Raw genomic sequence first — 57671 nt, forward strand, 5'->3', positions numbered from 1 at the left:
GCCCCGCGGAGGGTGTTCCGGTCGACGAGAACGACCCATGCCAGACCGACGCAGGGCCAGAGACACACCACGAACGCCGCGACAGCGCCTACGGCGGGACGCGGTCCGGCACTGTCGGTGAGGACGAGGGCCGCGGCGATCGCGAGTGCGGCAACCGCTCCGAACGGTGCCGCCGCCCACAGGGCGGGATAGCGTCCGTCGTCGAATGTCGTTCGCCCCCAACGTGATCGAGAATCGGTGATGTCGTGTCCATCCGTGCCGTCGTGCATCGTCGTCGCCTCGCTGTCAAGTGTGCTTTACAGTGACCGACATCGTGACACGCCAGGTGTACTGGCCGCCAGTGGATCATCGAATGAGATCCGGCCGACGCTCAGGCCAGGCCGACGATCACCCCAGGGCGACGGTCTCGGCACCGCGGCGTTCGAACACGCTGGTGCCGAGGACGGACAGGGCGACCGGCCCGGTGTACTCGCCGCGGTCCACCGCGATCGTGCGCGAGGCGACGCCGTTCTCGGGGTCCACCACCGCGATTCCGCCGGGAACCGGGACGAGGAGCTGCCCGGCCATCACGGCGCCCGCGCCGAGGGTTCCGGCGAGAGCCCAGCGCTGGGACAGATCGGACTGCGTGAAGCCGACGGTGTCGGCACCCGTCCACCAGGAGACGACGGAGCCGGTCCTGACGATGTCGGACGCGAGCGTGTCGGCGGACGGTGTGGTGACGTCGGCGGTCACGGCCTGCGCGGAGACGAAGTTGGCGGACCCGTCGAAGAGTGCCACCCGGGCGACCTCGCTCCCGGCCGGGGGGAGGTACACCGCGAGGCGATCCCCTACCACCGCGAGGACGCGTGCTGCCGCTGCGTCCGCGGGGACGTCGGCCAGGATGGTCGAGCCGTACACGTCGGGCACCGTGTTGTCCTTGGGCGCGGGATTCATCGACGTCAGACGAAGACCCTCCTCGCCGGGACACCGTTCCAGCACAGCGAGGCGGGTGCTCGCGGACGCGCTCGAGACGAGATCACACCCGGTGCGGGGTTGGCTGCGTGGATTGACCGGAGCATCGACCCGTCCGTACTCGAGGGTGCGCACGAGGTCGGATCGCCACAGCTCGAGTCGCGTGGCCCCGAGTTCGGTCACGTACGTCCCGTCGAACGACAGACGGACCGGGTCGTCCGCATCGTTGGTGCGCTGGTCCTCGCGCGCTCCGGTGGAGCCGTCGAGCTCGGTCACCTGGCCGCACCCGCGGCCGTCCCGGAACACGGCCACCGCCGCGTCCCACGCCCCCACGACCGAGCAGAGCGCCCGGTCACGGGTGTAGGACCAGGACGGCGAACCGGTGGCCGGATCGAGTCCGCTCACCGCGTCGTCGGTGGAGACGACCACGGCTCCGCCGACGGTGGTCGGCGCCCCGGTTCCGGAGTCGTCGGCGCGCCAGATCTCGGCGAACGACTCGGGAACCGACAGCGCCGACGCCGGGGCGGCGAGGGGCACGTCGGCGACCATCGATGTGGTGCCGCGAGCGTCGCTGCGGAACCAGATCACCGAGGCGCCCACCAGGACGACCACGACGATCACCACGGCGGCGATCACGTCGACGCGGGTGCGCCGTTCAGGAGCGAGCACGAAGATACGGGACGGTCAGTCGGACGTACCGGCGGACGACGACGCCTCTGCCGACGCGCCGTTCTCACCGGCGTGCGCGGAGGACCCGGCAGACGACCGGCGACGACGTCGACGACGAGGCTTGTCCGACGCGGCTCCGTCACCGGACGCCTCGGTGGGACCGGTCGAGCCGGCGGCATCCGAACCTGCGGCATCCGAACCTGCAGCAGCGTCGGAGTGGCCTCCGCCGCGGGTGCGACGGCGCGACCGGCTGCGGCGCGACGACGTGGCCGCTTCACCGTCGGACGGCTGGTCGGAGTTCCCACCCCGGCTCGAGCGTGCTTCTGTCTTCTCTGCGGCGGGAGTCTCGGCCCGGCGCTTCGAGATGCTGCCCGTGGTGCCGTGCGGGATGTTCAGCTCCGCGTACAGGTGCTCGGAGCTGGAGTACGTCTCCACCGGGTCCGGGATGTCCAGGCCGAGCGCCTTGTCGATCAGCTGCCAGCGGGGGATGTCGTCCCAATCGACCAGCGTGACGGCGATACCGGTGCGACCTGCACGCCCGGTACGTCCGATGCGGTGGACGTACGTCTTCTCGTCCTCCGGGCACTGGTAGTTGATGACGTGGGTGACGTCGTCGATGTCGATACCGCGCGCCGCGACGTCGGTGGCGACGAGCACGTCGATCTTGCCGGAGCGGAATGCCGCGAGCGACTTCTCGCGGGCGACCTGTCCGAGGTCACCGTGGACGGCACCGACGGAGAATCCGCGCTCGGCCAGATCGTCGGCCACCTTCTGGGCGGTGCGCTTGGTGCGCGTGAAGATCATCGTGGCGCCGCGGCCCTCGGCCTGCAGCACGCGCGCGACCATCTCCGCCTTGTCGAGTGCGTGTGCCCGGTAGACGTGCTGGGCGGTGCGCTCGTGGATCGCGGAGGACTCGGCCTCCTCGGCGCGGATGTGCGTCGGTCGGGTGAGGAACGTGCGGGCGAGCGTGATGATGGGCCCGGGCATGGTCGCCGAGAACAGCATCGTCTGACGCTTCTCCGGCACCATGCTCATGAGGCGCTCGATGTCGGGCAGGAAGCCCAGGTCCAGCATCTCGTCGGCCTCGTCGAGTACCAGGACGCCGACCTTGCCCAGCACGAGGTGGCCCTGCTTGGCCAGGTCGAGAAGACGACCGGGGGTGCCGACGACGACGTCGACGCCGGTCCGCAGGGTCTCGATCTGGGCCTCGTACGGACGTCCGCCGTAGATCGACATGACCTTCACGCGGCCGTTGGCCGAGTGCAGGTGCTTCGAGGCGTTCTCCAGGTCGGAGGTGACCTGGACGCACAGCTCACGCGTGGGAACGATGATGAGCGCACGCGGGGTGCCGTCCAGAACCGTGGTGCCGGAGCCGTCGGCCGGACCGGTGGCCAGACGGTGCAGCAGCGGGACGCCGAAGCCGAACGTCTTGCCCATACCGGTGCGGGCCTGGCCGATGAGGTCGTCGCCCGCGAGTGCCAGGGGAAGGGTGAGTTCCTGGATGGCGAATGTGCGCTCGATGCCGATGTCCGTGAGTCCACGGACGATCTCGGGGTGAACGCCCAGCTCGGCGAAGGTGGGGGGAGTGTGGGTGGTGTCGGTCTGTGTCAGGTCCAGGGTCGCCGAGACGGTGGTCTCCGCCACGTCGTCGGTCTCGTGGTCCACAGTGATCTCGCTCAGTGTTTCGGCCTTTCTCGTCTCTCGCCTCGCACGCACGACGAGGGCCAGGCCGCTCCGCGGCCGATGTCGAAGCCCTCGATTCGTCGACAGGCGCGATCGGGGTCGACCGCGGTTGCGGCGACACGATCGGCGGCAGACACGAATCAGGTGCGCGCACAATGTCGTGAGCACGGCTCCCGGTGCTCGCCGCGATCGCCTCCGACGGAGGTGACCACGGTGCGTCGGGCCGGCGTGCGGACCGTCACGGTCCCTGCTGCCGGCACCGGGTGGGGGCGTGCTCGTGGCCCATTCTACCTGGTCGGCGCCAGGCCTCGCGGTTCCGCTCGTTCGAGCCGTGTCGGCGGTAGTCTCGGCAGCCATGCGAGCGAATTCGGATCCACAGCACGGCGGGTCCACCCCGAACCTCTCGGCGGGGTCCGACCCGACTCCCGCAGCAGGGGCGACCGTGCCGGGTGATCATCCCGGAATCATCAGTCTCCTGGGCGTTCTCGCGTACGGCGAGATCTCGGCGTTCTACCGCCTGGTCGACGATGCCCGGATGGCCCCGACGCTCGGCGACCGCATCGCGATGGCGAGCATGGCCGCCGCCGAGATGAACCACTTCGAGGTGCTCGAGGCGGCGCTGGCGGAGCGTGGGCGGGACGTCCTGTCGGTCACCGAGCCGTTCGCCGCCGCTCTGGACGCCTACCACGCGTCGACGCTGCCCTCGACGTGGATGGAGGTGCTCGTCAAGACGTACGTCGCGGACGGCCTCGCCGCCGATTTCTACCGCGAGATCGCGCACAGCCTCCCGGACGACATCGCCGCCACCGTGCGCGAGGTGCTCGCCGAGACGGGCCACTCGGAGTTCGTCGTCACCGAGGTGATGGCGCGTGTCGCGGCGAGCGCCGCGGACAAGGACCGGCTGATGCTCTGGGGGCGCCGCCTGCTCGGGGAGGCCATCACCCAGGCGCAGTTCGTGCTCGCGCAGCGCGAGGAGCTGACCGAACTGGTGATGACGGCATCGGGGGACTTCAACGGCATCGTGGCGCTCTTCGATCGCATGCAGATCCGTCATTCCGAACGGATGGCGATTCTCGGCCTCGTCTGAGCGGTCGCCCGTGTTCGCTGTGGGCGTGTGCGTCACATACTCACCGGTGGCCGGTGCTGCTCTAACCTGAAGTGGACAGCAGGTTCGCGACAACGTTTCGGAGGTCGGCCGTGGAGGTCAAGATCGGAATTTCGGACAGCCCACGGGAATTGGTCATCAACAGCGCGCAGACGCCCGACGAGGTGGAGACCCTGGTCTCGAAGGCCTTCGGCGGCGAGGGTGTGCTGTCCCTGGTGGACGAGAAGGGCCGCAAGTTCCTGGTGCCCGCGGGCAAGCTCGCGTACGTGGAGATCGGTCCGTCCGACAGTCGCCGGGTCGGTTTCGCGTCGTCCGGCACCGCCTGACCGACGCGCCCACCGCGCACGACGACGGCTCCGCACCTGCTGGTGCGGAGCCGTCGTCGTTCGTGAGAACCTTCGAGCGTCGCCTACGGGGACTGCAGCGGGACGTGCGAGAGACCGCCCCAGGCGAGGGTGACGGTGGTGTCCACCGCCTCCTCCTTGGTGATGGGGCGGTCCGCTTCGAGCCAGTAGCGAGCGGTGAACTGGCTCGCGCCCACGAGGCCGACAGCGAGGATGCGTGCCCTGTGCGGATCGAGCCCGGAGTCGTGGCTGACGAGGTCGAAGACGGCGTCGACGCACGCCTCGGTGGCCTGGTCGACGCGGCTCTGGACCTGGGGATCGCCCATGAGGTCCGACTCGAACACCAGGCGGAAACCCTGGCTGTCGTTGTCGACGAAGTCGTAGAACGCGAGCACGGCGGCCCGCACGCGTTTGTGGTTGTCGGTGGTGGACCGCAGGGCCTGGCGCAGGCCCGAGATCAGGCTGTCGACGTAGTTCTGGAGCACCGCGACGTAGAGGTCGAGCTTGCCGGGGAAGTGCTGGTAGAGAACAGGTTTGCTGACGCCGGCGCATTCCGCGATCTCGTCCATACCGGCGGCGTGGTACCCCCGGGCGACGAAGATCTCCCCGGCAGCGGCGAGGAGTTGGGCGCGGCGTGCATCACGGGGCAGTCGAGCACTGCGCCGGCCACTCCCGGTCCCGCCCACGGAGGGGCTTCGGTCGGCGACGTCTGTCATGTGGTTCGTGTGTCCCATCCGCCGCGACCCGGTGGACGAGGATCACTCAGGCATCGGAACTACGCGGCATGTCGTTTCGCAGATCGTGACGACGATACCCCGGCGCGCCGACCGGAGGCCGCAGACGCGTGTGAGAACCTGGATCGGTGAGTGACCGACGGCAACCGCAGAGAGAGCCTGCGACGCGTGACGACCGTGCGCGACGCTCGCATCAGCCTCTGCGCGCCCAGTGGGACCCCACCGCGGTCGATCCCGGACGTACGCGCGCTGCGCGGCCGGAGCGCAGTGCCCGCAAGCAGAGTCGGCTGGGCCGGTTCACGTCGACCTACGGCTGGCGTGCCTACGCGATCCCGATTCTCGCGATCGTGACGGTGCTGGTGGTCGTCGACGCGATACGCGACCCCGGAACCGCGTCCACGACGGATTCGGCACCCGGTTTTCCGGCGTTGAGCAACACCACCGACGACACCGGCATCATCGGCGTCCCGCCGCAGGCCGACGGGAACTTCGCCGAGACGGTGTCCAGTGGTCAACTGCCCGACGGCGGTCAGTTCGCGGTGCAGGGCGCGGGTACGTGGCGCGTGGTGCCGGGAGTCACCGACCAGGTGGGCCAGGGCACCGAACGCACCTTCACCTACACCGTCGAGATCGAGGACGGCGTGGACACGACGGGCTTCGGTGGCGACGAGTCGTTCGGTCGACTCGTCGACCAGACCCTCGCCAATCCCAAGAGCTGGACGAACGATCAGCGTTTCGCGTTCCGGCGCGTCGACACCGGTGATCCGGACTTCCGGGTGTCGCTGACGTCCCAGATGACCATCCGCGACGCGTGTGGGTACGACATCCAGCTCGAGGTGTCCTGCTACAACCCCGGCATCGGCAGGGTGGTGCTCAACGAACCGCGCTGGGTGCGCGGTGCCGTGGCGTTCCAGGGTGACATCGGGTCGTATCGGCAGTACCAGATCAACCACGAGGTGGGCCATGCCATCGGGTACCAGGCGCACCAGCCCTGCGAGACCGACGGCGGCCTGGCACCGATCATGATGCAGCAGACCTTCGGCACGGCGAACGACGACATCGCGGTACTCGATCCTGCGGGCGTGGTCCCGATGGACGGCAAGACCTGTCGCTTCAATCCCTGGCCGTACCCCAGGGCCTGACCGGGGAGGCGCGAGGAGCATGACGATCGTCGACCCGGTGGTGGAACCGGGCCCGGAGCTGAGCCGCGAGCAGGTGGCGCGGTACAGCCGACACCTGCTGCTGCCCGACGTCGGAGTGCTGGGCCAGCGGCGTCTGCGCAACGCGCGCGTCCTGGTGATCGGTGCGGGCGGTCTGGGTTCGCCGGTGCTGTTGTATCTCGCCTCTGCGGGCGTGGGCACCCTCGGCATCGTCGAGTTCGACGAGGTGGACGCCTCCAACCTGCAGCGACAGATCATTCACGGCGAGACCGACATCGGTCGACCGAAGTCGGTCAGTGCCCGCGAGTCGATCCGAGCGGTGGACTCCACCATCGAGATCCGGCTGCACCAGGTCCGTCTCGAGCCCCGCAACGCGGTGAACCTCTTCCGCCAGTACGACCTGGTCGTGGACGGCACCGACAACTTCGCGACGCGGTACCTCGTCAACGATGCGGCCGCCGTCGCCGGCATCCCGTACGTGTGGGGGTCCATCTATCGCTTCGACGGGCAGGTGTCCGTGTTCTGGGACGCCGCACCCGGCGGTCTCGGCGTCGACTACCGGGACCTCTACCCGGATCCGCCCGCGCCGGGCACCGTGCCGTCGTGTTCGGAGGCCGGCGTGCTGGGCGTGCTCTGCGGGGTCGTGGGCTCGATCATGGCGACCGAGGCCGTCAAGCTGGTGACGGGCATGGGCGACACGCTGCTCGGGCGTCTGCTGGTCTACGACGCGCGCACCATGACCTTCCGCACGGTCACCCTGCGCCGGGACCCCGGTCGCGTGCGGGTGTCCGAGGTGGAGGAGGACTACGAGGTGTCCTGCGGTGTGGCGTCGCCCCTGCCGTCGGTGGACTCGGTGGACGGCGACCTCGATCCGGCGGCCTTGCGCGCGCTGCTGGACGGCGGTGCCCCGGTGGCACTGATCGACGTGCGGGATCCGGTCGAGTGGGACATCGTGCACCTCGACGGCGCAACGCTGATGCCTTTACCGACGGTGTTGGCCGGTGACGCGGTCGCGTCGCTGCCGACGGACCGGCCGGTGGTGCTCTACTGCAAGACGGGTGTCCGCTCGGCCGAGGCACTCGCGGTCCTGCGGTCCGCCGGCATGGCCGACGTCCACCACCTGCGCGGCGGACTCGAGGCGTGGGCGCGCGACGTCGACCCCACCGTCCCGACGTACTGACGAACGGGTCCCGTCACACGCCAACGGGACACGCGCTCGCCGGGGTCTGCGGACTCGCACCGCGGCGGCGGTACGGTGGCCGTCATGACATCGGCGGAACCTCCCCAGCACGTCATCGGCACGTTCGGGCTCCGAGACGTCGCGCCGGTGGCTCTGGGAGCGGACTGGGACGGCGGTTGGCGTCTCGGTGACGTCGTCCTGTCCCCGGTGGCCGATCACGCCCGCGGTGCCTGGTCGGCGAAGGTGCGCGAAACCCTTGCGGTGGAGGGGGTTCGGCTCGCACGGCCGGTGCGGTCGACCGACGGCCGCTACGTCGTGTCCGGATGGCGCGCGGACACGTACATCGAGGGAGTTCCCGAACCCCGCCACGACGAGGTGGTCTCGCTGGCGACCCGGCTGCACGTCGCGACGTCGCAGCTCGAGAAACCGCGGTTCCTGACGCAGACGCCGGTCGCGCCGTGGAGTGACGTGGACGTGTTCGTCGCCGCCGATCGTGCTGCGTGGGAACAGGTTCCGTTTCGCTCCGCCCGTGCCGGGGGAGCGGTGGAGCCGACGTCGCCGGACGGTGTGCGCAGTGTCGAGGTGATCGGTCAGCTGGCAACCCTGCGTCGGCCGGTGCGCGAGCCCGACCAGTTGGTGCACGGGGATCTGTTCGGCACGGTGCTGTTCGACGGCGTGCAGGCTCCCGGTATCACCGACATCACCCCGTACTGGCGGCCCGCGTCGTGGGCCGCGGCCGTGGTGGTCGTCGACGCGCTCTCCTGGGGCGGCGCGGACGACGGGCTCATCGGCCGCTGGGAGGATCTCCCCGAGTGGCCGCAGATGCTGCTGCGCGCGGTGATGTTCCGCCTTGCGGTGCACGCTCTGCATCCGCGCTCGACCGCCGAGGCGTTTCCCGGTCTGGCCCGTACCGCCGATCTGGTGCGCCTGATCCTCTAGTCGGTCGGCAGTGCGCCGGTGTCCCGGTCATCGGCACCGTCCGCGGCGAGCTCGGTGAAGAAGCAGCGTGCGGCGGTGGCTGCCGCGTCGGCGTCCCCGGACACGACCGCTCGGACCAGGGCCGTGTGCTCCTCGTGGAACGCCCGGTCGGAACCGGCGTCGTGGTCGAGGATGGTCTCCTCGATGCTGGGGAGCAGGAAGTCGTAGACCTCCAGGTAGATGCTGTTGTGGCTGGCCGCGACGATGGCGCGGTGCAGGGACACGTCGAGATGCAGGGCACGGGTGCGGTCGACGTCCCACAGTGCGGTGCGGTGCGCCAGGGTGTCCTCGAGCGTGCGGACGTCCTCGTCGGTCCGTCGCTCGGCGGCCAGTGTCGCCGCGGTGATGTCGAGTGCCCGCCGCAGCTCCAGCACGTCGCGTCGCCGCGCGGACGAGAAGTACTTGCCGAGAGCCGACGGCATCTCCGACGACGCGAGCACGTACGTGCCCGATCCCTGGCGCCGCTCGAGCATGCCCGCGTGCACCAGCGCCTGAACCGCCTCGCGAACAGTGTTGCGCCCCGTGCCGGTCAGCTCGGTCAACTCCGGCTCGGTGGGTATCCGCGTGCCCACGGCCCACGTCCCGGACTCGATCTCGCCTCGCAACTGGTCGGTGACCTGCCCGATGAGGCTCTGACGTCGTACGGGTTGCACGTGATCGTCTTTCTCTCGTGTGGTGTCGGTCTCGGCCAGTCTAATAGTTCTTTACCGGACAGGTCGGATCATCCTATGATTCGTCCCATGACTGCGACCGCCACCTCTGCCGAGCCCGGGTCACGCTCGACGCTGCAGGGACGCCTGCTGGTGTTCGCCGCACTCATCCTGTCGGCGTTCACACTTCGGGCAGCGGTCACCTCGGTGTCGCCGCTGTTCCCCCGGATCGGCGACGACCTCGGGTTCGGCGCCGGCGCCATCGGACTGCTCGGCATGCTCCCCACCGCGATGTTCGCGCTGTTCGGCGTGCTCACCCCGGTCATCGCGACTCGTCTCGGACTCGAACGGACCGCACTCGCCGCAGCGGCACTGACCGGTGTCGGCATCTTCGCGCGGGCGTTCGCTCCCGGGCTCGGGTCGCTGGCGCTGCTCTCCGCGGTCGCCCTGGCCGGTATGGGCATCGGCAACGTGGTCATTCCGCCGCTGGTCAAGCGCTACTTCTCCGACCGGCTCGCCATGATGAGCACCGTCTACATCTGCCTCCTGCAGCTGGGCACCATCGTTCCCTCGCTCACGGCGGTCCCCGTCGCCGATGCGGTCGGGTGGCGGTGGTCGCTCGCGATGTGGAGTGTGGCCGCTGTCGCCGCCGTGGTGCCGTGGACGGCCATCGTGCTGACGCGACGCACTCGCCCCGCCGCCCCCGCGGTGCGCGGTGCGGAGTCTCCGGCGCAGGACGCCGCCGTGGACGCCGAGCTCGACGGGCCGCTCACCGAGCCGTCGGCCGAGCAGGTGGCGCCGCCCGTCCCGGTCTGGCGCACCTCGCTCGGCTGGGGGATGGCCGGCATGTTCGCGATGACGTCCATGGTCACGTACTCGATGCTGACGTGGCTGCCCTCCCTTTTGGTCGAGGCCGGCATCAGCGAAGGTGCCGCCGGTGCCTCGCTCGGGGTGTTCGCCGCGGTCGGTCTCGCGGGTTCCCTGCTCGCGCCGTCCTTCACCAGTCGGATGATCGACCCCTATCCCATCGTCATCGGCTGCGCGGTCTGCTATCTCGCGGGCTTCGCGGGCCTGCTGTGGGCGCCCGCGACGGGCACGGTGCTGTGGCTGGTTTTGGTCGGGGCAGGTCCGACGACCTTCCCGATGTCGCTCACACTCATCAATCTGCGCACGCGCACCGCCGTCGGTTCCGCATCCCTGTCCGGCTTCACGCAGGGAGTCGGGTACACCATCGCGTGCGCCGGGCCCATCCTCTTCGGTGTGCTGCACGAGAACACCGGGGGCTGGGAGTGGTCGTTCGCGTTCCTCACGTGCGGCATCGCCGTGCTGCTGGTCGCCGCCAAGGCCGCCTGCCGTCCGCGCATCCTCGAGGACGGGCCCGTCCGCCAGGCTCAGTCGCGACCCTGACCCTCACGAACCAGACCCTCACCAACCCGACCCTCACCAACCCGACCCTCACCAACCCGACCCTCACGAACCCGACCCTCACCAACCCGGAAACACGGACGTGAGGTCAAGTTCACGCACGGGTCACAGCGTGCAGCGCCCCCGCAACATGGTTTTCCTATCTTTGGGCTTCCCCAGAGATCAGGAGGCCACTCGTGACCAGCTTGTCGGATACCGGCGCTGCCACGGCGCCCACCGGTGCCCCCGGTGCAGTCGCTCGTAAGCACCACATCACGAACTGGGACGCGGAGGACGTCGAGGCCTGGGAGGCCGGCGGCAAGCACATCGCCCGCCGAAACCTGATCTGGTCCGTCGTCGCGGAGCACGTCGGCTTCTCCATCTGGTCCATCTGGTCCGTGATGGTGCTCTTCATGCCGATGGCGCAGTACGGCATCGATCCGGCCGGGAAGTTCTTCCTGGTGGCCGTGCCGACGTTGGTCGGCGCCATCCTGCGGATTCCGTACACGTTCGCCACCGCGAAGTTCGGCGGCCGTAACTGGACGATCTTCAGCGCCCTCGTGCTGCTGATCCCGACCGTGCTGACGCTGTACTTCATGATGAACCCCGCCTCGTACACGACGTATCTCGTGGTGGCCGCGTTCGCGGGACTGGGCGGCGGCAACTTCGCCTCCTCGATGACCAACATCAACGCCTTCTACCCCCAGCGTGAGAAGGGGTGGGCTCTCGGACTGAACGCGGGCGGCGGCAACATCGGTGTCCCCGTCATCCAACTCATCGGGCTCCTCGTCATCGCGACGGTGGGCAACACCGCACCCGAGGTCGTGTGCGCCGTCTACCTCGTCCTGATCGCGGTCGCCGCCGTGGGCGCGGCCCTGTACATGGACAACCTGGACAACCAGAAGACCAACGGCCGCTCCATGATCGACGTGCTGCGCTTCTCCGACTCGTGGTGGATCGCGTTCCTCTACATCGGCACGTTCGGGTCGTTCATCGGCTACAGCTTCGCGTTCGGGCAGATCCTGCAGATCAACTTCCTCGCCGGTCTGGCCGACGGGGGTGCGGTCACCCCGGCCATGCAGGCACAGGCCTCCCTGCACGCCGCTCAGATCGCGTTCATCGGCCCGCTCCTCGGTTCCCTGTCCCGACCGATCGGCGGCAAGTTCGCCGACCGCGTCGGCGGCGGCCGCATCACGATGTACACGTTCGTCGCGATGATCTTCTCCGCCGGCATCCTCGTCGCGACGTCGATGACGGACGACGCCACGGCCGGAGCGGCGACCGGATCGATGATGGTGTTCTACGTCGTCGGCTTCATCCTGCTGTTCGTGCTCTCGGGGCTCGGTAACGGCTCCGTCTACAAGATGATCCCGGCGATCTTCGCGTCGAAGTCGACGTTGCTGGTGGGGATGTCGGCCACCGAGCAGGCCGCGTGGTCCCGCCGGATGTCCGGTGCGCTCATCGGTATCGCCGGTGCGATCGGCGCGCTCGGTGGAGTGGGCATCAACCTGGTCCTGCGCGCGTCGTACTCGGGCGCGGAGAAGTCGGCGACGTCCGCCTTCTGGGTCTTCCTCGTCTTCTACGTCCTCTGCGCCGCGGCCACGTGGGCCGTGTACCTCCGCCGATCCGGCGCGCGTAGCGCGAACGAGCAGGACGTGGTCACCGTATGACCGTCGCTGCATCCGTGCCGGAGACCCTTCGGCCACCGACCACCCGAGCAGGAACGGCGACGCACTGCCCGTATTGCGGGCTCCAGTGCGCGATGACCGTCACCGGCACGGACGCAGCGAGCGCCGGCATCGAGGCCCGCCAGTTCCCCACCAACAAGGGGGGTCTCTGCCAGAAGGGGTGGACCGCCGCCGAGGTGCTGCGAGTACCCGGCAGGCTCACCACACCACTGGTGCGTGTCGACGGGGAACTCGTCCCGACGACGTGGGACGCCGCACTCGACGCGGTGGCCACGACGCTTCGACGCGTCCGGGCCGAGCACGGCGCCGATGCGGTCGCGATCTTCGGGGCGGGCGGGCTGACCAACGAGAAGTCCTACATCCTCGGCAAGTTCGCCCGTGTCGCGCTGGGCACGTCGAACATCGACTACAACGGGCGGTTCTGCATGTCGTCGGCCGCGGCCGCCGGCAACAAGTCGTTCGGAATCGACCGAGGACTGCCGTTCCCGTTGGCGGACATCGGTTCCGCGCGGGCCGTGCTGGTGCTGGGCGGCAACGTCGCGGAGACGATGCCCCCCTTCGTGCAGCATCTCCGGACCGCCGCCGAGGCGGGCGGGCTCATCGTCGCCGACCCGCGGCGCACCGCGACGGTGGACCGGGCGCTGTCCGCCGGGGGAGTGCACCTGCAACTGTCGCCGGGCACCGACCTGGCCCTCGCGCTGGGTCTGGTGCATCTGGCGGTGGTCGAGGGGTACGCCGATCGCGACTACATCGACTCACGCACCGAGGGTTTCGACGAGTTCTGGACGGCGGCGGCGCAGTGGTGGCCGGAGCGGACCGAGCGCGTCACCGGCGTTCCCGTCGCTCGCCTGCGGGAGACGGTGCGGTTGCTGGCGCAGTCACGGGACGCGGGTACGGGCGCGTACGTGCTCACCGCCCGTGGAGCCGAACAGCACGCGTCCGGAACCGACACGGTCTCGGCCGTCATCGGACTCTCTCTCGTGCTGGGGCTGTGCGGACGACACGGAACCGGATACGGCTGCATCACCGGCCAGGGCAACGGACAGGGCGGACGCGAGCACGGGCAGAAGGCGGACCAGCTTCCCGGATACCGCAAGATCACCGATCCCGCAGCGCGTGAACACATCTCCGCCCTCTGGGGTATCGAGGAGTCCGCACTCCCGGGTGCGGGACTGAGCGCCTACGAACTGCTCGACGCCCTCGGCACCCCCGGTGGTCCCCGCGTGCTCATGGTGCACGGCTCGAACATCGCCGTCTCGGCCCCGCGGGCCGGTCACGTCGTCGATCGGCTCGCCTCACTCGAGATGCTCGTCGTCACCGATTTCGTGCTCTCCGAGACTGCCGCGATGGCCGACGTGGTGCTGCCGACGCTGCAGTGGGCCGAGGAGGAGGGCACCATGACCTCTCTCGAGGGCCGCATCCTGCGCCGGCGCAGGGCCGTGGACGCTCCCGAGGGCGCGCGCGGGGAGCTCGACATCCTCGCCGATCTCGCCGTTCGCCTGGGCCAGCCCGCCGACCGCTTCCCCCGCGACGCACGTACGGTGTTCGAGGAGTTGCGCCGAGCGTCCCGCGGTGGCATCGCCGACTACTCGGGCGTGACCTACGAGCGTCTCGACGCCGGGGAGGCGCTGCACTGGCCGGTACCGTCGGAGACGCACGGCGGCACACCGAGACTGTTCCTCGATCGTTTCGAGACACCCACCGGGCGAGCACGTTTCGTCACGGTCGACCAGGTCGGGCCCGCAGAACCCACCGACGCCGACTTTCCTCTCCTCGCGACGACGGGGCGGGTGCTCACGCACTACCAGTCCGGTGCGCAGACCCGGCGCGTGCCGTCCCTGTCGGAGGCGGCAGGCCCGATGTTCGTCCAGGTCCACCCGGACACCGCCGGTCGCGCGGGGCTCGAGGACGGCGACGACGCGGATGTCGTCTCGCGCCGCGGAACGGTCGTCGCCCGCGTGCGGTGCGACGCGTCGATGCGGCTCGACACGGTGTTCCTGCCGTTCCACTTCGCCGATACGGCGCGCGCCAACCTCGTGACCAACCCGGCACTCGATCCCACCAGCCGCATGCCCGAGTTCAAGGTCTGCGCGGTGCGCATCGCCGCGCACCTGGTCGACGCGACGGAAGGGGAGACGGCATGAGTGCACCTCATCGCGTCGTCGTGGTCGGGAACGGCCTCGCCGGTGCCCGGTTGCAGGAGGAGATCCACCGACGCGACGCGGATGCGGCCCGTGTCCAGGTGGTCGTCTACGGCGACGAGAATCACGCCGCGTACAACCGCATCCTGCTCTCCAACGTGGTCGCCGGGCACCTGACCCCGAAGGACACTCGAATCAAACCCGAGAACTGGTGCGAGCGCAACGGTCTGGAGACGCACATCGGTGTCGCGGTCACGTCGATCGATCGCGAGCGCCGCACGATCACGCGCTCGGACGGGTCCACGGACACCTACGACACGCTCGTCCTCGCCACCGGGTCGCGGTCCTTCCTGCCGCCCGCGCCCGGCATGACCGACGCGGACGGTCACCCCGCGGACGGTGTGGTGGCCTTCCGCACTCTCGCCGACTGCGACGCCATCACCGCAGCAACGGGACCCGGTTCCCGCGTCGTCGTGATCGGCGCCGGGCTCCTCGGCATCGAAGCCGCACGCGGCGCCCTCATGCGCGGATCGGACGTCACCATCGTCCACCCCCGCGCGTATCCGATGGAGAAGCAGATGGACGCCGGTGGCGGCGCCGTGCTGACCCGAGTGTTGCGAGAGCTGGGGATGGACGTGGCGCTGGGCCCTCGGGCCGAGGCTCTGCGTACCGCGCCCGACGGCACGCGCGAACTCGTGTTGTCCGACGGCAGCGCGTTGCCCGCCGACCTTGTCGTCGTCGCGGCCGGAATCCGTCCGAACATCGAGCTCGCGGTCGCGGCGGGGCTCGACGTCGACCGCGCTGTCGTCGTCGACGACGACCTGCGCACCTCCGACCCGCACATCCGCGCGATCGGCGAGTGCGCCCAACACCGCGGTGAGGTCTACGGCCTGGTCCAGCCCGCCTGGGAGATGGCCGGCGTGGTTGCGGACCAGCTGTGCGGCAGCGCCTCCCGCGCCGAGTACCACGGCACCGCGCAGATCACCCGCCTCAAGGCGCACGACGTCGACCTCGCCTCGATGGGCGAGATCGACGTCGACCCGAACGACACCGAGTCCGAGGTCCTGGTCATGAGCGACCCCACCCGCGGCCGGTACGCGAAGGTCGTCGTCCGCAAGGACCGCCTGGTCGGCGCGGTGATGCTCGGCAACCCGGAAGTCGTCGGAACGCTCAGCCAGTATTTCGACGGCGGATCGCTCGTCCCCGTCGACCGGATGACCCTGCTGCTCGGGCACCTCGTCGGTGGACCCACCGAGAGCGCCAACCCGTCGACCATGCCCGACGCAGCCGTGATCTGCCGCTGCAACACCGTCACCAAGAAGCACTTGGTCAGCGCGTGGCGCGGCGGTGCCCACACCCCCGAGGCCATGGCCGAGAAGACCCGCGCCACCACCGGTTGCGGTAGCTGCGTGGGCGTCGTCGACGGCCTCTGCGACTGGCTGCACCGAGCAGATCCCGTCCCCGACAACGACCGGCCTCCGGCCTTCCCGGGCACAGGCGACCGGCCTCCGGCCTTCCCGGGCACAGGCGACCGGCCTCCGGCCTTCCCGGTCACCGCATGACCGACCCGAGTCACACCACCCGTTCACCGTTTCCCGAGGAGATTGTCATGACCGACCAGACCGCTCACCGCACAGCCGTGGTGGTGGGACACGGAATGGTGGGCCACCGGTTCGTCGAGGCGCTGCGCGCACGCGACACGGCCGGCGAGTGGTCCGTCACCGTCCTCAGCGAGGAGGCCCTCCCCGCCTACGACCGCGTCGGGCTCTCGTCCTACGTCGGCGCCTGGGACCACAAGGAACTCGCGTTGGCGGGCAACGACTATGTCGGGGACACCGCGGTGACCCTGCGTACCGGCGTGCGGGCCGAGTCGATCGACCGCGACGCCCGGGTGGTCACCACCTCGGACGGTGCGGTGGTGCCGTACGACGCGCTGGTCATGGCCACGGGGTCCTACCCGTTCGTCCCCCCCATCGCGGGGCACGACCTCGATCGCTGCTTCGTCTATCGCACGATCGACGACCTGGATCGTATCCGCACCTGCGCCGACGCGGCCGGCCCCGGCGCAGTGGGAGTGGTCGTCGGCGGCGGCCTGCTCGGTCTCGAGGCTGCGAACGCCCTGAAGCAGATGGGCATGACGCCGCACGTGGTGGAATTCGCGCCGCGACTGATGCCGCTGCAGGTCGACGAGGGCGGCGGTGCGGTCCTGGCGAAGCTCGTCACCGAGCTCGGTGTCACCGTCCACGCCGGTGTCGGCACCTCGGCCATCGCCGAGAACGATCACGGCATCGACGTCACTCTGGCGGACGGCAGCGTCATCGATGCCGCCCTTCTGGTGTTCTCGGCGGGTGTCCGCCCGCAGGACGCTCTCGCCCGCACCAGCGGCCTCCCGGTCGGCGAGCGTGGTGGCATCCTCACCGACATCGGTTGCCGTACCGAGGATCCCGCGATCTACGCCATCGGCGAGTGTGCGGCCATCGAGGGCCGGTGCTACGGTCTCGTCGCTCCGGGGTACTCCAGCGCGGAGGTCGTCGCCGATCGGCTCGTCGGCGGTACCGCCGAGTTCCCGGGCGCGGACCTCTCGACCAAGCTCAAACTGCTCGGTGTGGACGTCGCCAGTTTCGGAGACGCGATGGGCGCCACCGAGGGCGCACTCGAGGTGGTGCTCAACGATGCCGCGAAGGGCACCTACGCCAAGCTCGTGCTGTCGGACGACGCGAGGACTCTGCTCGGCGGCATCCTCGTGGGGGACGCGTCGGCGTATGCGACGCTGCGCCCGCTGGTCGGCCGCGAACTCCCGGGCGATCCGGCTGCACTGATCTCGCCGAGCGGCGAGAAGCTCGGCGCCGGAGCGCTTCCCGACGATGCCGAGGTGTGCTCGTGCAACGGCGTGGACAAGGGGACCATCTGCTCGGCCATCGCTGCGGGCGCCTGCGACATCGCCTCGGTGAAGTCCTGCACCGACGCCGGCACCACGTGCGGTGGCTGTCTCCCCACGATCAAGCAGTTGCTCGCCGCGTCGGGCGTGGTCATGTCGAAGGCCCTGTGCGAGCACTTCTCCCAGTCGAGGCGAGAACTGTTCGAAATAGTCGCCGGCGCGGGCATCCGCACGTTCTCCGGTCTCGTCGCCGCTCACGGCCGCGGCGCCGGCTGCGACATCTGCAAGCCGGTCGTGGCCTCGATCCTGGCGTCCACGTCCTCGGAGCACATCCTCGACGGTGAGCAGGCTGCCCTGCAGGACACCAACGATCACTTCCTCGCCAACATCCAGAAGAACGGCACCTACTCCGTCGTGCCGCGGATGCCGGGTGGGGAGTGCACTCCCGAACAATTGATCGTCATCGGTGAGGTGGCACGCGACTTCGGTCTGTACACCAAGGTGACGGGTGGTCAGCGCATCGACATGTTCGGCGCGCGCGTGGAGCAGCTACCCGCCATCTGGAAGCGACTGGTCGATGCCGGCATGGAGTCGGGTCAGGCCTACGGGAAGTCGCTGCGCACCGTGAAGAGTTGCGTCGGGTCCACGTGGTGCCGCTACGGCGTGCAGGACTCCGTGGGCATGGCCGTCGACCTGGAGAAGCGCTACCGGGGTCTGCGGTCCCCGCACAAGATCAAGTTCGGTGTGTCCGGCTGCGCCCGCGAATGCGCCGAGGCGCGGGGGAAGGACGTCGGAATCATCGCCACCGAGAGTGGCTGGAATCTGTACGTCGGCGGCAACGGCGGACAGTCGCCCAAGCACGCGCAACTCCTCGCGTCGGGACTGGACGACACCACCCTCGTCCGGTACATCGACCGGTACCTCATGTTCTACGTGCGCACGGCGGACCGTCTGCAGCGCACGGCGCCGTGGGTCGAGAGTCTCGAGGGTGGACTCGACCACCTGCGCGCCGTCGTGTGCGAGGACAGCCTGGGGATCGCCGCGGACCTCGAGGCAGCGATGGCGTCGCACGTCGAGGGCTACAGGGACGAGTGGCGGGGTGTGCTGGAGGACGAGACCAAGCTGGCTCGCTTCGTCTCCTTCGTCAACGCTCCGGAGGAGTCCGACCCCACCGTCTCGTTCGACGAGTCCGGTGCCCGCAAGGTTCCGGTCCTGATGGGGATGCCGTCCGTTCCGGTCGGGTGAGTGGCCGGGAAGGCCGGAGGCCGAGATGTGGCCGGTAAGGCCGGAGGCCGGCCGAGATGTGGCCGGGAAGGCCGGAGGCCGGCCGAGATGTGGCCCGTCATGTCGCTGTAACGGCCGAGTAACACCAGCCCCGTAGAACTGTCCCCAGGGAGGACCACCATGACTGTCATCGACTCAGCACCTCGCCATTCCGCACCTGTGACCAGCGGCGACGCCGGCGAGTGGATCACCGCGCTCGCACTCTCGGCACTCACCCCCGGTCGGGGAGTCGCCGTGTTGCTGCCTTCCGGGGCGCAGGTGGCGTTGTTCCGCACCGGCGACGCGGAGCTGTTCGCCGTGAGCAACATCGACCCCTTCGGACGGGCCGCCGTGATGTCGCGCGGACTGGTCGGGGACCGCGGCGGCGAGCCGACCGTCGCGTCGCCGTTGCTCAAGCAGGTATTCTCGCTGGTGGACGGCCGTTGCCTCGACGACCCGGACACGACCTTGGCGGTACACGAGGTCACCGTGATCGACGGCGTCGTCGCAGTGTCGACCCAGCCCTCGGGCGCATCCGTCCGGCCGAGAAGTGGAACGGAGACGACATCCCCGTGATCGATCAGCCGACCTCGTCCGACGCTCCCCTCGCGGGGTTCACCGTGGGCGTCACCGCGGCTCGACGAGCCGACGAACTGGCCTCGCTGCTGGTGCGGCGCGGAGCGAGCGTGGTGCACGCCCCGGCGATCAGAATCATTCCGCTGTCGGACGACGCGGAGCTCGGTCGTCGTACCCGCGAGATCATCGACACTCCGCCGGCCGTCACCGTAGCCACCACGGGCATCGGTTTCCGTGGCTGGATGGAGGCCGCGGACGGGTGGGGCGACGCCGAGGAGCTCACTCGCGCCCTCGAGGGCACCCGCATCCTCGCCCGTGGGCCGAAGGCCAAGGGAGCCATCCGTGCAGCCGGTCTGCGCGAGGAATGGTCACCGGAGTCCGAGTCGTCGGCCGAGGTGCTGGAACATCTGTTGGCGGAGGGCGTGGACGGCGTCCGCGTCGCGGTGCAGCTGCACGGCGCCACCACCGAGTGGGAGCCGGTTCCGGACTTCTGCGAGGTGCTGCGGCAGGCCGGCGCGACGGTCATCCCGGTGCCGGTCTACCGCTGGGTGCAACCTGACGACTCCGCCCCGATGGACCGCATGATCGAGGCCGTGCTGTGTGGTGACCTCGATGCGGTGACCTTCACCAGTGCCCCCGCCGTGGCCTCGATGTTGATGCGCGCCAAAGAGAACGGTGTGCTGGAACCCATGCTGCAGTCGTTCCGCGATCGGGTGCTCGCCGTGTGCGTCGGGCCCGTGACCTCCGCTCCGCTCGACGTGCTGGGCGTTCCCACGACGGCGCCCGCGCGGGCGCGTGTCGGAGCGCTCGTGCGCCACGTCGCCGACGAACTGCCCCGTCGAGCGGGCATCGTCCGGGCCGGCGGTCACGAGTTGCGCGTCCTCGGCGCGTGCGTCGTCGTCGACGGCACCCCCAAGGCTCTGTCACCCGCGGGCATGGCCTTGCTGAAGACCCTCGCTCGCCGTCCCGGACAGGTGATCTCGCGCGAGGATCTGCTCGCCGCTCTGCCGGGTGGGGGCGGCGACACCCATGCCGTCGAGACGGCCATGGCGCGAGTGCGATCCGCGCTCGGTGCACCCGGAGCGATCCAGACCGTCGTCAAGCGGGGATACCGTCTTGCCGTCGACGACAGCGCGGACGACCTGGTCGACGCCGTGTCGAGTGTTCCGGGCGGCGGCCTCGGCCGGACGGGGGAGTCGTCGTGAGTGATCCTCGCCTGGTCCTCGTCGCGCACGGCACCCGCAACCCCGCCGGCGTCGAGGTGATCGCCGCGCTCGCAGACGCCGTGGCTCCGCACGTCGGCCCGGTGCGGGTCGCCTTCGTCGACGTGCTGGGACCCACTCCGTCGGAGGTCCTGCGCGATGTCGACGGTCCCGTCGTGGTCGTGCCCGCCTTCCTGGCCTCGGGCTACCACGTGCACGCGGACGTACCCCGAGAGATCGCCGAGAGCGGTCACGACGACGTCCACGTCACCCGCGCACTGGGCCCGGATCTCAACCTCGCGCGGGTGTTGCGTGACAGGCTCAAGCAGATCGGATGGACGACAGGCGATCGCATCGTCCTCGCCGCGGCCGGGTCGTCCGACGTGCGGGCCCTCGACGACGTGCACACCGCGGCGGACCAGCTCGCCGCCGTCACGGGATCGGCGGTCACCGTCGCCTACGTCGCCACGGGCAAGCCGCGCGCTGCGGACCTGGTCCCGACGCTGAAGGCCACCGGCGAGAAGGTCTTCGTGGCCTCGTATCTGTTGGCGCCCGGCTTGTTTCACACGAGGTTGCAGTCCGCTGGAGCAGACGGCGTCACCGAACCGCTGGGGCTGCACGGGGGAGTGGTGCAGCTGCTCGTCGATCGCTATCGCGAGGGTGTCGACGTCATCTCTGCGGCAGCGGCACGATCTCGACGGGAGCGCCCGGACTCCGACCGGCAGTGATGACGGCGATGCCGTCGCGGCCCACGAGCGCCGCGAGATGCGCTGTGCGCACCGAGTTCTCGCACCGCCAGGTTCCAGAACCGACGTAGGACGCGGGCAGTGCTCGGGTGACGTCGCCGGCGTTCACCTCGGTGGCCAGAGTGCCGGTGAGCGGTATCGGGACGGACCGTCCGGTCAAGGCCGCGGAGATGGCGGGGCCGAGCAGCATCACCGTGGTGACGGCGGCATACGGGTTGCCGGGGACGCCCAGGACCACACGATGGTCGGGCAGCTCGGAGACGGACGCGGAACCACCGGGGCGACAGGCGAGTCCGTCGACGACACGGTGTGCACCAGCACGTCGGAGTGCGTCGTCCAGTCGATCCGCGGCGCCGCCGCCGGTCGCGCCGATGATGACGACGACGTCCGGCGGTGCGGAGTCCGCACTGCCGTGGATCGCCGCGTCGAAGGCGTCGTCGGTGTCGGCGCAGTGCGCGACGTCGACGAGTGAGAACCCGCACGACCGCAGATACGTCGGCATGACAGGCCCGATGGTGTCGCGGATGCGACCGGCCACCGGCGCGGTGTCGTCGCCGATCTCGTCGCCCGTGAGAACCAGTCGGACGGTCGGGGCGGGGCGCGTCGCCGCTCGGATCACGCCGGCGGAGAGCGCGGCCGACACGACGGCGGGGGAGATCACGGCGCCCGCCGGCGCGAGTTCGCTTCCGCCGTCCCAGTCCTCGGCGATACGGCGGGCGTCGTCGCGCACGGGTGCGCCGGCCGACCGGTGGAGCAGACCGTCGTCGTCGAGAACGACGAACTCGTCGCGGACCACGCTCGCCCCGGCCGGAACCGCTGCGCCGGTGGCGATGCGCACCGCATGGCCGGTGTCGAGCACGACGTCGTCGGTGGCACCGGCGACCACCACGGTGTCGTCGACGTGCCAGGGTCCGTCGCCGCGGACGGCGTAGCCGTCCATCGCGGACGTGACGAAACTCGGAAACGGGCGTGCGGCGACCAGCGGCTCCGCGAGCGTGCCTCCGAGGCTGTGGGCGAGGGACGCGGTACGAGGTGCGATCGCGGTGAGTCTGCTCCCCACGAGGACGCGCGCCACCTCGACGGAGGGGCGTCTCGACGCGGTGCGGACGGCCGCGAGTTCGGTGGGCGTGTCCACGTCGTCGATGCCGGTGAGCGCCACGGTGCCCACGACGTCCGGCAGGGCGTCGCGGATGGACGGGCCGCGCTCGGCGTCCGCCGGACAGCGTGCGAGCGCGGCGGTGACGCCTCGAACGAGGGCATCGCGACGCCAGGCGCCCACGAGGTACTGGGTGCGGCCGGTCGAGTCGGTTCCGAACACTGCTTCGACTGTTGTGTCCCGCAGCAGTTCTCGCACGAGCAGTCGGAGCGCCGGCTCGGTGATGTACGGAAGGTCGGCGGACAGGGTCAGCACGACGTCGTCGTCCTGTGGACGATCACCGTCGTCGACGGTGATCGCCAGCCCGGCCGCCAGCGCACGGACCGGGCCTCCGAACGGAGGGTCCTCGCGGGTGCGGCGGACACGCCTCGGCCAGGGAGGGTTCGGCGTCGTGGTCCCCGAGGTCGCGCTGTCCGGTCCGACGACGACGGTGACGGTGCAGAACGATGTCGCTGCCACCACCCGATCGACGAGGGTGACTCCGTCGACGAGTGCCGTCGGCTTGGTGGTCCCCTGCATCCGTGAGCTGCGTCCGCCGGCGAGTATCAGCGCGTCCGTGCGCGCTGTGCGTCCCGACATGTGACCCACAGTAGTGGAAACGGCGCGGCAGGCTCATCGACCGGTGGTGGACACGGGCCGACTGCGCGGTGGACCCTCGAGCGAGTGACGACCGCCGCCCACGACGGCGACGGCCCCGAACCCGATGCTCAGAGTGGACAGGGCCAGAAGTGTTCCGATGACGATCATGGACACAGTCTCGACCGCGCGGAGGCCCGTCAGAGCAGTCCACTGGACTCGAGTGGACTGTGGCATAGTGTCGGCATGGCCTCCACTCCCGCGCGTCTGCGCGACGGGTTGTCGGCGCGCGCTCTCGCCGCCGCGATCGACATGACCGCCGTCGTTCAGGACAGTCGGTCTCTGTACCTCGGGCTCGCGCAGGAGCTGCACCGTCTCGTCGAGGAAGGCGCGGTGGCCGCCGATGCCCGCCTGCCCGCGGAACGCGTACTCGCATCCGTGCTGGGGGTCAGCCGTGTCACGGTCGCGTCGGCCTATCGCGAACTCCGTGAGCACGGCATCGCGGTGTCGGTGCACGGGGCGGGCACCTTCGTCGTTCCGCGCGGGGACAGTCAGCCGTGGGGCGGCATTCTGCGCGGTACCCAACCGGGCGTGCTCGAGTTCGTCAACGCCGCACCGCCGGCGTCGGCCCTGTTGGGACCCGCTTACGACGCTGCTGCCCGCGCACTGAGCACGACGGGTCTGCACGTCGGCTACGTCCCCACCGGGGTGGGCCGACTGCGCGAGGCGATCGCCCGGTACTACTCCGCCCGCGGACTCCCCACCACCGCCGACCAGATTCTCGTGACCGCGGGCGCCAGCGATGCGTTGCACGCCGTGATCGACACCTTCGTCGAACAGGGCAATCGCGTGCTGACCGAACACCCGACCTACCCGGGTGCCATCGACATGGTGCGAGCCGTGGGCGGCAAGTGCGTCCCGGTGGCCCTCGATCCCGCTGATCCCGACGCATTCGTGGAGAACATGGACAGGGCTGCACGGCAACATGATCCGGTGCTGGCCTACCTGATGCCGGACCACTCCAACCCGTCGGGATCGGTGTTGCCCGAGACGTCCCGGCGTCGGCTCGCGGCCACGCTGCATCGGCACGCCGTGGTGACCGTGGTGGACGAGGCGTCGGCCGACCTCCGTCTCGACGGCGACGCCGACGTGGAACCGTTCGGCGCACCGGTACCGGACCGCGCCTGCATCACGGTCGGATCGTTGAGCAAGACGGTCTGGGGCGGGCTGCGGGTGGGGTGGGTGCGCGCGGACCCGGTGCACCTGGCGCGCGTGGCCACGACCTATTCGAGGCGGCAGCTCTCGGTGTCGATGATGGATCAGTACACGGCCGTGGAACTGTTCGGCGAGTACGACGCGGTGGTGGCGCACCGCGCCGATCAGCTGCGGGCGGGTCGCGACACGGCCATGGCGGCCGTGACGCGGTCGCTGCCGGGCTGGACCTTCCACCGGCCGCGCGGCGGACTGTCGCTGTGGTGCACGCTGCCATCGGGTGTCCGGTCCACGGACCTGGTGGAATCGGCCCGCGGGCGCGGACTGCTGCTCGCGCCCGGGTCACGCTTCGGGACGGGATACGCCTTCGACGAGTGCCAACGCATCCCGTTCTCCCGCAGCCCCGAGGAGATCGAGGACGCGGTCGCCGTCCTCGCGGAACTGGTGGGAGCGGGAGTCGATGCCGGGCCACGCGAGAGTGTTCCGTCGCACGCCGTCCCCGAAGCGATGGTCTGACACTCGATCAGGGTTCGTGGCGGTACCGGACCGACGCCAGAGCGAGGCGGCCGTCGACGGACGACACCCCCTCCTCGGCCAGGGCCGCGAGCTGACGTGTCGCGAGGTGGGGAGCCGGGCGGCCGTCGGCACGGATGACCCGGTGCCACGGCAGATCGGAGGAGTCCGTCCGCATGATCCAGGCGACGATGCGCGGGCTGGGCAGTCCGACGACCCGGGCGATGTCGCCGTACGTGGTGACACAGCCCGCGGGGACTGCGGCCACGACGGCGCGCACGGCCTCGACCTGCTCGTCGGTGATACGGCTCACGACGTCGTCACGCGTCGAATCATCTCGTCGACCAGAGCTGCCGATTCGGGGCCCTTCGCCTGCGGCACCATGTGATCGCAGTCCAGGTCGACGATCCGCACGTCCGGCGACGAGCGGACGAGTGCGTCCCGGAAGTCGGGTGTGAGGTACGGCGGGTCCACCCGAGCGGCGCGCGCGACGGTGACCGGAATGTCACTGGGCGGCAACGCGAACGGGCGTGCGAGCTCGCCCCACGACGCGACGACGGCGGCCGTCGACGTGCGCCATCGCACCCGCCCGCGGTCGGTGTCCACCAGGTGCTCGGCGATCTCCTCGTCGACGAGAGCCGGATCGACGTCGGACCACGCGCCGTGGAGCTTCTCCGAGCGCGCCTCCGCGGCATCGGTGTAGTCGTCGTACAGCACCGTCGACTGCGCCGTCTCCAGCATCGACTGCGGTGGCAGGCCGATGGCGGGATCGAGCAGCACCAGTCCCGCGACGAGCGAGGGGTACGACCGTGCGAGATGGATCGCGAGCGCACCCCCGTAGGAGTGGCCGACCACGACGACGGGCACGGTCGAGTGCGCCCGCAGGATCGCGGCCAGCCGATCGACCTGGCGCTCGATCGACCACGGCGGAGTCCACGGCGCCCTGCCGTGACCCACCAGGTCCGGAGCGACGACGCGGGCCCCGGGCAGGTGCTCGCTCCACCGATGCCAGCGCCTGCCGTGGCCGGTCATGCCGTGGATCGCCAGAACCACTGTTCCGGACGCCGGGCCGTACACGGCGACGTCGTCGGCATCCGTGGCGGTGGCAGGGAAATCGGAGGTCGTCGGCATGGGGTCTCCTGCGCGGTCGAGTGTCGACGCGGTGGCGGAACCGAGTCGGTGTCGGAGAGGGGGCTGTGTCGGAGATGGGGCGGTGTCGGACTTCCATGATGCAATGCGCCTCATGAACGACGACGGCGCGGGCACCATCGGAGACGCAGCTGTCACCCGGGGCGGTATCCGGCTGGTGCGCCGGACGCACCGGGTCGCGCAGGTGCGCACGTGGCCGCAAGAGTGCGCGCCGCTGGTCGCGTCGAGCGAGCCCGGCGACTCCCGTCCGTGGCAGGTTCTGGGCGGTCCGGGCACCGGGAAGACCGCGCTGGTCGCCGACGTGGCGGTGGCGCGGATGACGGCGTCGGGAAGCGATCCGGAGTCGGTCCTGGTGCTCACGCACTCGCGTCAGGCGGCCGTCGACATGCGCGAGCAGATCACCGCCGGGCTGTTGGGCGCGTCCTCCGCACCCAGAGCCACACGCGAGCCCCTCGTACGCACGGTGCACTCGTACGCCTTCGCCGTGCTGCGGTTGCAGGCGTCCGCCTACGGCAATCCGCCGCCGCGACTGCTCACCAACGCGGAGCAGGATTCCGTGATTCGCGAGATGCTCCGTGGTGAGATCGCGGACGGCGCCGCCCGCTGGCCGGAGCGCGTGCGCCCAGCGCTCGGACTGGTGGGCTTCGCGTCCGAGCTCCGTGATCTCGTCCTGCGCGCCGCAGAACGCGGACTCGGTCCGGAGGATCTGATCGCGTGGGGGCGCAAGCACTCTCGGCCCGAGTGGGTCGCCGCGGGCAAGTTCGCCGCACAGTACGAACAGGCGATGTTGCTCCGAGGATCGGTCGGCGTCGAGACTCCGGAGGCCACGTCGCCCGGGCTGGACGCGGCCGAACTCGTGGGTGCAGCGCTCACGGCGTTCGCGACGGATCCGGACCTGCTCGTCTCCGAACGTCGCCGCATCCGGCACGTGCTGGTGGACGATGCCCAGCACCTCGATCCGCAGGCGGCCCAGCTGGTGCGGTTGCTCTCCGCCGGTGCGGCGTCCACCGTCGTCGCCGGTGATCCCGATCAGGCGGTCTTCTCCTTCCGCGGCGCGGACGCGCACTTCCTCACCGATCTGGACGACGGGCACGGTGGGCGTCGTGTCGTGTTGTCCCGCAACCACCGTTCGGACTCCGGTGTCGGCTCGGTGCAGCGGGCGATCACCGCGCACCTGTCCGGTCGGGTCGCACACCGTGTCGGCACGCAGTTCCGCGACGACAGGGCGGAGTACGAACACCCGTCCGCCGAGGAGGAGACCCGCGCGATTCCGCCGGTGCGGGTGGTCGTCGCGTCCTCGACGGCGAAGGAGGCCACCGCCATCGCCGACACGTTCCGACGCGCGCATCTCGCCGACGGGGTGCCCTGGTCGGAGATGGCCGTCGTCGTCCGCTCCGTTCCGCGGTCGCTGCCGTCCCTGCGTCGCGCGCTGCACGCCGCCGGGGTGCCGGTGGTGTCGTCCGCCACGGCCGTGCCCCTGCATCGGCACCGTGGTGCGGCTGCCCTGCTGCTCGCGATGCGTGCGGTCGCCGCTGCCCGGTGCGCACCCGAGCGGTCGGCGGCGGTGTTCTCCGACGACGCTGCGTTGGCGTTGCTCGAAGGTCCCATCGGCGGGGCGGATCCGCTCGCCGTCCGCAGACTGCGGCGTGGGCTACGGCGGGGCGACGTGGCCGAGGGCGGCGAGCGGGACTCGTCCGTGCTGCTGCGCGCCGCGATGATCGGCTCCTCGGTCGACCCGCTCGTCGTACGTCTGTCCGACGTCGAGAAGGCACCGCTTACCCGTGTCCGTGCCGTGGTCACGGCCATCGCGAAGGCGGTGGGCCCGGCCGGCCGTCGCGTCGAGGACGCACTCTGGGCGGGATGGCGGGCCACCAGGCTCGAACGACGGTGGGTGGCGTCGTCCGCGCGGGGTGGGCCCCTCGGCGTGCAGGCCGACCGGGATCTGGACAGCGTCGTCGCGTTGTTCGACGCCGCGGCCGCGTATGTCGACGCACTCCCGCGCGGCACCCTGGAGGGGTTCGTCGAGTACGTCACCGACCAGGAGGTTCCCGTGGGCGACGGGCGGCGTCCCGCGCTCGTTCCCGATGCGGTGCTCATTCTCAGTGCCCATGCCGCGGTCGGGCGCGAGTGGGACGTCGTCGCAGTGGCGGGCGTACAGGAAGGACTGTGGCCCGCGCTGCGCCCGCGCGGGTCGCTGCTCGGGGTCGAGGCCCTGGTCGACCTCGCTGCGGGGATCTCCGACGGCGATCGTGAGTTGGACGATCGGGTCTCGCGTACCGCGCCGTTGCTCGCGGAGGAACGTCGCCTGTTCCTGGTGGCGTGCAGCCGTGCACGGTCGAGCCTGCTCGTCACCGCCGTCGACTCGGTGACCGGTGGCGCGGACACCGTGCGGTCGAGGTTCGTGGACGATCTGCTCGCGTCCGACGCCGTGCGGTACTCGGACGTCGACGAGAGCGATCCCGGTGCCGGCCCCACCGCGCCGCTCGGCCGGGTGCTGGCATTGCCCGCGCTGGTCGCCGAGCTCCGTGCGGTCGTGTGCGACCGTCGTGTCGCGGAGCACGACCCCGACCGCCATGCGCGCGCCGCACGGAATCTGGCGCGGCTGGCGAAGGAAGGGGTGCGCGGCGCTCACCCGGACGAGTGGTACGGGCTGTCCGGAACCAGTACCGAGGTGCCGCTGTGGGATCCGGCGGACGGGCCGGTGTCGTTGTCGCCGTCGACGGTGGAGGTGCTCACCGCGTGCCCGCTGCGGTGGGCGCTCGAACGCAACGGGGGCACCGACGGCGACACCGTGCACGCGGTCACCGGAACGCTGGTGCACACGCTGGTGCAGGCGGTGGCCGGTCGGGTGCCGCCGGACGAGGTGCGCAGAGAGCTGGAGAAAGCTTGGGTGGCAGTCGATCTCGGATCTGCGTGGTTCTCGCGCAAGGAGCTCGCGCGTACCGCCACCATGATCGAGACGTTCCAGGAGTGGATGTCACGCTCACGCGGCGAGCTGACGGAGGCCGGTGTCGAGGTGCCGGTGGACGGGGTGTTGGAACCGCGCACGCCGGACGAGCCCGCCGTCGCGCTGCGCGGACGGATCGATCGGCTCGAACGTGACCCCGACGGACGACCCGTGGTCGTCGACGTCAAGACCGGTAAGAACGCGGCGACGGCCGCGGCGACGGCCGAGCACGCGCAGCTCGCGACGTATCAGGTGGCACTCGCCGCCGGTGCGGTCGAGGGCGAACCGGCCGGCAGTCCCGGCGGCGGGCGGTTGGTCTACGTCGCCAAGCCGCACAACAAGACCGGTGCCACCGAACGAGCGCAGGCAGCACTCACGGGGGAGACCCTCGAGCAGTGGCGCACCGTCGTCGTGGATGCGGCGCGTGCCACGCGGGGCCCGGTGTTCGAGGCACGCGTCAACGACGGTTGTCGGCACTGCCCGATAGCGTCGTCGTGCCCGGCACAGGACAGAGGCAGGCAGGTGACCGAAGGATGAGAGACGTGGCCCGAGTGAGCCCGGCCGAGGTCGCCGTCGCCCTCGGCCAGTTCCCGCCCACCGACGAGCAGTCGGAGATCATCGCGGCTCCACGTGGTCCGTTGCTGGTCGTCGCGGGCGCCGGCGCCGGCAAGACGGAGACCATGGCGGCGCGTGTGGTGTGGATGGTGGCCAACGGTCTGGTCCGGCCGGAGGAGGTGCTGGGCCTGACCTTCACGCGCAAGGCCGCCCAGCAGCTCACCACGCGTATTCGCCAGCGGCTCGCGCGATTGGCCGGGTCCGATCTGCTGCGGCGTCTCGATCCGTCCGGTGAGCTGCGGCGCACCGTCCTGTCGGGCGAGCCCGAGGTGAGCACGTACCACTCGTACGCGGGTCGGCTGCTCCAACGCTACGGCATGGTGCTGCCGCTCGAACCGTCCACGACCCTCGTGTCGGAGACCGAGCTGTGGCAGCTGGCCCACCGTGTGGTGGCCGCGTGGGACGGCGACGTCCCACTGGACCGGGCACCGGCGTCGATCACGGAATCCGTGCTCGCTCTGTCCGGGCAGCTCGCCGAGCATCTGGTCGAACCGGGCGACCTGGGGGAGGCTCACACCGAGCTCGAGAAGCTGATCCACCATCTGCCACCGGGCCCGAAGCAGAAGAGCGGCGGTCCGACCAAGGACCTGCTGGGCATACTGCAGGTGCAGGAACAGCGGCTCGATCTGCTGCCACTGGTGGCGCGGCTCCACGAGGTCATGACCCGTGACGGACTGCTCGACTTCGGGCGGCAGATGTCCCTTGCCGCCCGTGTCGCGGCGGACCACCCGGACGTGGGCCGCGACGAGCGCACGCGGTGCCGGCTGGTGCTGCTCGACGAGTACCAGGACACCGGTCACGCGCAGCGGGTCCTGCTGTCCTCGCTGTTCGGGGGTGGCCGTGACGCCGCTCTGACGGTGACCGCCGTCGGCGACCCGATGCAGTCGATCTACGGCTGGCGCGGTGCGTCCGCCGCCAACCTGCCCCGGTTCGGTGCCGACTTCCCGCGCTCGGCGCGCTACCCGGCCCCGGTGCGTCAGTTGTCGACCAGCTGGCGCAACCCTCCCGAGGCGCTCGCGCTGGCCAACGCCGTGGCTGCCCCGTTGCGCATGCGCGGTGTCGCGGTGGACGAGCTGCGCGCGCGTCCCGGTGCGGTGCCCGGCGATGTCCGGCTCGCGCTGACCACCACGGTGGACGACGAACGTCGGTGGATCGCCGAGGCGATCGCGCAGGAGTACCGCACGGCGCGGGAAGATGGTCGCACTCCGCCCACCGCGGCAGTCCTGGTGCGGCGCAACGCCGATGCGGGGCCCTTGGCCGAGATCCTGCGCGGTGCGGGCCTGCCGGTCGAGGTCGTCGGACTCGGTGGGCTGCTCCGGACGCCCGAGGTCGCCGACCTCGTGGCGATGCTGCGGCTCGTCAGCGACCCGCTCGCCGGCAGTGCCGCCATGCGCGTTCTCACCGGCTCACGCTGGCAACTGGGTGCCGCCGATCTGCGTGCCCTGTGGAGGCGCGCGCGAGAGATCGCAGCGCACACCGGGCGTGGGCGGACGGGCACGGTCACCGACGCCGAGGAGCTGGGGCGCGCGCTCGAGGACGGCATGCCCGGGGAGCGATCGGAACAGTCCGGGCTGGTGGACGCCCTGGCGGATCCTGGTGATCCGTCCCGTTACTCCGAGGCGGGACATCAGCGCATCCTCGCCCTGGGCGGGGAACTGCAGTCACTGCGCCACCGGCTCGGTCAGCCGCTTCCCGATCTCGTCGCCGACGTCGAGCGAGTGCTCGGGATCGACGTGGAGGCGGGGGCGCGTCGCCCGTCGGGTGACGCGGGCGGGCGCGAGCATCTCGACGCGTTCGCCGAGGTGGTCGCGGAGTACGGCGATCAGCAGACGGCGACTCTCACCGGACTGCTGTCGTTCCTGTCCGCCGCCGAGTCGGTGGAGGACGGCCTCGCGCCCGGCGGGGTCGAGGTCGACCCGCACCGGGTGCAGGTGCTCACCGTGCACTCCGCGAAGGGCTTGGAGTGGGAGGTCGTGGCGGTACCGCACGTCTGCGAGACCGTGTTCCCGTCCACCAGGTCGTCCGCGTCCTGGCTGGGCTCGGTGGCCGAGCTACCGCCGTCCCTGCGCGGTGACAGGGCGATTCCGGGTGACGACGCCGGGGGCGTCCCCGTTCTCGATCTCGAGGGCGCGACTCACCGCGGCGACATCGCCGACGCCGTCACCGATCACAAGACAGCGCTCGCGCGTCGCCGGCTCGACGAGGACCGACGGTTGTTCTACGTCGCCCTCACACGCACCGAGCGGGTGTTGCTGGTCTCGGCGCACCACTGGGCTCCCGGAGCCTCGTCGTCGAAGGGTCCCTCGTCCTTTCTCGCAGAGTTGCACGGCCTCGTCGAGAGCTCCTCGGAGAGCGGCGCGGAGATCGGGACCGTGCAGCACTGGGAACCCGCTCCTCCGGACGGAGCCGACAACCCCTACGCGACGGTCGAACTGACGGCACTCTGGCCGGCCGATCCGTTGGGGATCCGCCGGGACGACGTGATCATGGGGTCCGCTTCCGTGCGCGCCGCACTCGTCGAGTCGGCATCGGTGGAGGAATCGGTGCCGGAGAAGTCGGTGTCCGAGAATGCGGACGACGACGATCCCGACGGGTGGGCGCGTGACGTCGAACTGCTTCTCGCCGAACGGGATGCGGTGTCGCGGCCGGGAACCGACGTCGTCGTGCCCGACACGATGTCGGTGAGCCAGGTCGTCCACCTCGTCGCGGATCCGGACGCGCTGGCGTCGACACTCCGTCGACCGGTCCCCTTCGCGCCCAACCCCTTGGCGCGTCGCGGCACCGCGTTCCACGCCTGGGTCGAACGACGATTCGGAGCGACCCGCCTGCTCGACCTGGACGAGCTGCCCGGCGCGGCGGACGGCGCCTCGGCCGCCGACACGGACCTCGAGGAGCTGCAGCGTGCGTTCGACGCGTCACCGTGGGCGTTGCGCAGTCCCGTCGAGGTGGAGGTCCCGTTCGAGACGTCGGTCGGTGGAGTCGTGCTGCGGGGACGGATGGACGCCGTGTTCGCGGACTCCGACGGTGGCTGGACGGTGGTGGACTGGAAGACCGGCGCACAGCCGACTCCCGCCGAGGAACGTGCGGTGGCGATCCAGCTCGCCGCCTACCGTCTCGCCTGGGCCGAGCTGATGTCGGCGACCCGCTCCGAGCCGGTGGCCCTCACCATGGTGCGGGCGGCCTTCCACTACGTTCGATCGGGAGTCACCGTGTCGCCGGAGAATCTTCCGGACGCGGAACGGTTGGCGGAGATCATCTCCACGGCAGGCGCGGACCCGACGACGTGATCAGCGCGCGTCGCGGTACACCTTCCACGACTGCGTGATCAACGGGATCTGCAGCGGAAGTCGAGCCACGACACCCACCTTCATCGCGGTCGACGTCTTCTCGCTCTGCAACCACGACGCGGCCATCTGCAGGTTGGCCGGGAACACGGCGACGAAGAAGGCGGCGGCCGCGGCGCCGGTCAGGCGACGAGTGCGGGGAACGATCAGTCCGGCCGCCAGTGCGAGCTCCGCCACTCCCGACACGTACGTGTACGTCCGCGGTGCTCCGGGGAGCACGTGCGGCACCTGCGAGTCGAACGGCGCCGGCGTGACGAAGTGCAGGACACCGGCTCCGCCCAGAAGAACCGCGAGTCGCTGCGCCGCCGCGTCGGCCGACCGTCGGCGCGACGGGAGTCGGACGGAATCGAGCAGCGGCAGGGTTCGGAGCGTCATGGTCGCAGCCTGCACCATCGTCTGCTCGTTGCCAACAGGACGGTGGGGCACCGGAGTTCTCCAGCGGCTGATGGGGGTCGGCGGCTCGATGCTCCGATACAGTCACGGCAGCCGACGAGGCGGATCGACGACCACGAGCGACGGACGAGGACCACATTCATGGCAGGACGGTTGCGGAATCGGCTGCTGAACACCGACACCGGACTCACGGATCGCCCGGACTTCGCACTGGTGGGTGTCCTGCGCATCCCGGAGTTCGAGCAGAGTCCCTGGCGGGCCATCTATCAGCGCATACTCATCGCGCTCGCCACGCTCTTCGTGGCCGCCATGGTCGTCTACGTCGACCGGGACGGGTACGCCGACAACCAGGACAATCAGCTGTCCTTCCTCGACGCCTTCTATTACACGACCGTGTCGCTGTCGACCACCGGTTACGGCGACATCGCGCCCATCACCCCGTCCGCGCGTCTGGTGAACATCCTGGTCATCACGCCGCTGCGCGTCTTCTTCCTGATCCTGCTCGTCGGTACCACCCTGTCAGTGCTCACCGAACGTTCGCGCCAGGCGTTCAAGATTCAGCGATGGAGGCGCAACGTGCGCAATCACACCGTGGTCGTCGGGTACGGCACGAAGGGTCGCACCGCGATCGCCGCGATGCTGGGCGACGGGGTGTCGGCCTCGGACATCGTGGTCGTCGACACCGATCAGTCCTCTCTGGACGCGGCGAGCAACCTGGGCCTGGTGACCGTGCAGGGCTCGGCCACCCGGTCGGACGTCCTGCGTCTGACCGGTGCCCAGTACGCCGCGTCGATCATCGTCGCGACCAACCGGGACGACACCGCGGTGCTGGTGACGCTCACGGCGCGTGAGATCGCGCCCAAGGCGAAGATCGTGGCTGCGGTGCGCGAGGCGGAGAACGTGCATCTCCTACGCCAGTCGGGCGCGGATTCCGTGGTGGTCTCCTCCGAGACCGCCGGGCGACTGCTGGGCATCGCGACGACCACGCCGAGCGTCGTGGAGATGATGGAGGACCTGCTGACGCCCGAGGCGGGCTTCGCGATCGCCGAGCGCGAGGTCGAACGCGACGAGGTCGGCGGATCGCCCCGCCACCTGTCCGACATCGTGCTCGGTGTCGTCCGCGACGGTCGACTGGTGCGTGTCGGTTCGCCCGAGGTCGATGCGATCGAGGCGGACGACAGACTGCTCTACATTCGACGCGTCTCCAACTGACCAGCCGCACTGCGGTGCACCGGATCTGCCACCGTCGGACCCGGTCAGTAGGGTCGTGACGTGTCCTTCCGACTTCTGTCCGAGCCCATGCTCTCGCGTTCCCCGATCGACCGCGCCGAGGAACTGCGTCGCGACGACGCGGCACTCGCCGCAGGGTGGCCCACTGCACGGTTGTTGCGGGTGGACAGCCAGGGTCGCGTGCCGGTGGAGGCCGGACGGGTGGCGCTAGTTCCGGCCGTCGACACGGCGGACTCGCCGCCGGAGGACGCGGTGTTCCTGGGAGTCGTCGACGACCACCACGTCTGGGCGGTCTCCGTCTCCGCACTCGCCGGCGAGGTGACGGATCTGCGGTCGTTCGGCGACGTCCTCACGGAGTCGTCGGCGGGGCTGGTCGTGACGGCGGTGGCGTTGTTGAACTGGCACCGGTCTGCCGCGTTCAGTGCGCGCGACGGATCACCGACCGTGCTCTCGTCGGCGGGGTGGTCCCGCACCAGCACCCTCACGGGCCACGAGGAGTGGCCTCGGTCCGACCCGGCGATCATCGTCCTCGTGCACGACGGGGCGGACCGTGTCCTCCTCGCTCGCCAGCCGATGTGGCCGGAGCGTCGGATGTCGGTGCTCGCCGGTTTCGTGGAGGCGGGGGAGTCGCTCGAGACGTGCGTGGGCCGCGAGGTGGGCGAGGAGGTCGGACTCGACGTGTCCGACATCACGTACCTCGGCAGTCAGCCCTGGCCGTTCCCGCGCTCGGTGATGATCGGGTTCGCGGCGCGCGCGGATGCTGCCCAGCCGTTGTCGTTCAACGACGGCGAGATCGCCGAAGCACGATGGTTCACGCGCGACGAGGTGCGCACCGCCCTCGCCGCCGGGGACTGGAGCGCCTCCGAGGATGCTCCGCTCCTGCTGCCGGGAAGCATTTCCATCGCCCGCGCGATGCTGGAGTCGTGGGCGGCGCTCGAGTCCTGACGAACGCGAGCGCCGACGGCTCAGTTCAGGCCGATGGCCTTCTTGACCTGCGCGAGGCTGGGGTTCGTCGCGGTGGACCCGTCGGCGAACTTCAGCGTCGGCACGACGTGGTTACCGTTGTTGACGCTCCCGACGAACTCCGCGGACGCGGGATCCTTCTCGATGTCGATCTCCGTGTAGGCGATGCCGTTCTCGTCGAGCTGGGTCTTGAGACGCCGGCAGTAGCCGCACCAGGTCGTCGAGTACATCGTCACTGCGGGCACGTGGGCTGCGTCTTTCTGCTGTGCTGTGGTCACGCCACTCTCAACGCGGAGTCACCGACAGTTGTTCCGACCGGACGGTGGGCGCGCCGGCGGTGTCGGTGCGGGCTGACATGATGGCCACGTGAACGACAGGGATGCGGTGGAGGGTCTCGACCCCGAACAGTCGGCCGCCGTGCTCGCTCCGCGAGGCCCCGTGTGTGTGCTCGCGGGTGCAGGAACCGGCAAGACCAGAACGATCACCCGTCGCATCGCCCACCTCGTCGCGGACGGGCACGTCAAGCCGAGTCAGGTCCTCGCTGTGACATTCACGGCGCGGGCTGCGGGCGAGATGCGCGAACGGCTCCGCGTCCTCGGCATACGGGGGCAGTCGTCCGACGGGCAGGTGCAGGCGCGCACGTTCCACGCCGCCGCGATGCGGCAGCTCAAGTACTTCTGGCCGCAGGTCGTGGGCAACACGGACTGGCGTCTGCTGGACCGCAAGTTCGGCGTCGTCGGGCAGGCCGCCTCCGCTGCCGGCGTCTCGACGTCCACCGACAGTGTCCGCGACCTGGCGGGTGAGATCGAGTGGGCCAAGGCCTCGCTGATCGCGCCCGAGGACTATCCGGCCGCCGCCGCACGGCTGCACCGCGACACCCCGACCGACGCGGATCGTGTCGCCGCGGTCTACGAGGGATACGAGGAACTCAAGAACCGCGATCCCGACGCGGTGCTCCTGGACTTCGACGATCTGCTGCTGCACACGGCGGCGGCGCTCGAGAACAGCCCGTCCGTCGCGCAGGAGTTCCGCGAGCGGTACCGGTGCTTCGTCGTGGACGAGTACCAGGACGTCACTCCGCTCCAGCAGCGTGTGCTGGACGCCTGGCTGGGCGATCGGGACGATCTGACGGTCGTCGGCGACGCCAACCAGACCATCTACTCGTTCACCGGGGCCACGCCGCGGTTCCTGCTCGACTTCTCGCGCCGCTTCCCGGAGGCCACGGTGGTACGCCTCGAGCGCGACTACCGGTCCACGCCGGAGGTCGTCGGCCTCGCCAACAAGGTCATCGGCGCGGCGAAGGGCCGCATCGCCGGCACACGGCTCCAGCTCATCGGACAGCGCGCGGCGGGACCGGACCCCACGTTCGTGGAGTACGACGACGAGGTGTCGGAGGCGGCGGGTGCCGCTCGCACCATTCAACGGTTGATCCGTACCGGCACGGCGCCGTCCGAGATCGCCGTGCTCTACCGCATCAACGCTCATTCCGAGGCGCACGAGAAGGCGCTGACGGATCTCGCGATCCCCTATCAGATCCGCGGCGGCGAGAGCTTCTTCCAGCGACAGGACGTCCGGTCGGCCGTCGCCGCCGTTCGGTCGAGTGCCGCCCGGGACGACCTGCCGTCCGACGCGCGCAGCGGGGCCGGCCTGCCCCGGCTCGTGGAGGCGGTGCTGGCTCCGCTGGGGCTGTCGGCGACGGAGCCCACCGGCGCCCAGGCGCGTGAGAAGTGGGCTGCGTTGCGGGCTCTCGTCGCGCTGACCGAGGACCTCGTCGTCCAGGTACCCGATCTCGATCTCGAAGGACTGGTGCGCGAGTTCGCGATGCGCGCGGAGGCCCGGCACCCACCGGTGGTGGAGGGGGTGACGTTGGCATCACTGCATGCCGCGAAGGGTCTCGAGTGGGACGCGGTCTTCCTCGTCGGTCTCACCGACGGCACCCTGCCCATCAGTCATGCTCTGGGAGACAACAACTCGTCGCCCGACGAGGCCGCGGTGGAGGAGGAGCGTCGCCTGTTGTACGTGGGTGTGACCCGCGCTCGGGAGCACCTCGAATTGTCCTGGGCGCTGGCCCGTAACGAGGGCGGTCGCAAATCGCGTCGGCGTTCGCGGTTCCTGGTCGACCTGGTTCCCGAGTCGTCGCCCGCGTCGCGCATCGCCACACCCACCGTCCACAAGAAGCGGCCGGTGTGCCGTGTGTGCGGCAAGCCCGTCATCGGCACGGTGGCCACCATGCTCGGCCGGTGCGAGAACTGCCCGTCCGACGTCGACATCGCTCTGCTCGAATCCCTGCGGACCTGGCGGTCGGAGACGTCGAAGGCGCTCAAGGTTCCGGCCTACGTGGTCTTCAGTGACAACACGCTGACCGCCATCGCGGAGCAACGGCCACGCGACGATCGCGGGCTCGTCGCGATCCCGGGTATCGGGGCGAAGAAGCTCGAGCGGTTCGGAGCCGATGTGCTGGCCCTCGTCGACGCCCGTCTCTCCGCTTCCGACTGAGCGTATCGCCGCAGGTGGAAAAAGGGTTGTGCGGTCTGAGGCACCCGTTTACTGTGTATTTCGTACCGCGCGCCCCGTGAGGGTTTCCGGTGCGTGACCTGCTCGATTCCGACTCGCCGCCGAAGGAGGTGTCACCCGTGGAGATCTACACCACCGCAGCGCTTCTGCAGCAGAAGTCTGCCGTCTGCAGCACCGGCATGAACGAAGCCGGAGCAGGCGCAGTCGCCGAAGCAATCGCACTGAGCACGACCGGTTTCGGAGTGGCACCTTTGCCGCGCCGTCACCGCGAGCGCTGGGCGCATCGCGCATCCGTGGGCACCGGAGTCGATCGGGACATCACTCGATAGGCACCGCACAGCATTCCTTCGTCGAAGGCCACGGATTCGCACCTGCGAACCGTGGCCTTCGTCGTGGGACACCCCTCGACGCCGTTCACGGATCTCGCCAGATCTGTCGAGTTCGACACCACCGTGAATCGCAGCAGAAGAGGAGAACGACGTGTCACCCGCCACCACCCGGACGACATGCCGCACCGACGACACCACGACCGACCGGTCCGTGGCCGGCATCGACGACTTCGTCGCAGATCAGTTGCCGTGCCGCCGAGCCGATCCGGATCTCTGGTTCGCCGAGTCACCCGACCGTCTCGAACGCGCCAAGCAGCTGTGCGCACACTGCCCCATCAGGTCGGGGTGCCTCGATGCGGCGCTCGACCGCGCGGAGCCGTGGGGAGTATGGGGCGGCGAGATCTTCGATCAGGGAGTCGTCATCGCGCGCAAGCGGTCTCGGGGCCGCCCCCGCAAGAACCCGGTCGCACCCGCACCGTCCGTCGTCTGTGCTTGACGGTCGGTGCGGGTGTCGCCCGGCTATTCGGCGAACCCGGGCATCCACTCGGTGAGAATCGCCATGTACGGAGCATTCGCGTCGAGCTGGGCGCAGATGCCCACCGAACCCAGGAGAACGCGGAAGATCACCGCGTACCGCGGCGGCAGATTCAGGGACCGGGCCGTACGGAACTGCGGGCCGTTGAAGTCCGCGGCTTTACCTGCCGTGCCCTGCAACCACTTTCGGGTGAAGTGGAACGACTCGGTCTTGATCGGATCGGTGAACGGGCGGAGATAGTCGGCGATCTCCTGCTCGGTGACCTCGCGGCCGGGAATCACGAATCCCGTCTCGCGCAGCAGTTCCGTCAGCTCGTCGAACTCCTCGTCGCGCGAGAGTCGCACCATCCGACCGAGTTCCGGGGGCAGACCGTCGGGAAGAGTGAGGCACGCACCGAAGTCGATGACACCGAGTCTGCCGTCGCCGAGCAGCTTGAAGTTTCCGGGGTGCGGATCCCCATGGATGCGGCGGACGCGTTCCGCCGATTCGAAATGGAAGCGGGCCAGGTTCTCGCCGGCGGTGTTGCGCTGCTCCGCGGTTCCGGTGGCGATGACGGAGGAGAGGGACGTTCCCTCCATCCACTCCGTGATGACCACCTTGGGGGCACTCGCGACGACACGAGGCACGGCGAATCTCTCGTCCCCGTCGTAGACCGCCGCGAACGCGCGTTGGTTCTCGCCTTCGATGCGGTAGTCGAGTTCCTCCTCCGTGCGCGCCGACATCTCGTCGAGGACGGCCTTCACGTCGGTGCCGGGCACGATGGTGCCGAGAATGCCCACGAAACGCGACAGCGTCTTGAGATCGGCCTTCAGCGCCTCGTCCGCACCGGGGTACTGAATCTTCACCGCGACGTCGCGACCGTCGGACCAGGTCGCGCGGTGCACCTGCCCGATGGAGGCCGACGCGGTGGCCGTGTCGTCGAAGTCGGAGATGCGCGAGCGCCATCCGGTGCCGAGCTGCTGATCCATCACCCGGTGGACAGTCGCGATCGGCATGGGGGGCGCTTCTGCCTGCAGCTTGGTCAACGCTTCGCGGTAGGGCTCCGCCATCTCCTCGGGTACGGCCGCCTCCATGACGCTGAGGGCCTGACCCAACTTCATCGCCCCACCCTTGAGTTCGCCGAGGACGGCGAACATCTGCTGGGCGGCCTTGGCGCTGAGTTCGGCGTCGATCTCCGCGCGATTTCCGCCCGCGAGTTTGCGCCCGAAGCCCATCGCTGCACGGCCTGCCATCCCGAGGGGGATGCTGGCCAGCTTGGCTGTCCGGGCGGAACTGCTGCGGGGGATGTCGGGCATGCCTCCATCATGTCTGACGATCGGCCGACGCGCCGCGACCGGTCGAGACCCGGCCGCGCATCCGTGACACGTCACACCGTTCCTCACCGACGAGCGCAGGTGCACAACAGGTGACGCGGCCATCGTCGTCGGCGGGTGGCCGCGGCGACGAGGTCCACCTCCAGGCTGTGCCCGACGGTCATCGGTGCGGGGGAGTCTGCCCGTGCCTCGAGGAACTCGGTGACCTGCGCGACCGCGAACGCCGCGGTGGCGGCGATGGTGGGGCCGCTCGCGGATCCGACGGTGCCGAGGAGCTGTGCGGCGAGGTGCGGCCATTCCCGGTCGTAGTCGCACCGCGTCAGCTCGACGCACTCGAGGCAGGGCGTGTGTCCGGGCAGGACGAGCGGACCCACCACGCCGACGCCGTCGCGCAGCCGCACGGGAAGGTGGGGGATGCCGTCGTCCATCAGCACTCGGGCGACCTCGGGGGCGCAGAGCACGGTGTCCGCCACCACCACGCAGTCGACATCCGCGTGTCTGTGGGGGAGTGACACGTGTCGCCGCTCAACGCGGCCCGTCGGGGACAATCCGATGGAGATCGCATCGGACAGTGGACCGCGTCCCAGAACGAGGACCGTACGGACGGCAGACGACCGCGGGCGCCGACGTCCGAGCACGCCCAGCCGTTCGAGCTCGGCCTGTACCGCGGTGAGTACTGCCGCGTCCACTCCGAGTTCGGCTGCGCGCCAGTACACGTCGGGTAACGGTCGTCGTCCGTCCAGGAGACGGAGGACCGAGGCCATGACGCCCGGTGTCACGCCCTCCGGCGGCGTGAGGACCACCCGGCGGTCGGGATGCCAGCCGACCTGGAGCCGACCGTCCCGGCGTGCGAGCAGTGTGACCGACTCGGCCAGGTACGGGAGGCCGTCCCGGTCGGCGCGTGTGCGGGCAACCTCTGGCGCGGCCTCGGCCCGTGTCTCCGTCATGCGCAGACGATGGCACGCACCGCGCCGCGGACTCTCGTGTCCACCGCCGGTTGTCCACAGGCACGCAACGCTCCGACCTGCGGCGCGGTCGAGTATGCGCCGGTAAGTCCCAGCTCGACGGAATCAGACGGGGGCGGGGCCCTCGTCGTCTCCCTCGGCCTCCTTCTCGGCCGCGCGCTTGCGCTCGAACTCCTCGAGCTGCGCGATGGGGTCGTCGAAGGAACCGGTGTCCCCGCCCACGATGCGGTCGATGAACGACGACGAGTCGTCGAGGTCCGCGGTGTCGGGCAGCAGATCGGGGTGGGCCCACACACCGTCGCGGCCGTCGATACCCGCAGCGTCGGTCAGTCGACGCCACAGATCGGCTGCTTCACGCACCTTGCGCGGTCGCAATTCGAGGCCGATGAGCGTCGCGAAGGTCTGCTCGGCCGGGCCGCCGGACGCGCGACGGCGCCGCATCGTCTCCGACAGCGCGGACGCTCCCGGCAGCCGTTCGCCCAGAGCGGTGGTGACCACCGTGTCCACCCACCCCTCGACGAGGGCCAGCAGTGTCTCGAGGCGTTCCAGAGCCGCCTTCTGCTCGAGGGTCGTCTGCGGCTCGAAAGCACCCTGCTGCAGGATCTTCTCCAGCTGGCTCGGGTCGGTGAGCGCGGACGGATCGATACCGCGTGCCGCCTCCTCGATGGCGCCGAAGTCCATCCGGATGCCGCGCGCGTACTCCTCGACGGTGGCCAGAACGCGTTGACGCAGCCACGGCACGTGCGAGTAGAGACGGTGGTGGGCGACTTCCCGCGCGGCAAGGAACACGAGTACCTCGCGCTCGGGCAGCTCGGTGCCTTCGCTGAACACCGCGACGGCGTCGGGAAGCAGCGCCGCAGTGTCCGAGGGGCCGAGCGGCAGGCCGATGTCGGTCGAGGTGAGGACCTCCTTGGCCAGCTGGCCCAGTGCCTGGCCCAGCTGTGAGCCGAACGCCATGCCGCCCATCTGACCGAGCATGCCGATCATCGGACCGACCATCTGTTGCGCCTCCGGCGGCAACGCGGAGGTCCACATGCCGGAGATCTGCTCGGCGACGGGGTCGCACAACCGCTTCCACGTGTCGAGCGTGTTGTCCAACCATTCCTGCGGAGTCCACGCCTCGGTGCGCACCGCGCCGGCCGGGAGGATGGTGGCCTCGTTCAGCCACTGCTCCGCCAGGTGCGCCGCGTCGACGACGGCGGACTTCGATCCCTCCCGCACGGGAGTGGTCGACCCGATCTGCTGGAGGGCCAGCTTCTTCGCCAGGTCGTAGTTCACCGGTCCGGACGTGGCACCGGATCCCATCCCGCTGAACATCTGACCCATCTGCGTGAACATCTGGCCGAGCGCCGCCGGATCGAAACCCTCGGCGCCGAAACCGAATCCACCGGCGCCACCTCCGGGCGTGCCGGAGCCGCCGCTCGACCCCTCGTTCTTGTCCGGGTCGTCGTCGGAATTGGAGAATCCGAAAGGCGTGTTGGTCATGGTTCAACGGTACAAGCCGAACACGGGTTCGGCGGCGATGCCGAGTGCGCCGAGCGCGAACACACCGACGCCACGGGCGACGTCGACGCGTCTCCCCGACAGCGGTGACGGTGTCGTTCTCTACTGTGGTGACGTGAATCGAAGGATCGCGACGCTCCTTGTCGCTCTGTTGCCGGTGGTCGTCCTCGGAGTTCTGGGATCTGCGGTCACCGTTCCGTTCGCGGCCCTCGGGCCCGGACCGACGTTCGACACCCTCGGTGAGGTGGACGGCAAGCCCGTCGTGGACGTCCAGGGCACTGACGTCGATCGGCCGTCCGGCCACCTGAACATGACGACCGTGGCGGTGCGGGACGAGTTGACGGTGTTCGACGCCCTCGGCCTCTGGCTCAGCGGCAGGCAGGGGCTGGTCCCGCGCGACGAGATCTACCCGCCCGATCGCAGCCGAGAAGAGGTCGAGAACGCCAACCAGGCGGACTTCGCGGAATCCGAGGACAGTGCGGAACTCGCCGCCTTGGATCACCTCGGACTGCCCACGGTGCTCACGGTCGCGCAGATCGGCGACGACAGCCCCGCGGCGGGCGTCCTCGAGGAGGGTGATCGGGTGACCGCGATCGACGGCGCGCCCGTGTCCACTGTGGCCGACGTCCAGAAGGCTGTCGGTGCCGTGAATCCCGGCACGACCATCTCGGTGGACATCACGCGGGACGGCGCGACGACGACGGAGAACGTCACCGTCGCCGCCCGTCCCGACGACGCCGAGCGCGGCTACCTCGGCATCACGCCGGAAGAGACACCGGACGTGCCGTTCACCGTCGAGTTCAATCTCGCGGACGTCGGCGGCCCGTCCGCCGGACTGATGTTCTCCCTGGCGGTCGTGGACAAGCTCAGTCCCGGTGACCTCAGTGGGGGCGCCTTCGTCGCAGGCACGGGAACGATCGACGCCGACGGAGCTGTCGGTCCCATCGGCGGGATCCCGTACAAGTTGGTCGCCGCACGCGAGGCCGGCGCGACGATCTTCCTCGTTCCCGCGGACAACTGCGCCGAGGCGGCGCCGCGGACGCCGGAGGGTCTGCGACTGGTCAAGGTCACGAGTCTGGACGATGCGATCGGGTCGCTCGACGCTCTGGCCGGTGGGGGAGACGCCCCGTCCTGCTCGTGACGATCCGGGTGCGAACGCTAGTAGTCCTCGTCCTCGGGATCCGCGTCGAGCGTGGCGTGCAGCGCCGCGACGACGTTCGGTGCGAGGTTCTCGTAGGTCAGTAGCTCCGGCGCCTCGTCGAAACCGCTGTCGTCCTCGTTCTCGGGACGCAGCTGCAGCAGAGCGATGGACGGACCGTCCCGGAGCACAGCGACGATCAGCCGCCCGTCGCGTCGGTCGGGATGCTCCTCGGCCGTGAGACGCGCGGCCTGGTCCGCCGCGTCACGATCCGCCAGGAGCGGAGCGAGAGCGCTGTCGAGATCCGATTCCGCCTCGGGCGGCAACACGACGATCTCCTCGACCAGTGCGCACCCGGCGACGGAGGCCGGCCACGTGGTCGTGCCGAGAAACTCGTCGAGCGCGTGCGATCCGCCCGCGACGTCGGCGGGCAACCGCTCCTGGGCGACAGGGGTCAGGTCGGCGCCGTCCTCGAGCTGGTCGAGCAGGCTCGGTTCCGCGGCCGCCAGGTCCTCGGTCGGGACCAATGCGAACAACTGGGGCCCCTGGTCCCACCCGCCGGCGTCCACGTAGTCGACGACCTCGCGCACACAGCGGGCGAGGGCGCGTTCGGCGCGGGCGTCCCCTGATTCGGGGTCGAACCACTCGCTCCCGGTCACGATGCATCCTCGTTGTCACTCACCGCTCCATCCTCGCATCGAGGGCTACAGTCATGGACGTCGCCACGGCGGGACACTCCGCGTTCGAGGGTGTCCGTACAGTGGTCGAAAACGGACATGTGGTGTCGTCACGGTGGTGTCACGAGGCGACGGCGCGCGAGATCTTGGAGTGTGGCACGTGGGCATGAGGCCCCCAACCGGTTTACCGTCGTTGTCGAGACGGAGCCGTACGTTACTGGTCCTGGCGTTGGTTCTGGCCGCGCTGTTGCTCATCGGTCCCCGGTTGGTGGACACGTACACGGACTGGTTGTGGTTCGGGGAGGTCGGCTTCCGCAACGTCTTCACGACGGTGCTCCTCACCCGCGTGATCACGTTCCTCGTCGTCGCTCTGCTGGTGGGCGGCACGGTGTTCGGTGCCCTCACCGTCGCCTACCGGTCCCGCCCGGTCTTCGTGCCCACGGCCGGTCCGAACGATCCCATCGCTCGCTACCGCACCACCGTCATGTCGCGTCTGCGCGTGTTCGGTATCGGCATCCCGGTCGTCATCGGGTTGCTGTCCGGCCTTGTCGCACAAGGCAACTGGGTCACGGTGCAGATGTTCCTGCACGGTGGATCGTTCGGAGTCCAGGATCCGCAGTTCAACCTGGACGTCGGCTTCTACGCCTTCGATCTGCCGTTCTACCGGTCGATCCTCAACTGGCTCTTCGTCGCCGTCGTCATCGCCTTCTTCGCGGCACTGGTCACCCACTACATCTTCGGGGGCCTGCGCCTCAGCGGCCGCGAGGGTGCGCTGACCAAGTCGGCGCGCATCCAGTTGGCCGTGCTCGCCGGAACGTTCGTCGTCCTCAAGGCGGTGGCGTACTGGTTCGATCGCTACGCGCTCTTGTCGAGCAGCCGTAAGGAGCCCACGTTCACGGGCCCCGGCTTCACCGACATCAATGCCGTTCTGCCCGCGAAGCTCATTCTTCTGGCCATCGCCGTCATCTGTGCGGGCGCGTTCTTCGCGGCCATCTTCCTGCGCGATCTCCGGATCCCGGCACTCGCCACCGCACTTCTGGTGCTGTCGTCGATCCTCGTCGGCGCCGTCTGGCCGCTGGTCGTCGAGCAGTTCTCGGTGCGCCCCAACGCTGCCGACAAGGAGCGGGCGTACATCGAACGGAACATCGAGGCCACCCGAGCCGCCTACGGGATCACGGACGAGAAGGTGACGTACGAGGACTACTCGGGAGACGGCACAGCGTCTCCGCGTGACGTTCCGGCGGATCAGACCACCATCGCCAACACCCGTTTGCTGGATCCGAACGTGTTGTCTCGCACTTTCACCCAGCAGCAGCAGCTCAAGAACTTCTACGGATTCCCGTCCACGCTGGACGTGGATCGGTACGAGATCGACGGTGAGCTGCAGGACTACATCGTCGCGGCACGAGAGCTGGAACCAGCCAGCCTGTCCGGAAACCAGACCGACTGGATCAACCGCCACACCGTCTACACCCACGGGAACGGCTTCGTCGCCGCACCGGCGAACAGGGTCAACGCGGCAGTGCAGGAGGGATCCGCCGGCGACTCGAACAGCAACTCGGGATACCCGATCTACACGGTCAGCGACCTCGCGTCGCAGGCCGCGGGTGACCAGGTCATTCCAGTGGACCAGCCGCGTATCTACTACGGCGAGGTCATCGCGTCGGTGAACCCCGACTACGCCATCGTCGGTGGCAGCGAGGGCTCGGACGGTCGCGAATACGACACCGACACCTCGCGCTACACCTACACGGGTTCGGGTGGCGTCAGCATCGGCAACTGGTTCAACCGGTTGGCGTTCGCGGCGAAGTACACCGAGCGCAACATCCTCTTCTCGGGCGCCATCGGCGACGACTCCAAGATCATCTTCAACCGTGATCCCCGTGAGCGCGTCCAGAAGGTCGCACCGTGGCTCACTGCGGACGGCAACTCCTACCCGGCTGTCGTCGGGGGGAAGATCGTCTGGATCGTCGACGCGTACACCACGCTGGACCAGTACCCCTACGCGCAGCGCAGCTCGCTCGAGGGCCTGGTGCAGGACAGCATCGACGCGAACACCGGTCGACTGCTCCCACGTGATGAGGTGTCCTACATCCGTAACTCGGTCAAGGCCACAGTCGACGCCTACGACGGGTCGGTGAACCTGTACCAGGTGGACGACAACGATCCCGTCCTCGCGGCGTGGATGGGTGCGTTCCCGGGCGCGGTGCAGCCCGAGTCGGCGATCTCCGACGAACTGCGTCAGCACTTCCGCTACCCCGAGGATCTGTTCAAGGTCCAGCGCGAGATGCTCGCCAAGTACCACGTCAACGATCCCGGCGAGTTCTTCACCAACAACGCGTTCTGGTCGGTACCGAGTGACCCGACGATCGAAGGCGGCACCAACCTCAACCAGCCTCCGTACTACGTGCTCATCGGCGATCCGGATACGGGGCAACCGTCGTTCAGGCTGACCAGCGCCATGGTGGGCTTCAACCGCGAATTGTTGTCGGCATACATCTCGGTCAAGTCCGATCCCGACGGCTATGGAGAGTTCACGGTGTTGCAGTTGCCCACCGCAACGCAGACTCAGGGGCCGCAACAGGCCCAGAACTCGATGATCTCGGACACCCGGGTGGCGTCCGACAGGACACTTCTCCAACAGTCCAACCGCATCCAGTACGGCAATCTGCTGACGCTGCCCATCGCCAACGGCGGAATTCTGTACGTCGAGCCGCTGTACACCGAGCGCAACACGACGAACACGTCGACGTTCCCGCAGCTCTCACGCGTTCTCGTGAGCTATCGCGAGCCGGGCGCTGGTGGCGGTGTCCGTGTCGGATACTCACCGACACTGGCCGGTGCGCTGGAGCAGGTGTTCGGTGCCGAGACCGGAAACGTTGCCACGGCTCCCGGCGGCGACGCGGCTACTCCTCAGGCAGAGGAGGAGGTCGGTTCACCGAACTTGGGGAACACGGGCTCAACTCCGACTCAAGGTCAGGGCACCCCGGCGCCGTCCACTCCTTCGACGAGTGCACCTGCGCCCGCTGACAGGGGTGCAGCGGTGACCAACCTGGATGCCGCGCTGGAAGCAGTGCGGACCGCGCAGCAGTCGGGTGACTTCGCCCAGCTCGGTACCGCGTTCGACAACCTGCAGCGCGCGATCGACCAGTACAACAGCACCGGCGGTTAGTCGCCTCTGCTCCACGCGACGCCCCGCCCTCGATTCACGAGGGCGGGGCGTCGCTGTGTGGCGGCTTGGCTGCGCGCGCACCCTGTGTGGTGGCCGCGCACCCTTTCCAGTCGGCTGCTGGGGGTGTGCACTCCCCGTGCAGTGCCGGTGCGTACTGGCTCGGCGAGAACACCCCGCGCTGTCCGGCCGAGCGGACACCCGTTGTGGTGGCCGCGCACCCTTTTCCAGTCGGCTGCTGGGGGTGTGGGGTGCGCAGAAGGCGTGTGCACACCCCGTGCAGCGCCGGTGCGTGGTGGCGCGACGAGGGCGCGCCGGGCTGTCGGGCGGAGCGGACACCCGTTGTGGTGGCCGCGCACCCTTTCCAGTCGGCTGCTAAGGGTGTGGGGTGCGCGGAGGGGGTGTGCACACCCCGTGCAGCGCCGGTGCGTGGTGGCGCGACGAGGGCGCGCCGGGCTGTCGGGCCGGAGCGGACACCCTTTGTGGTGGCCGCACACCCTTTCCAGTCGGCTGCTAAGGGTGTGCGGTGTACGGAAGGGGTGTGCACACCCCGTGCAGCGCCGGTGCGTGGTGGCGCGACAGCACGCACCCACCGCACACGACGAAGCGGACGCACCCGATGATCGGGTGCGTCCGCTTCAGACGTTCGAGAGGATGCTCTAGCGAGCGAGTCCCGCGAGGACGCCGGAGTTGGCGGCCACGAAGTCCTGGTACTGCTGGCCGACGCCGTACTGCTGGGCCAGCGCTGCGCCCTGCTCGACGACGGACTGCACGGGTGCCGGTGCGGCGGGTGCAGCCGGGGCGGGAGCGGGTGCCGGCGCAGGTGCCTCGGCGACCGACGTGGTGCCCGACGAGAGGTATTGGCCGCAGGTGGGCCATGCGCCGACGCCCTGGGTCGCGAGAACGTTCTCGGCGACGCGGATCTGCTCAGCCTTGGAAGCGCTGGACGCGGTGCCGGAGCCGCCGTTGGCCGCCCAGGTGCTCTGCGAGAACTGCAGGCCACCGTAGTAGCCGTTGCCGGTGTTGATGCCCCAGTTGCCGCCGCTCTCGCACTGTGCGACGCCGTCCCAGTTGTGGGCGGGTGCTGCGGAGGCGGTTCCGGTGCTCAGGACGAGCGGTGCGGCGACGACGGCGCCGGTGACGGCGGCCCATCCGAGCGCGCGGGTGGTGAAGTTACGTGCAGTGGTCATGCGGGGTAGATCCTCTCAGCGCTGGTCGACGTGAGCGCGCAGGCGAGTGACGCCTGCATTCGCTCGAATCCCTGCCCCCATCGAGTCGGGTCTCCGATCCCGCGGGGCAGAAGAATCCAGCGGCGGGTCGGCCTGGCCCTTGTTTCGGGCCGAGCGCGACGGTAACGAAACAATCACGAGCCGTCACCCGGCCCTCTCGCGAGGTCGGAAACGGGCGAGATGGTGGGTTCGCGACATCTCTGCAGGTCATGACGGATGACAACCGTCTCGTGTCCTCTTCGTGACCCCATCGTTATGTGAGGGGGAACACGGGTGAAAAGAGACCGCGGTCACCCTCCGAGGCTCGATCTCGTTGCTCAGCAGGCGATTTGCAATTCACCGACGCCGTCCGGTAACTTCTTGTTCAGCAAGAACGCAGTACAGCTTGCACCGCAGACGGAGCCGCAAGGTTCTCGACGCTGACGCGGGGTGGAGCAGCTCGGTAGCTCGCTGGGCTCATAACCCAGAGGTCGCAGGTTCAAATCCTGTCCCCGCTACCACCACGAAAGGCCCGACAGTCCCAGACTGTCGGGCCTTTCGCGTTGCCGCAGGCACCGGCGTCGGCTCGATCGGATCAGGGCGACGTCGGTGCCTGGTGCTCAGTGCGAGATGTCGGGATCCGCCGACGTCATGCCCGTGCTGGGCGCGTCGTTCTCGTCGACGTCCCCGCCCGCGTCCGTACGGTCCCCCGAGGCGTCCGTCTCGTCCAGATCGACGGCGTCCGCACCCTCGAGGTGGGTGAGGCCCACCTCGGCCTCCGCGACGAGGCCCTTGGCTTTGTCCTCGATCTTCTTCGCCCAGTCCGACATGGCAGTCTCCCTCGTGTTCGCCGTGCTTCGTCCGTTCCAGCTTGCCAGAACAGCAGAAAGGCCCGGCACATGTGCCGGGCCTTTCTCAGGGTCGAGCGAACATCACTTCAGCTCGGCGGACGTCTTCCCGAGCACGCGGCGAGCCACGATCAGCTGCTGGATCTGCTGGGTTCCCTCGAAGATGTCGAGGATCTTCGAGTCCCGTGACCACTTCTCGAGCAGCAGGTGCTCGGAGAAGCCGAGCGTGCCGGCCAGTTCCACCGCCTTGAGCGTGATGTCGGTGGCGCTACGGCCTGCCTTCGCCTTGGACATCGACGCCTGCAGCGAGTTGGGCTCCTTGTTGTCCGCCATCCACGCAGCGCGGAGAGCGAGCAGGTAAGCAGCCTCCCAGTCGGCCTCGAGCCGGATGTACTCCGCAGCAGCGGCCGACTGGCTGTAGGTGGCAGCGTCGTAGTCGATGACCACTCCGGCGTCGGTCAGGATCGACCTCAGCTCCTCGAGCGCTGCACGGGCGACACCGATGGCCATGCCGGCGACCAGGGGACGGGTGTTGTCGAACGTCTGCATGACGCCGGCGAAACCCTTGTCCGTGTCCACGTCCGGGGAACCCAGGAGGTTGTCCTTGGGGATGCGGCAGTTGTCGAGAAGCAGAGCGGCGGTGTCGGACGCCTTGATGCCGAGCTTGTGCTCGAGGCGCGCGACGGACAGGCCCGGTGCGTCCCGCGGGACGACGAAGGACTTGATCGCGGCGCGGCCCTTGGACTTGTCGACGGTGGCCCACACGACGATGTGCGTGGAGCGCTCGCCCGCCGTGACGTAGATCTTCTCGCCGTTGAGGACCCACTCGTCACCGTCGAGTACCGCGGTGGTGCTCACAGCGGCCGAGTCGGAACCGAACGAGGGCTCGGTGATGGCCATCGAGGCCCACACCTTGCCGAACCGCTCGAGCTGCTCGTCGGTGGCGACGGCGGCGATGGCGGAGTTGCCGAGGCCCTGATACGGGATGGACAAGGTCAGGCCCACGTCGCCCCAGCACGTCTCGATGACGTTGACCAGGGCGGACATGTTGCCGCCGTTGGCATTCGCGGTCTTGCTCGGCTTGGGAGCGTCGCCCTTGGCCTCACGGCCACCCTTGGCGCCGCCGATCTCGCCGCCGGCGTCGCTCATGCCTTCGATCATGGCGGCCATGGTGTCCAGCTCGACCGGGTAGGCGTGCTCCGCCAGGTCGTACTTGCGCGACACGGGGCGCATGATCTCGGCCGCGACCTGATGAGCCTGGTTGGCCGACGCCCTGAGCTTGCGAGGAAGTTCGAGATTGATCATGAGAGTTCCAATCGAAAGGTGGGGTGTCGGATCAGATCAGGACGATGCCCTCGGCAACGCCGACGGCGCGGAGATCGCGGTACCAGCGCTCGACCGGGTGCTCCTTGGTGAAACCGTGTCCACCGAGAAGCTGGACACCGTCGAGGCCGATCTGCATGCCCTTGTCCGTCGCGAGTCGACGGGCGAGGGAGGCCTCGCGTGCGAAGGACAGTCCCTGCTCGGCACGGGAGGCGCCGCGCTGGATGACCAGGCGCAGACCGTCGAGCTCGATCGCGATGTTGGCGACCATGAAGGCCACGGCCTGACGGTTGCTGATCGGCTCGCCGAACGCGGTGCGGTCGTTGACGTAGGGGACCACGTAGTCCAGGACGGCCTTCGACGTACCGGCAGCCATGGATGCCCAGCCCAGACGCGCGAGCCGGATGGCGTCGGTGTAGTCGGACACGTGAGCGTCCGCGTCGCCGTCGCCCAGCAGATTGGCCTCGGGTACGGCGACGCCGTCGAGGTGCAGTCGGCCGATGCCCGCCGCCCGCAGACCCATGCTCGGGTCCGCCTCGACGCTCAATCCGGCGGTGTCGGACTCGACGATGAAGAGTGCCGGACGGCCGTCGAGCTCGGCGGCGACGATGAACAGCTCGCAGGCGGCAGCCGACGGCACGAGGCTCTTGACGCCCGTGAGCTTGTAGCCACTGGGGGAGCGGACGGCCTTGGTCTGCAGCGCGAACGGGTCGAAGAGGGCACGCGGCTCGTTCACGACGAGCGCTGCGCTCGGCACCTTCTCACCCGTGAAGGACGGCAGGTACGTCTTCTGCTGAGTCTCGGTGCCCCACTGCGTGAGCGCCACCGCCACGCCGCTGGGGGCGAGGATCGGCAGGGCCAGGCCCATGTCTCCGTACGCGAGCGCCTCGGCGACGAGGGCGTTGGTGACGGCGCCGCGCTCGCTCGCCGCGCCCTCGAGGTTCTCGGGAACATTGATGAGGGTGATGCCCAGCTCGGCGGCGCGAGCGACGAGGTCGTCCGGCGATGCCGCGGCCTCGTCGGCGTCGTGCGCTGCCGGGCGCATGATCTCCTCGGCGAACTCGAGCACCGTCTCGACGATCATCTTCTGCTCGTCGTCGGGAGTCAGGTCGAAGTAGTCGAGTCCCTTGGTGGAGGACTCGGGCAGACGCTCGGGCTTGCCTCCACCGGACACCTTGGAGAAGGTCCGGGTGGCGGCACCGAGCGTCTTGAAGCCGGTCTTCGTGCTCTCGTACGTGACACGGTCGATCGTCTGGCGCAGGTTGTACTTCTCGGCCAGATCGGAGCCGGAAAGCTTGGTGAGTACGCGCATCGCGGTTCCGATGGCGTCGCGTCGGATCGGGTTGAGCCCGACCGCTGACGTGTCGCGCACCGGGCGCCGAGACGCATCGGTCTTGGTCGTGGGGGCGCTGTCGTTCTTCGTCATGATCACCCAGCTGTTCTCGGTGTTCGGTCGTGGACGCGACCTATCTTACTCGTCGGTAAGTTCGGTGTCTACCGTCGAGTAGGGTCGGCGCGTCAGACGCTCGAGGACGGCGTCGTGCAGGAGCGAGTTCGACGCCACCGCGCTCCCGCCGTGCGGCCCCGCCGCACCGTCGAGAGCGGTGAAACGGCCGCCCGCCTCGCGGACCAGCACGTCCAGCGGAGCAAGGTCCCACAGTGATACTTCGGGCTCGGCGGCCACATCGATCGATCCCTCGGCCACCAGGCAGTAGGAGAGGAAGTCGCCGTACCCGCGGATGCGCCACACCTCGTCGGTCAGATCGATGAACTGCTCCCGTAATCCGGCGTCCTTCCACCCCGAGAGACTGGAGAAGCCGAGACTGGCCGAACCGGTCGTGCCCACGGAGGACACCGACAGAGCTCGTGCGTCCCCGTCGTCGAAACGCGCGTGTGCCCCCAGCCCGTCGGCGGCCCACCATCGCCTCTTCAACGCCGGGGCGCTGACGACACCCACGACGGGGACACCGTCGACGAGCAACGCGATCAACGTCGCCCAGATGGGGACGCCGCGAACGAAGCTCTTGGTGCCGTCGATGGGATCGAGCACCCACTGACGCCCGGACAGGACGGCGTCGCCGCCGAACTCCTCACCGAGAACCGAGTCCGCCGGGCGGGCATCGGACAGGAGGCGCCGAATCTCGGTCTCGACGGCCAGATCCGCGTCCGAGACGGGTGTGAGATCGGGCTTGTCCTCGATGCGCAGGTCCACGGCCAGGAATCGCGCCGTGGTGATGGCGTCGGCCGCGTCCGCGAGACGGAGGGCGAGGGCGAGATCGTCGGCGAGGTCGGTCACGGCACAGGACGTTACTGCGGTGCGGGCACGTCGGTCGTTGCCGGTAACCTCGGGCGCGTGCATCCTGACGTATCCGCTGACATCGCCGAACTCGACACCACCCTCACGACAGTGGAGTCGGTGCTCGACATCGAGGAACTCCGTCGCCGGATCGACGAGCTCGAGCACCAGGCTGCCGATCCCGAGCTGTGGAACGACCAGGACCACGCCCAGCAGGTGACCAGCGCCTTGTCCCATGCGCAGACCGAGTTGCGGCGGGTCGAGGCCCTGCGCCAGCGGCTCGATGATCTCCCGGTTCTGTACGAGCTCGCCGAGGCCGAGGAGGGCGAGGCCGCCGCAGAGGCTCTCGCCGAGGCGGATGCCGAGCGCGTCTCCCTGCACACCGACGTCGAGCTGCTCGAGGTACGCACCCTGCTGTCGGGTGAGTACGACAAGAGGGACGCGCTGGTCAACATCCGGTCCGGTGCCGGCGGGATCGACGCCGCGGACTGGGCCGAGATGCTGATGCGCATGTACATCCGCTGGGCCGAGAAGCACGGCTACGGCGTGGAGGTCTACGACACCTCCTATGCCGAGGAGGCCGGCATCAAGAGCGCCACCTTCGCGGTGAAGGCGCCGTACAGCTACGGAACCCTGTCGATCGAGCAGGGCACCCACCGTCTCGTGCGCATCAGCCCCTTCGACAACCAGGGCCGCCGCCAGACCTCGTTCGCCGAGGTCGAGGTGCTGCCGGTGGTCGAGACCACCGACCACATCGAGATCCCCGAGAACGACATCCGTGTCGATGTGTACCGCTCGTCGGGGCCGGGTGGTCAGTCCGTCAACACCACCGACTCCGCCGTGCGACTCACCCACATCCCCACCGGCATCGTGGTCACCTGTCAGAACGAGAAGTCGCAGCTGCAGAACAAGGTGTCTGCCATGCGCGTGCTCCAGGCCAAGCTGCTCGAGGTCAAGCGCAAGGAGGAGCGTGCCGAGATGGACGCGCTCAAGGGCGACGGCGGCAGCTCGTGGGGCAACCAGATGCGCTCGTACGTACTGCACCCGTACCAGATGGTGAAGGACCTGCGGACCGAGTACGAGGTCAACAACCCGTCCTCGGTGCTCGACGGCGACATCGACGGCTTCATCGAGTCGGGCATCCGCTGGCGCATGCGTGCAGAGCAGGCGTAACCGGTGAGCGCCTTCTGGCCACTCCCGCCCGACTTCGTCTTCTGGCTCCAGAACAACTTCCTCGAGATGGTCCTGTGGGTCCTCGGCGGCATGCTGGCAGCGCGTGCGGTCGGCTGGGCCGGCAGCAAGATCACCGTCCGCATCGACCGGACCTACCAACAGACCGACGCCCTGGTGCGGACCGAGGCGGCCAAGCACCGCCACTCGGTGGCGCAGGTCGTCACGTGGGTCGTGATCGCGCTGATCTACGTGCTCGTCGCCATCCGCGTCCTGCAGCGGCTCGGGTTCCCCATCACAAGCCTCGTCGCGCCGGCCACCGTGCTCGGTGCGGCGCTCGGCTTCGGTGCCCAGCGCATCGTCCAGGACATCCTGTCCGGGTTCTTCATCATCACCGAGCGTCAGTACGGCTACGGCGACGTCGTGCAACTCGCCATCACCGGCACCGCGGGCGACGCCATCGGCACCGTCGAGGACGTCACGCTGCGTGTCACGCGCGTGCGCTCTGCCGAGGGCGAGGTGATCACGGTGCCCAACGGCCAGATCGTCAAGGCGGTCAACCTGTCGAAGGACTGGGCACGCGCCGTCATCGACGTGCCGGTACCGCCGACCGCGGACCTGTCGCGCGTCACGGAGCTGCTGAAATCGGTGGGCGAGGAGGCCTTCCGCGACAGCCGGCTCACCGAGTTGCTGCTCGACGAGCCCACCGTCATGGGTGTCGAGAGCATCGAGGTGGACCAGGTCAACCTGCGCCTCGTCGCCCGCACCCTGCCGGGCAAGCAGTTCGAGGTGGGGCGCGAACTCCGTGCGCGCATCGCCCTGACGCTGCGCAACGACGGCATCACCGTCTCGCCCGAACTCTCCGCCGACCGTCCCGTGGGAGGCGAGCAATGACCTCGAACGAGCCCGAGAGCCCCACGACGGAGCATCCGGACGCGCCACGATCGACGTTTCGTCCCGGGTGGATGGCCCGCATACCGGCGCGCATCCTCGGTCGCTTCCGCACGACCACCGTGGTGATGGTGCTCGCCTTCCTGGCCGTACTCGTGCTGTGGAACAACGTGCGCTTCGACCCGACCCTCAACGAGAACTCGCCGGTGTACGTCCCGCCCACACCGTCGTCGTCCGAGGTCCCGCCCCCGGCGGAGACGTACGCGCCGACGACCACCACGTTCCGGTCGACCACGACGCCCGTGCCGACCACGACGGACCCGGTCTCGCCGCAGGACGGCGTCACGACGACGGCACCGGCGCCCACGACGACCACCGGCACCACGACGCGCGCACCCGGGTTCCAGCTGCCGACCATCCCCGGTCTGCCGTTGCCGAGCGGAACGAACTGACCCGCGCGTCGCTGTAGCGGCACGGTCGGGGCGCGCGGCTACACTGGCGACCCGTGATCAGCGTGGAGAACGTCTCGAAGTCCTACAAGTCCTCGACTCGACCCGCGCTGGACAAGGTGTCCGTGAAGATCGAGAAGGGGGAGTTCGTCTTCCTCATCGGGCCGTCGGGCTCGGGCAAGTCGACCTTCATGCGGCTGCTTCTCCGCGAGGAGATGCCGACCTCGGGCGACATCACGGTGGCCGACTTCCACGTGAACAAGCTCGCCGGGCGGCGCGTTCCGAAGCTGCGGCAGAGCATGGGATGCGTCTTCCAGGATTTCCGTCTCCTGCAGAACAAGTCGGTGTCGGAGAACGTCGCGTTCGCGCTGGAGGTGATCGGCAAGCCGCGCGGGGTGATCGAGCGGACGGTGCCGGAGGTGCTCGAGCTGGTCGGACTGTCCGGCAAGGCGGATCGTCTCCCGTCCGAGCTGTCCGGCGGCGAGCAGCAGCGTGTCGCCGTGGCCCGCGCCTTCGTGAACCGGCCGCTCGTGCTGCTCGCGGACGAGCCCACCGGCAACCTGGACCCCGACACCAGCCAGGACATCATGTTGCTGCTCGAGCGCATCAACCGCACGGGCACGACCATCCTCATGGCCACTCACGACAACCACATCGTCGATTCGATGCGCCGCCGCGTCGTCGAGCTCGACAACGGCCGGGTGGTCCGCGACGAGGCACGAGGGGTGTACGGCGTGGGTCGTTAGATCCCGCTCTCGGCCCGTCCTCTGCTCGCGCCCCGGCGCAACGACCTCTCGAAGAAAGTGTGTGAACCGTGCGCGCTAGTTTCCTTCTCGGCGAAGTTCTCACCGGACTGCGCCGCAACATCACGATGACCATCGCGATGGTGTTGACCACCGCCATCTCTCTCGGTCTGTTCGGTGGTGGCCTGCTGGTCGTGCAGATGGCGGGGAAGACGCAGCAGATCTTCCTCGACCGTGTCGAGGTGCAGATCTTCCTGACCGACGACATCTCGACCACCGACCCGGACTGCACCTCGGGAATCTGCGCGGGCCTGCGCACGGACCTGGAGTCGACTCCGTCCGTGGTGTCGGTGCAGTACCTCAACCGGGAGGACGCCGTCGCGGACGCCACGGATCGTGTCTTCAAGGATCAGCCGGAGTTGGCGTCCCTGGTGTCGCCCGAGAGCTTCCCCGCGTCGTTCAAGGTGAAGCTCAGCGATCCCGAGCGGTTCGGCGTGATCAACGACGAGTTCGGGGCACGGCCGGGTGTGCAGAGTGTGCTCAACCAGCGCGAGCTGGTGGACCGGTTGTTCAGCGTCCTCGCGGGCGTCCGCAACGCGGCGTTCGCGGTGGCCGTGGTCCAGGCCGTCGCCGCGGTCCTGCTGATCGCCAACATGGTGCAGATCGCCGCGTTCACCCGTCGGACCGAGGTGGGCATCATGCGCCTGGTCGGTGCCACGCGGTGGTACACGCAGCTGCCTTTCCTGCTCGAGGCCATCGCGGCGTCGCTGGTGGGTGCGGTGCTCGCCATCGCCGGACTGTTCACCGCCAAGGCGGCGTTCATCGACTCGGTGCTGGACGACCTGTACCAGGCCAACATCCTGGCTCGGGTGACGACGAGCGACGTCCTGTTGGTCTCGCCGATCCTGCTGCTGGTCGGCGTCGGCATGGCCACGATCACCTCGTACATCACCCTGCGCCTGTACGTCCGGCAGTAGCGCACCGGACACCCGGAACAAACGGGTGGACGGAGTCCTTATGGTTGTCAGAAGTCACCTCCACCCGCGCCCGAAGGAGTTCCAGCTGTGAAGGAGAAAGGTCGCAAGGCGATTGCGACCAATCGCAAAGCGCGACACAACTACACGATCCTCGACGTCTACGAGGCCGGAGT

49 protein-coding genes and 1 tRNA gene (2 of these 50 only partly in view) are annotated in these 57671 nt (G+C 69.3%); 30 read left to right on the top strand and 20 right to left on the bottom strand.

Annotated features, from left to right (window positions below):
- The 3 genes from HQ325_RS09710 to HQ325_RS09720 form a co-directional block, all read right to left on the bottom strand.
- Positions 1 to 269, bottom strand: the 5' portion of a protein-coding gene (locus HQ325_RS09710; protein ID WP_222628441.1) for a hypothetical protein. It extends 214 nt beyond the left edge of the window; 269 of the gene's 483 nt are visible here — the first part of the coding sequence; the start codon lies at positions 267 to 269; its stop codon lies beyond the left edge, outside the window.
- Positions 270 to 387: 118 nt separating this feature from the next.
- Positions 388 to 1620, bottom strand: coding sequence for a PQQ-binding-like beta-propeller repeat protein (locus tag HQ325_RS09715; protein WP_222628443.1), 1233 nt, complete (start codon positions 1618 to 1620; stop codon positions 388 to 390).
- Between the two features lie 15 nt (positions 1621 to 1635).
- Positions 1636 to 3336: a DEAD/DEAH box helicase gene (locus HQ325_RS09720; RefSeq protein ID WP_308014326.1), complete on the bottom strand. Its 1701-nt coding sequence runs from the start codon at positions 3334 to 3336 to the stop codon at positions 1636 to 1638.
- Positions 3337 to 3658: 322 nt separating this feature from the next.
- On the opposite strand from HQ325_RS09720, the gene HQ325_RS09725 reads away from it, so the two are divergent.
- Both HQ325_RS09725 and HQ325_RS09730 read left to right on the top strand, forming a co-directional pair.
- Complete coding sequence (locus HQ325_RS09725; RefSeq protein ID WP_222628447.1) at positions 3659 to 4390, top strand: ferritin-like fold-containing protein; 732 nt, start codon at positions 3659 to 3661, stop codon at positions 4388 to 4390.
- Positions 4391 to 4500: 110 nt separating this feature from the next.
- Positions 4501 to 4734, top strand: a complete 234-nt coding sequence (locus tag HQ325_RS09730; protein ID WP_027506844.1) for a DUF3107 domain-containing protein — start codon at positions 4501 to 4503, stop codon at positions 4732 to 4734.
- A gap of 83 nt (positions 4735 to 4817) precedes the next feature.
- On the opposite strand, the gene HQ325_RS09735 is transcribed toward HQ325_RS09730, so the two are convergent.
- Positions 4818 to 5468 carry a TetR/AcrR family transcriptional regulator gene (locus tag HQ325_RS09735; RefSeq protein WP_222628449.1) on the bottom strand — a complete coding sequence of 217 codons (651 nt, stop codon included), beginning with the start codon at positions 5466 to 5468 and terminating at the stop codon, positions 4818 to 4820.
- A gap of 146 nt (positions 5469 to 5614) precedes the next feature.
- Here HQ325_RS09735 and HQ325_RS09740 point away from each other — a divergent pair, with 146 nt between their 5' ends.
- The 3 genes from HQ325_RS09740 to HQ325_RS09750 all read left to right on the top strand — a co-directional run bounded on the left by HQ325_RS09740 (position 5615) and on the right by HQ325_RS09750 (position 8765).
- Positions 5615 to 6628: a DUF3152 domain-containing protein gene (locus HQ325_RS09740; protein WP_222628451.1), complete on the top strand. Its 1014-nt coding sequence runs from the start codon at positions 5615 to 5617 to the stop codon at positions 6626 to 6628.
- 19 nt (positions 6629 to 6647) lie between these two features.
- Entirely contained in the window at positions 6648 to 7826 is a 1179-nt protein-coding gene (gene moeB / locus HQ325_RS09745; protein ID WP_222628454.1) for a molybdopterin-synthase adenylyltransferase MoeB, read from the top strand.
- Positions 7827 to 7910: 84 nt separating this feature from the next.
- Positions 7911 to 8765: a TIGR02569 family protein gene (locus HQ325_RS09750; RefSeq protein ID WP_027506841.1), complete on the top strand. Its 855-nt coding sequence runs from the start codon at positions 7911 to 7913 to the stop codon at positions 8763 to 8765.
- On the opposite strand, the gene HQ325_RS09755 is transcribed toward HQ325_RS09750, so the two are convergent.
- Positions 8762 to 9457, bottom strand: a complete 696-nt coding sequence (locus HQ325_RS09755) for a FadR/GntR family transcriptional regulator (RefSeq protein ID WP_222628458.1) — start codon at positions 9455 to 9457, stop codon at positions 8762 to 8764. The genes HQ325_RS09750 and HQ325_RS09755 overlap by 4 nt on opposite strands.
- 87 nt (positions 9458 to 9544) lie before the next feature.
- On the opposite strand from HQ325_RS09755, the gene HQ325_RS09760 reads away from it, so the two are divergent.
- From HQ325_RS09760 to HQ325_RS09795, 8 genes are all read left to right on the top strand, one after another.
- Positions 9545 to 10861, top strand: coding sequence for an MFS transporter (locus HQ325_RS09760; protein ID WP_222628460.1), 1317 nt, complete (start codon positions 9545 to 9547; stop codon positions 10859 to 10861).
- 194 nt (positions 10862 to 11055) lie between these two features.
- Entirely contained in the window at positions 11056 to 12528 is a 1473-nt protein-coding gene (locus tag HQ325_RS09765) for a nitrate/nitrite transporter (protein ID WP_374107199.1), read from the top strand.
- A complete protein-coding gene (locus HQ325_RS09770; RefSeq protein WP_222628462.1) occupies positions 12525 to 14690 on the top strand; it encodes a molybdopterin oxidoreductase family protein in 2166 nt (721 codons plus the stop codon). Before HQ325_RS09765 ends, HQ325_RS09770 begins: the two co-directional genes overlap by 4 nt.
- Positions 14687 to 16249, top strand: a complete 1563-nt coding sequence (locus tag HQ325_RS09775; RefSeq protein ID WP_222628464.1) for an FAD-dependent oxidoreductase — start codon at positions 14687 to 14689, stop codon at positions 16247 to 16249. Before HQ325_RS09770 ends, HQ325_RS09775 begins: the two co-directional genes overlap by 4 nt.
- A 47-nt stretch (positions 16250 to 16296) precedes the next feature.
- Positions 16297 to 18810, top strand: a complete 2514-nt coding sequence (gene nirB / locus HQ325_RS09780; RefSeq protein ID WP_222628466.1) for a nitrite reductase large subunit NirB — start codon at positions 16297 to 16299, stop codon at positions 18808 to 18810.
- 159 nt (positions 18811 to 18969) lie between these two features.
- The gene (gene nirD, locus HQ325_RS09785) at positions 18970 to 19404 is read left to right on the top strand and encodes a nitrite reductase small subunit NirD (protein WP_222628468.1); all 435 of its coding nucleotides are present in this window, start codon (positions 18970 to 18972) and stop codon (positions 19402 to 19404) included.
- On the top strand, positions 19404 to 20609 hold the full coding sequence (locus tag HQ325_RS09790) for a uroporphyrinogen-III synthase (protein ID WP_222629168.1): 1206 nt from the start codon (positions 19404 to 19406) through the stop codon (positions 20607 to 20609). The genes nirD and HQ325_RS09790 overlap by 1 nt, the downstream gene beginning before the upstream one ends.
- Complete coding sequence (locus HQ325_RS09795; protein ID WP_222628470.1) at positions 20606 to 21334, top strand: sirohydrochlorin chelatase; 729 nt, start codon at positions 20606 to 20608, stop codon at positions 21332 to 21334. Before HQ325_RS09790 ends, HQ325_RS09795 begins: the two co-directional genes overlap by 4 nt.
- On the opposite strand, the gene HQ325_RS09800 is transcribed toward HQ325_RS09795, so the two are convergent.
- Both HQ325_RS09800 and HQ325_RS22405 read right to left on the bottom strand, forming a co-directional pair.
- Positions 21276 to 23087, bottom strand: a complete 1812-nt coding sequence (locus HQ325_RS09800; protein ID WP_222628473.1) for an NTP transferase domain-containing protein — start codon at positions 23085 to 23087, stop codon at positions 21276 to 21278. The genes HQ325_RS09795 and HQ325_RS09800 overlap by 59 nt on opposite strands.
- A 33-nt stretch (positions 23088 to 23120) precedes the next feature.
- Positions 23121 to 23255, bottom strand: coding sequence for a hypothetical protein (locus tag HQ325_RS22405; protein ID WP_261777780.1), 135 nt, complete (start codon positions 23253 to 23255; stop codon positions 23121 to 23123).
- Between the two features lie 75 nt (positions 23256 to 23330).
- Between HQ325_RS22405 and HQ325_RS09805 the strand changes: the two genes are divergently transcribed.
- Entirely contained in the window at positions 23331 to 24812 is a 1482-nt protein-coding gene (locus tag HQ325_RS09805; protein ID WP_222628476.1) for a PLP-dependent aminotransferase family protein, read from the top strand.
- 7 nt (positions 24813 to 24819) lie between these two features.
- Here HQ325_RS09805 and HQ325_RS09810 read toward each other — a convergent pair whose 3' ends face one another.
- Both HQ325_RS09810 and HQ325_RS09815 read right to left on the bottom strand, forming a co-directional pair.
- Entirely contained in the window at positions 24820 to 25122 is a 303-nt protein-coding gene (locus HQ325_RS09810; protein WP_222628479.1) for an MGMT family protein, read from the bottom strand.
- A complete protein-coding gene (locus tag HQ325_RS09815) occupies positions 25119 to 25940 on the bottom strand; it encodes an alpha/beta fold hydrolase (RefSeq protein ID WP_222628482.1) in 822 nt (273 codons plus the stop codon). The genes HQ325_RS09810 and HQ325_RS09815 overlap by 4 nt, the downstream gene beginning before the upstream one ends.
- A 112-nt stretch (positions 25941 to 26052) precedes the next feature.
- Here HQ325_RS09815 and HQ325_RS09820 point away from each other — a divergent pair, with 112 nt between their 5' ends.
- Complete coding sequence (locus HQ325_RS09820) at positions 26053 to 29442, top strand: ATP-dependent DNA helicase (protein ID WP_261777781.1); 3390 nt, start codon at positions 26053 to 26055, stop codon at positions 29440 to 29442.
- On the top strand, positions 29439 to 32807 hold the full coding sequence (locus HQ325_RS09825) for an ATP-dependent DNA helicase (protein WP_222628485.1): 3369 nt from the start codon (positions 29439 to 29441) through the stop codon (positions 32805 to 32807). Before HQ325_RS09820 ends, HQ325_RS09825 begins: the two co-directional genes overlap by 4 nt.
- Here the strand turns inward: HQ325_RS09825 and HQ325_RS09830 are convergent, their stop codons facing one another.
- Positions 32808 to 33239, bottom strand: a complete 432-nt coding sequence (locus HQ325_RS09830) for a DoxX family protein (protein ID WP_222628487.1) — start codon at positions 33237 to 33239, stop codon at positions 32808 to 32810. It abuts the gene before it with no gap.
- Between the two features lie 159 nt (positions 33240 to 33398).
- Here HQ325_RS09830 and HQ325_RS09835 point away from each other — a divergent pair, with 159 nt between their 5' ends.
- Complete coding sequence (locus HQ325_RS09835; protein WP_222628489.1) at positions 33399 to 34469, top strand: TrkA family potassium uptake protein; 1071 nt, start codon at positions 33399 to 33401, stop codon at positions 34467 to 34469.
- An 87-nt stretch (positions 34470 to 34556) separates the two neighbouring features.
- Entirely contained in the window at positions 34557 to 35432 is an 876-nt protein-coding gene (gene nudC / locus HQ325_RS09840) for an NAD(+) diphosphatase (RefSeq protein WP_222629173.1), read from the top strand.
- Positions 35433 to 35452: 20 nt separating this feature from the next.
- On the opposite strand, the gene HQ325_RS09845 is transcribed toward nudC, so the two are convergent.
- On the bottom strand, positions 35453 to 35680 hold the full coding sequence (locus HQ325_RS09845; RefSeq protein WP_204870356.1) for a mycoredoxin: 228 nt from the start codon (positions 35678 to 35680) through the stop codon (positions 35453 to 35455).
- Positions 35681 to 35816: 136 nt separating this feature from the next.
- Between HQ325_RS09845 and HQ325_RS09850 the strand changes: the two genes are divergently transcribed.
- From HQ325_RS09850 to HQ325_RS09860, 3 genes are all read left to right on the top strand, one after another.
- Positions 35817 to 37946, top strand: coding sequence for an ATP-dependent DNA helicase UvrD2 (locus HQ325_RS09850; protein WP_222628491.1), 2130 nt, complete (start codon positions 35817 to 35819; stop codon positions 37944 to 37946).
- 89 nt (positions 37947 to 38035) lie between these two features.
- Positions 38036 to 38293: a hypothetical protein gene (locus HQ325_RS09855; RefSeq protein WP_222628492.1), complete on the top strand. Its 258-nt coding sequence runs from the start codon at positions 38036 to 38038 to the stop codon at positions 38291 to 38293.
- A gap of 151 nt (positions 38294 to 38444) precedes the next feature.
- Positions 38445 to 38789: a WhiB family transcriptional regulator gene (locus HQ325_RS09860; protein WP_374107200.1), complete on the top strand. Its 345-nt coding sequence runs from the start codon at positions 38445 to 38447 to the stop codon at positions 38787 to 38789.
- Positions 38790 to 38812: 23 nt separating this feature from the next.
- Here the strand turns inward: HQ325_RS09860 and HQ325_RS09865 are convergent, their stop codons facing one another.
- The 3 genes from HQ325_RS09865 to HQ325_RS09875 form a co-directional block, all read right to left on the bottom strand.
- On the bottom strand, positions 38813 to 40123 hold the full coding sequence (locus HQ325_RS09865) for an AarF/ABC1/UbiB kinase family protein (protein ID WP_222628494.1): 1311 nt from the start codon (positions 40121 to 40123) through the stop codon (positions 38813 to 38815).
- An 83-nt stretch (positions 40124 to 40206) separates the two neighbouring features.
- Positions 40207 to 41088: a hypothetical protein gene (locus tag HQ325_RS09870; protein WP_222628496.1), complete on the bottom strand. Its 882-nt coding sequence runs from the start codon at positions 41086 to 41088 to the stop codon at positions 40207 to 40209.
- Between the two features lie 123 nt (positions 41089 to 41211).
- Positions 41212 to 42591 carry a zinc-dependent metalloprotease gene (locus tag HQ325_RS09875; protein ID WP_222628499.1) on the bottom strand — a complete coding sequence of 460 codons (1380 nt, stop codon included), beginning with the start codon at positions 42589 to 42591 and terminating at the stop codon, positions 41212 to 41214.
- 133 nt (positions 42592 to 42724) lie between these two features.
- On the opposite strand from HQ325_RS09875, the gene HQ325_RS09880 reads away from it, so the two are divergent.
- Positions 42725 to 43750 (top strand): PDZ domain-containing protein, encoded by a 1026-nt coding sequence (locus HQ325_RS09880; protein WP_222628502.1) that lies wholly within the window; start codon positions 42725 to 42727, stop codon positions 43748 to 43750.
- Between the two features lie 17 nt (positions 43751 to 43767).
- On the opposite strand, the gene HQ325_RS09885 is transcribed toward HQ325_RS09880, so the two are convergent.
- Complete coding sequence (locus HQ325_RS09885; protein WP_308014328.1) at positions 43768 to 44406, bottom strand: PPA1309 family protein; 639 nt, start codon at positions 44404 to 44406, stop codon at positions 43768 to 43770.
- 178 nt (positions 44407 to 44584) lie between these two features.
- Between HQ325_RS09885 and HQ325_RS09890 the strand changes: the two genes are divergently transcribed.
- The gene (locus tag HQ325_RS09890) at positions 44585 to 47596 is read left to right on the top strand and encodes a UPF0182 family protein (protein ID WP_222628506.1); all 3012 of its coding nucleotides are present in this window, start codon (positions 44585 to 44587) and stop codon (positions 47594 to 47596) included.
- A 656-nt stretch (positions 47597 to 48252) separates the two neighbouring features.
- Here the strand turns inward: HQ325_RS09890 and HQ325_RS09895 are convergent.
- A complete protein-coding gene (locus HQ325_RS09895) occupies positions 48253 to 48783 on the bottom strand; it encodes a transglycosylase family protein (protein ID WP_222628530.1) in 531 nt (176 codons plus the stop codon).
- A 462-nt stretch (positions 48784 to 49245) separates the two neighbouring features.
- Here HQ325_RS09895 and HQ325_RS09900 point away from each other — a divergent pair.
- Positions 49246 to 49322 (top strand) — tRNA-Met (locus HQ325_RS09900).
- A 99-nt stretch (positions 49323 to 49421) separates the two neighbouring features.
- Here the strand turns inward: HQ325_RS09900 and HQ325_RS09905 are convergent.
- The 4 genes from HQ325_RS09905 to HQ325_RS09920 form a co-directional block, all read right to left on the bottom strand.
- A complete protein-coding gene (locus HQ325_RS09905) occupies positions 49422 to 49631 on the bottom strand; it encodes a hypothetical protein (protein WP_222629232.1) in 210 nt (69 codons plus the stop codon).
- A 102-nt stretch (positions 49632 to 49733) separates the two neighbouring features.
- Positions 49734 to 50954 carry an acyl-CoA dehydrogenase family protein gene (locus HQ325_RS09910; protein WP_222628533.1) on the bottom strand — a complete coding sequence of 407 codons (1221 nt, stop codon included), beginning with the start codon at positions 50952 to 50954 and terminating at the stop codon, positions 49734 to 49736.
- Between the two features lie 31 nt (positions 50955 to 50985).
- Positions 50986 to 52404 (bottom strand): acyl-CoA dehydrogenase family protein, encoded by a 1419-nt coding sequence (locus tag HQ325_RS09915; RefSeq protein ID WP_308014329.1) that lies wholly within the window; start codon positions 52402 to 52404, stop codon positions 50986 to 50988.
- Positions 52405 to 52443: 39 nt separating this feature from the next.
- Positions 52444 to 53268 (bottom strand): inositol monophosphatase family protein, encoded by an 825-nt coding sequence (locus HQ325_RS09920; RefSeq protein ID WP_308014330.1) that lies wholly within the window; start codon positions 53266 to 53268, stop codon positions 52444 to 52446.
- Between the two features lie 57 nt (positions 53269 to 53325).
- Between HQ325_RS09920 and prfB the strand changes: the two genes are divergently transcribed.
- The 6 genes from prfB to smpB all read left to right on the top strand — a co-directional run.
- A complete protein-coding gene (gene prfB / locus HQ325_RS09925) occupies positions 53326 to 54441 on the top strand; it encodes a peptide chain release factor 2 (protein ID WP_222628539.1) in 1116 nt (371 codons plus the stop codon).
- 66 nt (positions 54442 to 54507) lie between these two features.
- On the top strand, positions 54508 to 55332 hold the full coding sequence (locus HQ325_RS09930) for a mechanosensitive ion channel family protein (RefSeq protein ID WP_222629179.1): 825 nt from the start codon (positions 54508 to 54510) through the stop codon (positions 55330 to 55332).
- The gene (locus HQ325_RS09935; protein ID WP_222628541.1) at positions 55329 to 55781 is read left to right on the top strand and encodes a hypothetical protein; all 453 of its coding nucleotides are present in this window, start codon (positions 55329 to 55331) and stop codon (positions 55779 to 55781) included. The genes HQ325_RS09930 and HQ325_RS09935 overlap by 4 nt, the downstream gene beginning before the upstream one ends.
- A 53-nt stretch (positions 55782 to 55834) precedes the next feature.
- Positions 55835 to 56524 carry a cell division ATP-binding protein FtsE gene (ftsE, locus tag HQ325_RS09940; protein WP_222628543.1) on the top strand — a complete coding sequence of 230 codons (690 nt, stop codon included), beginning with the start codon at positions 55835 to 55837 and terminating at the stop codon, positions 56522 to 56524.
- Between the two features lie 68 nt (positions 56525 to 56592).
- Complete coding sequence (ftsX, locus tag HQ325_RS09945) at positions 56593 to 57498, top strand: permease-like cell division protein FtsX (RefSeq protein WP_027506812.1); 906 nt, start codon at positions 56593 to 56595, stop codon at positions 57496 to 57498.
- Between the two features lie 87 nt (positions 57499 to 57585).
- Positions 57586 to 57671, top strand: the beginning of a protein-coding gene (gene smpB, locus HQ325_RS09950) for an SsrA-binding protein SmpB (protein WP_027506811.1). 388 nt of this gene lie beyond the right edge of the window; 86 of the gene's 474 nt are visible here — the first part of the coding sequence; it begins with the start codon at positions 57586 to 57588; the stop codon falls past the right edge of the window.

It is taken from the genome of Rhodococcus sp. BP-349, from assembly GCF_019835845.1.
Taxonomy (GTDB): Bacteria; Actinomycetota; Actinomycetes; order Mycobacteriales; family Mycobacteriaceae; genus Rhodococcoides.

Coding starts and splice junctions, on each gene's coding strand:
- HQ325_RS09725 (WP_222628447.1), top strand. CDS start 3,659: ATGCGAGCGAATTCGGATCCACAGCACGGCGGGTCCACCCCGAACCTC.
- HQ325_RS09735 (WP_222628449.1), bottom strand. CDS start 5,468: ATGACAGACGTCGCCGACCGAAGCCCCTCCGTGGGCGGGACCGGGAGT.
- moeB (WP_222628454.1), top strand. CDS start 6,648: ATGACGATCGTCGACCCGGTGGTGGAACCGGGCCCGGAGCTGAGCCGC.
- HQ325_RS09750 (WP_027506841.1), top strand. CDS start 7,911: ATGACATCGGCGGAACCTCCCCAGCACGTCATCGGCACGTTCGGGCTC.
- HQ325_RS09760 (WP_222628460.1), top strand. CDS start 9,545: ATGACTGCGACCGCCACCTCTGCCGAGCCCGGGTCACGCTCGACGCTG.
- HQ325_RS09770 (WP_222628462.1), top strand. CDS start 12,525: ATGACCGTCGCTGCATCCGTGCCGGAGACCCTTCGGCCACCGACCACC.
- HQ325_RS09775 (WP_222628464.1), top strand. CDS start 14,687: ATGAGTGCACCTCATCGCGTCGTCGTGGTCGGGAACGGCCTCGCCGGT.
- nirB (WP_222628466.1), top strand. CDS start 16,297: ATGACCGACCAGACCGCTCACCGCACAGCCGTGGTGGTGGGACACGGA.
- nirD (WP_222628468.1), top strand. CDS start 18,970: ATGACTGTCATCGACTCAGCACCTCGCCATTCCGCACCTGTGACCAGC.
- HQ325_RS09800 (WP_222628473.1), bottom strand. CDS start 23,087: ATGTCGGGACGCACAGCGCGCACGGACGCGCTGATACTCGCCGGCGGA.
- HQ325_RS22405 (WP_261777780.1), bottom strand. CDS start 23,255: ATGATCGTCATCGGAACACTTCTGGCCCTGTCCACTCTGAGCATCGGG.
- HQ325_RS09805 (WP_222628476.1), top strand. CDS start 23,331: ATGGCCTCCACTCCCGCGCGTCTGCGCGACGGGTTGTCGGCGCGCGCT.
- HQ325_RS09815 (WP_222628482.1), bottom strand. CDS start 25,940: ATGCCGACGACCTCCGATTTCCCTGCCACCGCCACGGATGCCGACGAC.
- HQ325_RS09820 (WP_261777781.1), top strand. CDS start 26,053: ATGAACGACGACGGCGCGGGCACCATCGGAGACGCAGCTGTCACCCGG.
- HQ325_RS09825 (WP_222628485.1), top strand. CDS start 29,439: ATGAGAGACGTGGCCCGAGTGAGCCCGGCCGAGGTCGCCGTCGCCCTC.
- HQ325_RS09830 (WP_222628487.1), bottom strand. CDS start 33,239: ATGACGCTCCGAACCCTGCCGCTGCTCGATTCCGTCCGACTCCCGTCG.
- HQ325_RS09835 (WP_222628489.1), top strand. CDS start 33,399: ATGGCAGGACGGTTGCGGAATCGGCTGCTGAACACCGACACCGGACTC.
- nudC (WP_222629173.1), top strand. CDS start 34,557: ATGCTCTCGCGTTCCCCGATCGACCGCGCCGAGGAACTGCGTCGCGAC.
- HQ325_RS09845 (WP_204870356.1), bottom strand. CDS start 35,680: ATGTACTCGACGACCTGGTGCGGCTACTGCCGGCGTCTCAAGACCCAG.
- HQ325_RS09865 (WP_222628494.1), bottom strand. CDS start 40,123: ATGCCCGACATCCCCCGCAGCAGTTCCGCCCGGACAGCCAAGCTGGCC.
- HQ325_RS09870 (WP_222628496.1), bottom strand. CDS start 41,088: ATGACGGAGACACGGGCCGAGGCCGCGCCAGAGGTTGCCCGCACACGC.
- HQ325_RS09875 (WP_222628499.1), bottom strand. CDS start 42,591: ATGACCAACACGCCTTTCGGATTCTCCAATTCCGACGACGACCCGGAC.
- HQ325_RS09895 (WP_222628530.1), bottom strand. CDS start 48,783: ATGACCACTGCACGTAACTTCACCACCCGCGCGCTCGGATGGGCCGCC.
- HQ325_RS09905 (WP_222629232.1), bottom strand. CDS start 49,631: ATGTCGGACTGGGCGAAGAAGATCGAGGACAAAGCCAAGGGCCTCGTC.
- HQ325_RS09910 (WP_222628533.1), bottom strand. CDS start 50,954: ATGATCAATCTCGAACTTCCTCGCAAGCTCAGGGCGTCGGCCAACCAG.
- HQ325_RS09930 (WP_222629179.1), top strand. CDS start 54,508: ATGGTCCTGTGGGTCCTCGGCGGCATGCTGGCAGCGCGTGCGGTCGGC.
- HQ325_RS09935 (WP_222628541.1), top strand. CDS start 55,329: ATGACCTCGAACGAGCCCGAGAGCCCCACGACGGAGCATCCGGACGCG.